The sequence below is a fragment of the Bacillus sp. AR13-1 genome, from assembly GCF_008042285.1.
In the GTDB taxonomy this organism is placed as follows: domain Bacteria; phylum Bacillota; class Bacilli; order Bacillales; family Bacillaceae_G; genus Bacillus_A; species Bacillus_A mycoides.
The window spans coordinates 1-57,671 of sequence record NZ_QNUA01000042.1 but is presented as its reverse complement, the minus strand read 5'-3'; the positions used below and the strand labels follow the sequence as shown (position 1 = coordinate 57,671).

The window sequence follows — 57,671 nt, the reverse complement described above, 5'->3', positions numbered from 1 at the left end:
CAAAATGGTTATTGATTTTTATTGTAGGAGCATAGAACTTTCCATCAATTCCATATAATAAAGTATCTTTATCGATAGGTTCTTGGATAAATTGTTCTAAACGTAATAAAAATTTTTTGATTCCTTCAATATATAATGGAGGAATTTCTTCATTCAAATCTCCATAATCTCCGTGTAGTGTAGGCTGTATACGATTATGTTTCATGTTGTTCTCGGCTGTAGGTTGTTTCTTTATTAAGTCCTCTAAACGCTGTATAACAATCCGATCTCGTCCTTGGTTAATGCTTTTAATAATTGAACTTGCGTATACATTTGCTTCTTTGAGAGTTGGAAAATAGCGCGGGATAAATAAAGTGAAATTTAAGTTAGAAGTGCCAGTTCCTTGCTCTCGAAAATTTTGACCGTCAGGCATAACTAAACCTTCTTCATACTTTCGAATAATGCGTCCTTTTGGATTCATACAGTAAGTAGTAGCCGTGAAATGTTCATGCTGATAAGAAAGTTTCGTCTCAAATGTATCTTTTAATATAGAACGTAATTGATGTTCTTTCATCTCTACCCTAATACCTAAATCTATACGGGTTTGTTCCTGTGCAATTTCAAGGGAAGAGCACATTTCTTTTAACCAATCCGTTCCAGAACGCCCAGTTGCAAATACTAATTGCTTAGAATGGACAGTTCCTTGATTTGTAGATATTTTAAAATGGTCTTGCTGCTTAACGACATGTTGTACATCTATATGAAATCGGATATCTATTTTGTTAAGTAAAAATTCATAGAGCTGCTGAAAAATGTTACTTGAAAGTGTAGTGCCAAGATGCCTTACTTCTGTTGTGAGCATTTGTAAACCACACGCTTCAGCTCTCTTAGTGAGATTTAGATTTTCTGTAGAATATTTTGAAACCGAACTTCCGCCAAACTGACATAGAATTTTATCTACTTCAGCCATGAGTTGTATAAAAGTTTTTTTACCTACTTTTTGCTCAAGTTCGCCACCAAATCCATTTGTATAATTAAATTTCCCTTCAGATTTTCCTAAACCACCAAATCCGAAATATTTATCACATGTAGTACAATTACACACTTTTCCTTGGTCTAAAGGACAATGGCGATCTTTTAGCGCTTTACCTTTATCAAGAATTAAAATCTTTTTGTTACTTTGGGCTAATGAATAAGCCATAAAGATGCTACTTACTCCAGCTCCGATAATTGTAACATCATACATATTCTTTCACCTGCTAACGAATAGTTTGTTTTTTATTTTCTTAGTGTATAACACTTTTATGAAGTTAAGAAATAGCTTTTATTAATAAAGAGGGAGTTTTTGAACTTGATGCTTTTTTAATTTCTCCGAGTGGTGGAGTAAATACAAATGTTTTTATTTGAAAGAAGAAATAGTTTTAAATGATCACTATGTCATATGATTAATAAAATCTTACATATAAAAAAACAGACCTCTTAAGTGAAGAGGTCTGCTAATCATTTGAAATAGTTGTTAAGTGCATAAATTTGAAGAGAATTATAGTTTTATTTAGCGAAGACGTGGTTACCGATTACCGCTACTGTTTGACGTGTTGTAATCCATTGGTTTGTTGAAGTTTTTGGATTATAAAAATAAAGCCAATCAGAATGTATTCCATTTGTAGAGATAGCCTCTTCTACTGCCATTTTTGCTTCTGCGCTTGCAGGCTGATTAATTCTACCATCGGTAACAGGAGTAAATGCATATCCGCGTTTAATAGGTTCATAAATAACACCTGTTATTGTATTTGGAAAACCATTTGCATTTACACGATTCAAGATAACTTTCGCCACCGCTACTTTTCCTTTATATGATTCGCCACCTGCCTCAGCAGTAACTAAGCGTGCCATTAAGTCTTTTTCTTTTTCTGAAATACTTGAATTGATTTTTAAATGTTGTCCTGTATAAAGCTTGTTTCCGACTGTATTGTTAATTTGTTTTATAGATTGAACGGTAACATTGTAACGCTTTGCTATAATTTCTAATGAATCTCCCGGCTGTACTTGATAAATAATTTGTCCAGAGATGTTCTTAGGTTTGTCGTTTTGATGAACAGTGACCTCATTTGATTTCATGGATCCTGGAATATGTAACTGTTCACCAATAAAAGTTTGATCTTTTCCTTTATTATTTGCTTGTTTAATAGATTGTATTGAAACTCCATATTGTTTACTGATACCCCAAAGTGTATCATTCTTTTTTACTGTATGAATGGTGGAAGCCTCAGCTACACCTTGATTACATACGAATGTAATTGCTGCCGCAGATAAAGGAATTATATGTTTTATTTTTAATAATTTCATTGTAAATCCTCCCAATAAAAAATTAAGTTTTAACTGTTGAGTAATGTAGTTCAGAGTATATAAGATATGTATTTATATTTTAATATAAGTATATTAGCACGTATAGAATAAATAATCATTATAAGTTTTTTATTTATATCATGTAGGACCCAAATATGAAATATTGCATATGAAAGCCCATTGAAGTTCGAGTTGTTGCTTACTATAATTTATCTAGTGAAAAGGGATATTAAATTTTTTTAATGCATTGAGATGAGAATATGTGGATGTTTTTAAATTTTACTTCTATGCAATATTCCATATTTATGAAACATTATTTATTAAGTAGCTTATACTATATTCAATAAGTTTGATATAAAACAGAAAAAGAGAGGGATAAAAATGAGCAATAAGAAGTTTATTTTGAAATTATTCATATGTAGTACTATACTTAGCACATTTGTATTTGCTTTCAATGATAAGCAAGCAGTTGCTGCTAGCGCTGGTAATGGGCTTGAAAACTGGTCAAAATGGATGCAACCTATACCCGATAACGTACCGTTAGCACGAATTTCAATTCCAGGAACACATGATAGTGGAACGTTCAAGTTGCAAAATCCGATAAAGCAAGTATGGGGAATGACGCAAGAATATAATTTTCGTTACCAAATGGATCACGGAGCTAGAATTTTTGATATTAGAGGGCGTTTAACAGATGATAATACGATAGTTCTTCATCATGGGCCATTATATCTTTATGTAACATTGCATGAATTTATAAATGAAGCGAAACAATTTTTAAAAGATAATCCAAGTGAAACGATTATTATGTCTTTAAAAAAAGAGTATGAGGATATGAAAGGGGCAGAAGATTCATTTAGTAGTACGTTTGAAAAAAATATTTTCCTGATCCTATCTTTTTAAAAACAGAAGGGAATATAAGACTTGGAGATGCTCGAGGGAAAATTGTGCTACTAAAAAGATACAGTGGTAGTAATGAATCTGGAGGATATAATAATTTTTATTGGCCAGATAATGAGACGTTTACGACAACTGTAAATCAAAATGTAAATGTAACAGTACAAGATAAATATAAAGTGAGTTATGATGAGAAAGTAAAATCTATTAAAGATACGATAAATGAAACGATTAACAACAGTGAAGATTGTAATCATCTATATATTAATTTTACAAGCTTGTCTTCTGGTGGTACAGCATGGAATAGTCCATATTATTATGCGTCCTACATAAATCCTGAAATTGCAAACTATATGAAGCAAAAGAATCCTACGAGAGTGGGCTGGGTAATTCAAGATTATATAAATGAAAAATGGTCCCCAATACTTTATGAAGAAGTTATAAGAGCGAATAAGTCACTTGTAAAAGAGTAAAGATTGTCATAGTAAGAAGCGATGAAATACATCGCTTCTTTTTTGTTTTCTAAAAATTAACATCAAATATAGCTTTACATATCGTACGTTCATGATAGAAAAAAATCGAAACTTAAGCTATAATTACTACATATAAAATTTGTACCTATAAATTTTATATGTAGTAATGAATTTGATTTATTGTAATGAAACGGAGGTATATATTATGAAGTTTCCACATGATTTTTTATTCGGGGCTGCTTCAGCTTCTTATCAAGTAGAAGGTGCATGGAATGAGGATGGAAAAGGTGTTACGAATTGGGATGAGTTTTCAAAAATTCCTGGCAAAACATACGATGGAACAAATGGTGATATAGCGGTTGATCATTATCATCGATATAAGGAAGATGTTCGTTTAATGGCTGAGATGGGATTGGAATCGTATCGTTTTTCGATTTCTTGGGCGAGAATATTGCCGACTGGAGATGGAGAGGTAAATGAAAAAGGAATTGAATTTTATAACAATTTAATTGATGAATGTTTAAAGTACGGGATTGTACCGTTTGCCACTTTATATCATTGGGATCTACCATTACCGTTAGAAAAAGATGGTGGGTGGACGAATAAACGAACAGCAGAGGCTTTTGTAAAGTATGCAGAAATTTGCTTTAAGGCATTTGGTGATAGAGTGAAACATTGGATTACTTTTAATGAAACAGTAATGTTTTGTGGATTAGGCTATTTAAAAGGTGCACATCCACCAGGAATACAAAATGATGTTCCAAAGTATTTTCAAGCGACTCATTATGTATTTTATGCGCATGCGAAAACAGTTGCGGTGTACAAGCAGCTGAAACAGTATGGGGAGATTGGGATTACACATGTTTTCTTACCTGCTTATAGTGTGGATGATCAAAAAGAAAATATACTAGCAGCAAATCATGCGAATGAATATGAAACGTACTGGTACTACGATTCAGTTTTAAAAGGTGAGTATCCGTCTTATGTTGTACAACAATTAAAGGAAAATGGGTGGACTCCTAATTGGACGGTTGAAGAATTAGAAATCATTAAACAAAATGCTGAAAAAAATGATTTTATTGGCTTGAATTATTATCAGCCAATACGAGTAGAAAGATATGATATGGATATAAAGAGCGAGGAGCATTCTCGAGAAAACTCAACACTTGCTCCAGGTAATCCTTCTTTCGATGGTTTTTATCGAACAGTAAAAATGGATGATAAAACATATACCAAATGGGGGTGGGAAATATCTCCCGAAGGTTTCTTAGATGGGTTGCATATGTTGAAAGCGCGTTACGGTGACATAAAGATGTATGTAACGGAAAATGGACTTGGTGATGAAGATCCAATCATTGACGGAGAAATTGTAGATGTTCCGCGAATTAAATTTATTGAAGAGCATTTAAAAGTAATGAAGCGTGCAATTCAAGAGGGAATTAATTTAAAAGGTTATTATGCATGGTCAGTTATTGATTTATTAAGTTGGTTAAATGGATATAAAAAGCAATATGGCTTTATTTTTGTCGATCATAATGATAACTTAAAACGTAAGAAGAAACTTTCGTTTCATTGGTATAAACATGTGATCGAAACGAGAGGAGAAGAGTTATAACAGATAAAAGAGTATTTTAGGAGAAAGTGTATGAGTGCAAAGTATAAACAAATTGCAGATGTGTTAGAGCAAAACATTCGAGATGGGCTTTTTAATGAAACGAAAAAATTACCTACAGAAGAAGCGTTGATGAATCGATTTGAAGTAAGCCGTAATACGATACGTAAAGTAATTAGTCAGCTTGTGAATAGAGGTTATATTTTTCAAGTGCAAGGTAGTGGTATGTTTTTACGTGAAACTTCTGTAACAGATTACATTAATTTAGGAAGTTTACGTGGATTAACGAAAAATCTCGTTTCACAAAATATTGAAACGAAAGTGCTAGAGATTGAAGTAATAGAGGCAAATGAAGAGATAGTAGAACGGATGCAATGCGAGATTGGAACTAGGTTATATTTCTTGAAGCGCGTAAGAATTGTAGATGGGAAACCATTCTCTATTGAAGTAAGTTATTTCAAAAAAGATATCATTCCTTATTTGAATGAAGAAATAGCATTAAGTTCTGTATACAGTTATTTCATTGAGGATTTACGATTAAATATTGGCTTTGCCGATAAAGTTATTAGTTGTGAAAAAATAAATAAAGAAAATGCAAAGCTTTTAGAACTAAATGAAGGTGATCCAGCGCTTCTTATTGAAAATACAGTTTATCTTGTAAATGGAACAATTTTTGAGCTATCTCAATCAATGTTTCATTATGAAAAGACCAAACTTTTAAATCGAATTAATTTTAATTGAAAATGAATATAAGTAGCCTTGTAAAAAAGCAACTGGTCCTAAGTGAGCAGTTGCTTTTTATTTTTAAAGTGGATGAGCAAAAAAACACAAAAGTGGTTGGTCCGTTTTTTACAAACTTCTATTATGATAAGAGAAGAAAGGTAGTATTTTATTCATGCTTTAAAATAGACTGGCCTTAGAGAGGTGGAAGACAATGAGTTTTGCGATTTCACTAGTTGTTATTATTGTAGTTGTATCACTATTTGGGACCGTACTAGTCGCACGAAATGTAGAAGAGAATTACGGTAAGTCTACAAAGAGGAATGTAAAAAACTTATCTGCTATCTATATCATTCTTCTTTTAGGGCTTCTTGTGGGAGTTACTTGGTATGCGGTCGTTATTTTATAGAGTGTGTATATGATGAAGGAGTTAATGCATTGATGAAAAATGAGCGCCATGTTTTAGTTGTTTTCCCGCATCCAGATGATGAGTCGTATTGTGTGGCTGGCACAATTTTGGCTTATACGGAGCAGAAAGTCCCTCTTACCTATGTTTGCTTAACACTTGGTGAAATGGGGAGAGCGATGGGGAATCCACCTTTTGCAACTCGTGAATCTTTATATACAATTAGAGAGAAAGAGTTAAAGCGAGCTACAAATATTTTAGGGATTGAAGATTTACGTATGATGGGATATCGTGATAAAACTCTTGAATTTGAAGAGCCTGGAAAATTAAGAAGCTTGATTCAAAACTGTATTGAAGAATTGAATCCTTCTGTAGTTATTTCTTTCTATCCTGGGTATGCAGTTCATCCGGATCACGATGCAACAGGGGAAGCAGTAGTAGAGGTCTTAGCTAATATTTCGGAAAGTAAACGACCAGCCTTTTATGCTGTAGCTTTTTCGAAAAATCATGAAGACGAAATAGGACCTCCAGATTTTAAAAATGAAGTGAAAAAATATGTTTCGAAAAAATTGGAAGCATTACGAGCACATGCATCACAATTTACAACTAAAGTGGATGAGCTGGAAAGGGAGTATGAAGACGGTATTTCAGGCACAGTTGAGTGGTTAGAAAGAGAACCGTTTTGGATATATTCATTCAAAGATAAAAATATGTGATGCTACATCTGAAGGTGATGAATATGTATTTTGAATATAAGAATCGAAAGATTTTTTACAATATAGAAGGATCGGGTCCTGTCATATTGTTTTTACACGGTCTTGGAGGAAATTCGAATAATTGGTTATATCAAAGAAAATACTTCAAGAAGACATGGACCGTAATCTCACTCGATTTACCTGGGCATGGGAAATCCGAAGGGATGGAAATTAGTTTTAAAGAATATTCAAATGTTTTATATGAGTTATATAATCATTTAAAGCTAAAATCAGTAACAATTTGTGGTCTTTCAAAAGGAGCTAGAGTGGGTATCGATTTTGCTATTCAATATCCACGTTTTATTTCTAGCTTAATTGTTGTAAATGCATTTCCCTATTTAGAACCGGCAGATCGTAAAGAACGACTTGAAGTATATGATTTACTTAGCTTGCAGGATAAAGGGAAAACTTGGGCTGATACGTTATTGAGAGCAATGGGAGTAGAAGATAATGATGCAATTGTCCGAGGATTTCATCAATCCCTACAAATGATTCATCCGACGCATATTCAAAGGCTATTCGCTGAATTAGTTGATTACGATCAAAGACCATACCTCTCTAACATTGCATGTCCTGCATTAATAATACGAGGAGAGAATGATTATTTTGTTCCGGAAAAGTATGTGAGAGAATTTGAAAAACACCTGAGAAACGTGACCTTCGTTGAGTTGAAAAATAGTGGGCACTTGCCTTATTTAGAACAGCCTACTAGCTTTAATGTGACGGTAGAGGCATTTTTAAATCATGCGCTTGATTAATACCATTTTTGCAGTGAATACTGTTATTAATGAGTTCAGGGCACCAGCTTGGAGAGGAGGGAACTAAATGAAATGGCAACCGAATCGTGAAGATAAGATACCAGTTTATAAACAAATTGCTGATTACATTGAAAGAGGCATTTCTACGGGTGAATTCCCTTCTGATAGAAAATTACCTTCCGAGCGTATGTTAGCACAGAATTTACAAGTGAACCGGAGTACGGTCGTAGCTGCTTATGAGGAATTGAAATCACTTGGGGTAGTAGAACGGAAAAAAGGAAGCGGCACTCGGGTGAATACAGATATATGGGGTGTGTCACATAAACGAATACCGAACTGGGGTAGGTACGTTGAGGATGGATCGTTCTTACCTAATGTACCACTTGTTCAACAAATTCGAACGGAAACACAAAAAGATGATTTAATCAATTTAGCGAGTGGTGAATTGTCATCAGATTTAATTCCGAGTGATAGATTTCGAACAATTTTGTCGGAGAAAACATTTATGGGAAATCTCGGTTATGACCATCCGCTTGGAAATGAAATGTTGCGAAAAACCATTGCGGCACATGTCGAGCAATATAAACAAATAGAAGCAGATTCAAGCTCTATTCTTATTACATCTGGAGCTCAGCAAGCACTTAATCTTATCGTTCAATGTTTGTTAAAGCCTGGAGATGCGATTGCAATTGAGGATCCCTCCTATTGTTATTCACTTCCGATGTTTAAATCAGCAGGTTTAAAAATATTCCGTTTACCAGTTGATCAGCATGGTATGAATCCAGATGACTTAATCGATTTGCACAAAAAGCATCGCATTCGTATGGTGTTTTTAAATCCGGATTATCAAAATCCAACTGGAACGGTACTTTCATTGGCAAGACGTAAAAAGGTTTTAGAACTATCTTCTGAATTTGGTATACCGATTGTAGAAGATGATCCGTATAGTTTGACTTCTTTTAATGGAGAAGTGAATCCAACATTGAAATCGATGGATCAAAATGGGAATGTTCTTTATGTGAGCTCATTATCAAAAATTGTTGCATCAGGATTACGTATTGGTTGGGTAATTGGCCCCACGCGCGTAATTGAGAGATTGGCAGATGCGAAGCAGCAAGTTGATTTCGGTCATAGTGTATTTACACAGTGGGTAGCGAACCAATTTTTAGAATCTGAGGATTTTCATACGCATATTACGTTGCTTCGTGGACAACTGAAACAAAGAAGAGATGAGTTAATTAGAAAGCTTGAAGAAATATTAGGGGATCAGATTGAATTTTTTGTTCCTGAGGGCGGAATACATTTATGGTGCAAAGTGCAAGGAACGTTTGATGAATATCATTTACTAGGTGAATCTATACAAAATGGTGTAGCATTTGTCCCAGGAAGCGTCCTAGGTTCGAAAAGTGAATATGTCCGATTTACTTTTGGCAGAGCGAATGTAGAACAAATTCAGCTTGGAGTTACAAGGTTTGCGGAAACATTAAATGAGATTTCATAATAGTGAAGCGTAATATGGAAATGAGGGAAAGAAATGAAGTACGTGACGCTTTTACTTCAAGTAGGCGTGCTATATGTGTTTAGCTTAGCTGGTACGTGGATTCAAGGAGTATTCCATCTGTCGATGCCAGGAAGTTTAATAGGGATGTTAATATTGTTTCTACTCCTTTCTACTCGTATTTTTCCATTAAAGTGGTTTGAGGTAGGGGCAGAAAAGTTAATAGTATTTTTACCGTTATTTCTAATTCCTTCGACAACAGGATTAATGGAATATGGATCTTTTCTTTTAAGTAAGGGGAGTGTTATATTCCTTTTAGTAGTTGCAAGTACGGTAGTAACATTGATTGTTTCAGGGTATGTAAGTCAATTATTAGTAACATCAAAAAAATAAAATCGACAAGGTGCACGATTCAAATGGTCTTAATTATTATTACTGTAGTAATTTATTTATTGGCGACAAAGTTATATAAAAAATTTACGTTTCCATTTACGTTACCGGTATTAACAGTTACAGCAATTATGATTTGCTTATTTTTGATATTTGGTATTTCTCATCATGAGTATAAGGAAAATGGGGGAGACATTCTTTCAGGTTTTTTGAGTCCTGCAATTGTAGCGTTAGCCATACCTCTATTTAAAGAGCGAGAGATACTTATGAAAAACTTTTTAGCGATACTAATCGGCGTAGTGATAGGTATAGTGGCTTTAACGAGTATGAATGTAGTGATTGGTGGAATTTTAAATCTAGATAAGGAACTTATATTAACAACTTTACCACAATTAGCGACAATGCCTATTGCCATTTCATTAGCGGATCAAATTGGTGGCATTCCATCTATGACTTCTAGTTTTGTAGTTGTTGCAGGAATAACAGGTGCTATTATCGGACCGACAGTACTTAAGTTTTTCCGAATAACAAGTACGATTGGAAAAGGAGTGGGGATGGGCTGTGCATCACATATTATTGGTGTGAGCCGTCTAGTGAAAGAAGGAGAGAAAGAGGCAACTATCGGTTCGGTAACGATGATTGTAACAGGGATACTTATTAGTATATTAGTACCTTATGGAGTGAAATTTTTATTTTGAAAATTAATGAATCGTAATAAGGAGCATAACACTACTCATTTTAGAGCGTAATGGAGATGATTAAAATGACAACATGGTTTATAGTTACATTATTTATTTTTGGTGCTCTTAAAGTACTAGTTTCTAGTATGCCAACTTCTGTTGTAGAATCAATTATTAGTAGATTTGAGTTACACCAAAAACTTGATGAGGAAAATACTACTGTAACGGTAGATGGGGAAAGTATAGAAGGAGAAATGAAACTTCAAGTTATTCATGAATTTAACGAGGCTTTATTTTTAGATAAACATTATTTTCCGCCGCAAGGGAATGGTACACCGATAGTCATGGAGACGAAGAAAGGAAAAAGAGAGATTAGATTTTCTATATATAGCTACGAGGAACACGTTGATGTAGTAAAGCAATATAAGAAGAAAGTAGTTGCATATCGTTTGCGATCAAAAAGCCTTCAAAGTCGTTCAGTAGCAGTGACTGAAGATTATGCTTAAGGAGAGACCGTTATTATAACGGTCTCTTTATTTTTGCATCCAAGTATATAATTTCCAAATAAGAGAAAAGAAAATGATATATCCAAATAAAGAATAAGCATGATGCCAATTCCCGTTATGTACAAATAAACCTAACCGCTCAGCAACTTGTTCAAAAATACTAGCACAAAGCCCTATTAAAATAATAAATATAGTTCTAGAAACTGCAGATAATGTTTTTGAAATTTGTATGAAAATGATTGTTAAAATTGGTAGCACAAACAACGTAAAGCCTATGTTAACTGAAAATATAGATGAGAAAGGTCTAACTGGAAAGGAATATATTTGTGTATGCACAAAGAAAGCATCTAAGCAAGTTCCAATAATAGAAGAAAGTAAGACTGTAACTAATAATGCTAAAAAATCATTCTTCTTCTCGAAGGAGGACATTTTTCTTTGCGAGAATTGCGAGTTCAATTTTTTCGAGTGTTTTGCAGTAGTCTTCTGTAATTTTTCCATTTATATTTTCCTCCTTATCAACTAAATAATTTACAACTTGCCAATCGTTAAACCAATCTTCATTTTCAACTTCTTCATGTTTCATATCCCGCCATGCATAGATGAGTGCAGGGCTGTATATACGATACGCGTCACTACGTAACTGGCATTTCTTTATTCGGCGTTTATAAAACTCACGTGAAAAAGATTCATTTACACTAGAAAATAAATGAGGCCAGTAATCTTTTCTTGAGCCTGTATGTGGATGGTGATGGACCCAGTTTATTATTTGAGATAAAATATGTGTATCCCGAAATAACAATGAATACAACCGTTTTCCAAGTGAAATTCGTTCATGCAAAGAAGTGAAATGTTTCATTGTATCACCAAATAGTAATACTTTTTGCTTTTTATCATTTTCGTAAAATGGGAAAAGGATATGATTAAACTGAAAAAAATCAAAGAGTTTAAATCCAATACTATTTAATACAGTCTTTTTAAAGTGTGCATTTTGAATAACTCTTTTTTCTAAGTAGTTTTGTTCATTAATAATAGTTGCGATCGCTAATGTTTTTTTGTTACCTGTTTTCCAAAAATCGTTCCACATTGTTTCCATAAATGTAGAAACATTTAAGTGAGTGAGAAGGTGAAATAGCTTTTTTGATTTTTTTACACTTTGCTCATATAGTAAAAATTGAGGATATACATCTTGGAAAATGAGCCAATTTCCTCTTTCTAAAAAAGAGAAAAATGTAATTTGATCTTTCTCGGATAAAAGCCTCGTATATAAATCTCCCTTTAAATCTGTCATATTCCAGCCACCGTTACGTGATACGATATGCCCAAGTAGTGCCCAATGTATTTCTGGATATTGAATGTAAAATTGGTAGTATGCACGTGTTCTTGTGACGTTATTTTTATTTAGTTCTTTTGTCTGAGCTTTAATTTTATCGATGATAAGTTGCTCTTCTTTCGTTAATTTATATATGGTAACAGAAGAGATGAGATCGCTTTTTTGTTGTAACTCGTTTTTCACGTCGAATAGGGAGAGAGGGAGTGCTTTTGAGAATTCTTTAGATGTATTGTTTGAATTGCTTTGGTACATTCCATTACCTCCCTTTTCTATGAGTTTAAATGTGGTATTGGTTATGAATCATTCCATTTATCTCGCTATTAACGAGCAGTAAGACTCCCATCTCAAAAGTCGGCTAAAGCAAAGAAGTTAGGTGAGGGTGGGGCTGCTCGTAAAAGCCCGACTGATTCAACTAATAATCAGTCGGGGATGGACAAAATCCCCACTAATTAAAGTTTCACTTTATTTTATTACGAGCATAAGAAATAAATGAGCGGTGTTTTTTAAACCAGTAATATAGTTATCATTCAAACAGTATAAAGAAAATCTAATTGCTAAGAAGTGAAATGAAAAACAGAAACTATTAAAAAATAGTTTCTGTTTTTTTATTTTGTCAATTAAATGTAACAAACGACGATTATGATTTGAATCAATTGAAAATAATTCAATAACCTTAATAAATACAATTTGAATTGAAATATATGGTAGGAGGAAAAGGAATGCTTAATAAAATAATTTTAATTACTGGTGGTACAGGTTCGTGGGGATATGAACTTATAAAACAACTATTAGAAAAATCACCGAAAGAAATTAGAGTTTTTTCAAGGAATGAAACGGTTCAGTTTGAAATGCAGCAACAGTTTATAAATGAAGAGAGATTGAAATTTATTATTGGAGATATTCGTGATAAAGAGCAACTAGTATATGCTTGCCAAGGTGTACATTATGTATTTCATCTTGCAGCTTTAAAGCATGTTCCAGTATGTGAATATTATCCTTATGAAGCTATAAAAACAAATATACATGGTACGCAAAATGTAATTGAAGCATCTATCCAGAATCAAGTTGAGAAAGTTATATATGTTTCAACTGATAAAGCGGCCGATCCATCAAATACGTATGGGATGACAAAAGCAATTGGTGAAAAATTAATGGTTCATGCGAATGTGCAAACGAAGAAAACAAAATTCATTTGTGTTCGTGGCGGAAATGTTTTAGGAACGAGTGGAAGTGTGGTACCGCTTTTTAAAAAGCAAATTAAGCAATCTTCAAAAGTAGGGATTACCGATGCAAATATGACTAGATTTTTCTTAACCATTGAAGATGCTGTTGGATTGTTATTTAAAGCAGCATCTGAAGGAAGAGGAGGAGAAATCTTTGTTATGAAAATGCCAGCATGTAAAATAACGGATTTAGCAAGAATATTGATTGAAGATTCAAAAAAAGAAAACGTGAAGATAAAAGAGGTAGGGATAAGACCTGGTGAAAAATTAAGTGAAATGCTTTTATCTGAGGTAGAGAGTAAAACAAGTATTAGTTTTGATCAAAATTATTTTGTGGTACTACCGACTATTCCTATAGAAGGACTTCAAGAATATTATGCTAGTTATCCGCTTGTGGATGTGAAGAGTTTTAGTTCTCAACAAGACTTACTTACAAAACATGAGGTGAAACAAATGTTAGAAAAAGGAGGGTTTTTACGATGAAAAGAAATGCGAGCCTTTTAATAACTGGTGCAAATGGCTTCACAGGACGTCATGCTTGCCAATATTTTTTAGAGCAGGGCTTTCATGTAATTCCTATGTTTCAAAATCGTTCACATAGAGAAAAAATCGAAAATGGTATTACTTGTGATTTAACAAATAAGAGTGAAGTAATGAAGGTAATTAAACAAATAAAACCAGACTATGTATTGCATTTAGCAGGAAGAAACTCAGTTAATGAGTCTTGGACAGCTTCTCTGGAATATATAGAGATTAACGTAATAGGGACTTTATATTTATTAGAAGCCATTAAGCAGGAAGCCTCGCATTGTAAAACATTAGTTATAGGATCTGCATTGCAAGCAGATAGTATGAAAAACATAAAAGTTTCAAATCCATATAGTTTAAGTAAAACTATGCAAGTCATTATTGCGGAGGCTTGGGGCGGATTAATGGATTCAAATATTATCATTGCAAAGCCCTCAAATTTAATTGGTCCAGGAGTATCGAATGGTGTTTGTTCAATTCTCGCAAAAAAAATGATAGATATAGAATCAGGTAGAAGTAAAGCGATTATTGAAGTAAACAGTTTGAAAGATAGTAGAGACTTTATAGATGTACGTGATGCAGTTAAAGCGTATCATGTGTTATTACGTGATGGTATAAATGGAAAACAATATAATATTGGATCAGGAGTAAAACGCTCTTTATTAGATGTATTGGAACAATATAAAGGATTAACACAGTTGAATTTTACTATAAAAGAAACAGAGAATAGTGAGAGCGGCTCAAATGAAAGTTTAGTATTAGAGGATATAAAAAAGTTAGGTTGGGTTCCAGAAATCCCATTTCAGCAATCATTAAAAGATGTACTTGAGTATGCGAAGTGTAGTGACATCTGCATTTAATGAAAAATATAAAAGGATGTAAGAAATATATGAATTGTTATGAGACTATAAATAATCAAAATATGCTATCGCTTTCGATTGTTGATACGCTGGATTGGAAAGATGAAGAAGAACACGTTTTGCGCATCTATGAGGCGATAAATACATGTCGAGCATATGTGGAAAAGGTTAATCGAAACCCCAAAACAATATATACAGGAACTAGGCCTGTAATCCAAGTCTTTACTCAGTATGAATGTAGTGAGTATGGAAATGATTTTTATGAACTTATCAAAGATCTTTTGCAAGACATAGGTCTGGAGTTAAAGATTTATATAAATCATAGTAAGTTAATGTACATTTGAAAGATTACTATAAAGCTAGACTTTTAATGATAAAGGTGGGATATAAGCTATGAATAAAACGATTCTCTTTACTGGGGGCGGTACAGCCGGACACGTAATGATTAATATGGTATTGATTCCTAAATTTATAGAAAAAGGATGGGGAGTTGAGTATATTGGATCTCAAAATGGAATTGAAAAATTATTAGTTCAAAATGTTAAGTACAATAGTATTTCAACGGGGAAGCTCCGGAGATATTGGGATTGGGAGAACTTTAAAGATCCTTTTAAAATTATAAAAGGCTGCTTACAAAGTTATAAATTAATTAAGAAAATAAAGCCTGACGTTATCTTTTCTGCAGGAGGATTTGTTTCAGTTCCTGTAGTTGTAGGGGCATGGTTAAATAGTGTACCTATCGTAATACGTGAACCAGATAGCACGTTAGGACTTGCAAATAAAATAGCATTACCTTTTGCTACAAAACTATGCACAACATTTCCTCATACAGGGAAGAATGTAAGTAATGAGAAAAAGGTTTATGTAGGACCAATTGTAAGGGAAGAAATTGAGAGAGGTAACGTATTACGAGGAAGAAGGTATTGTGAATTTCAGCAAGATAAGCCAGTATTGTTAATAATGGGTGGGAGTCAAGGTGCTAAGTGGATAAATGATATGGTAAGGAAAAGTTTAGATACATTATTATTAAGTTTTAATATTGTTCATATGTGTGGTAAAGGGAAGGTGGATCCTTCTATCGGAATGGAAGGTTATATGCAATTTGAATATATAGGAGAAGAGTTGCCACATATACTGAATATGGCAAGTGTTGTAGTTTCCAGAGCGGGTTCTACTGCTATTTCTGAATTGTTATTTTTGAAGAAACCGATGTTGCTTATTCCGTTAACTAATGGTTCCAGTAGAGGGGATCAAGTTTTAAATGCTGACTATTTTTCTAGGCAAGGGTATGCGGAAGTATTACTTCAAGATAGAATAAGCACCAGTACATTTACAGATGTGGTAAATAAGTTGTATGTAAATAAGGAGAGATATATTCAAAACATGAATGGATTTAAGAAAACAAATGAGGAGGGAATTCATCAATTAATAGATTTAATAAATGAAGTAGTTAAATAATAAAAAAAGGAAAGAAATTATTTTCTTTCCTTTTTACTATAGTTGTTCAAATTCATTATTACCTATAACGATTACATTCAGTATAGAGTTATATGCATTTTGATTTACTATGGACGAATACCGTTTTCTAACAGCTTAGTAAATGCATTGGCATAAATAGGTTTACTGTAATAGTAACCTTGAATAAACTGACATTTATTTTTTTGAAGGAAATTTACGTGTTCTTTCGTTTCTACGCCTTCAGCAATGACGGACATTCCTAATGTATTTGCTAATGTGATGATTGTTTTAATGATTTCCATTCCATCTTCACACGTTTCAGACATTGTAATAAATTCTCTTGGGATTTTTAACGTATCGATTGGATATAAAGGTAAGTAGGCTAGGGAAGAATAGCCTGTACCAAAGTCGTCGATTGAAATGTGAATCCCTAAACTTTTTAGTGTACGCAGTTTTATCAATGTTTCTCTCTCATCCATCATTGCAATTCGTTCTGTTAATTCTAGATCAAGGGAACTTGCTGGTAAGCCTGTAGTTGCTAAAGTAGAAGAAATAGATTTTACAAATCCTTCTTGTTCAAATTCTTTAGCAGATAAATTTACCCCTATTTTTAAATGCGAATATCCGAGTGCATGCCAACGTTTCATTTGCTCACAAGCCTGCTGTAATGTCCATTTTCCTATTGGAATAATTTGTAGTGTTTCTTCTGCAATCGGAATAAACTCGTATGGAGAAATAACACCTAATTCAGGATGATTCCACCTGATTAAAGCTTCTGCACCGATAATTTTATTAGATTCACTATCAACTTGAGGTTGATACAAAAGGAACAATTCTTCATTTTGTATTGCGTTTGGTAAATCTTTTTCTAATCGTAATCGTCTTTCGATTTTTTTAGCGATTACATCGTCATAAATAGAGACAGAGTTAAGCTCTTTTGCCTTTGCATCATACATTGCAACATTAGCGTTTTTCAGAAGTGTAGCGGTATCGATTCCGGAATGTGGATAAATGGAGATACCGATACTCAGTGATAAAGTTAATTTATGCTCATGTATGACAAACGGCTTTTCCATGCTTTCAAATAATTGGTTACATAACTCGAATAAGGAATATTCGTCAGTATAGTTTTCAATTAAGATTGTAAACTCATCACCACCGATTCTTGACAGATGAGTATGTGATGGAAGACATGATTGGAATCGCTTTGCTACTTCTTCTAATATGTAATCACCTGACGAATGTCCAAGTGTATCGTTAATTACTTTAAAGCGATCTAAATCTAAATATAATAATGCAAACTCACTTTGTGTTGTTTGAGCATTTTTTATAAATTTTCTTAGCTTCCTATGGAAAAAGGATCGATTCCCAATTTTCGTTACAGTATCGTGGAATGCTAAATATTTTATTTCTTCTTGTTGTTTTTTTAGTGCGGTAATATCCTTTACCATAATATAGCTTCCTGAAATTTGTCCATCTATCATAATAGGAACGATGGTAACGTATAAAAAATAAGTAAAGCCATCTTTATATTGAGAACTAAGTTGTAAGGATGCTGATTCTTGTTGTTTAACTTTTTCTAATGCAGATATCAGTTTATGTTTATCTGCATCTAAAATAATAGAAAAACATGTCTCACCAAGTAACTCGTTCGTTGGTGCTCCAAGTAGTATACTTCCTGCTTTATTTACATTTAAGAATATTCCATTTAAATCAATCGTAAAAATGGGATCAGGATGATATTCATATAATGATTTGAATTTTTGTTGTTTCTGAGATAGGGCCTCTGATTTATGGACTAAATCAGAAGTTCTTAAAGTAACTTTTTCTTCTAGTTGAGCATTAAATACTTGTAAACGTTTTGTTAGGGTGTCGTTTTGCATACGCACAATAGAATGGCGAATAAGTACGAAAACAAAAGCGATACAATTTCCTGTAATGAGAGTTGAAGACGATGTTTGTTCTTTTAATGTAAACCCGATTAGTATTGCAACAGCAAGATAGGGAAATACGACTAAAACTTTCTTTCCTAGTATAGGGTTTACAATGAAATAATTTTTATGGCTATTATCATCTTCTGAAATAGACCCAGCTATTGCGATAAGCAATATAGGTATTCTATATAAAAGACGTAAAAATGTTATAGTGTCAGTTGATAAATGGGTATTTAAGTAAAAATAAATATAGTTAAAAGTTGCAGAACTAATTAATACAAAAATAAAGATATAAATTTTCCGCTTGGACTTAAAAATTGTTGGGCGGAAAAAGAGACTAACACCTAGTAGAAGAAATAATAGATCTGCAATTGGATATAGAAATGAAAGGAAAATATCTGCGAGTGAAAGTGAGAATATATTTAAATTTGGCTGATTAAATAAATACCATTCTAATGTGAATATGGAAGTAAGTACTATACATATATCACAAATAAAGAAAGCTTTTTCCCATTTATTGCATTCTTTTAAGATCTTATAGCAAAAAGCGATAAGGCAGAAGAATAGAAAAAACATGTAAAATACATCAGAAATAGTAAAATGATGTATTGGAAGTTCGAAAAAGGTATCTTGATACGTATATACTACTCTTCCTAATAAAAAACTACCAATTGCAATTGTAATACATATCCAAAAAGGATTTGAACTAACTTTTTTAGAGTATATAGAGTAAATTAGCGATATAAATGTAATGACTTCAACGATGAGTGAAGCGAAGCGTACATTGAAATTTGAAAAATTAGTAGGGAACAGAAAGAAAAACATAAAATAGATTGAATAGCATATTAATGTTGTGATTAATATACATAGCTGTAAATTTTTATTTAATTTCAAAAAAATCACCTTCTTTAAGCATGTACTATATTCGTAATATCTATACGTAATAATATTACTTAAGGATTGTATCAGATTTCCTTATAAAAAGCATGCTTATAAGGAAAAAAACAAGAGTGCAATAATTCTTGAAAATGAAAAAACACTACATTTAATGATTTTTAGTGTATCAAGATTTTAGATGGGAATTGTATATTTAGTCATCCAGTATATTTTAAAGGTTTTTTAGTGCTTTGCAAGTGGAGATGCAAATTTGCATATAAAATGATGGGATTTTCTTTCTAGGTGAGTTTTTGATTGTTATAGGCTAGTAAGTAACACCTTTGTATGTATCTATTTTCATACTAATGAGGGATTTCAAAAATGTTTTAAGAATATACAATAAAATATAGTCATTCATTACGTTTTTGGTATGGGAGGAAAAGCATGAAAAATTGGGTGAAGTTTCGAATAGCACGTCCAACAGATAAGTTTGAAGAGGTTATAGCATTCTATGAAAAAGGATTAGGTTTAAAGCGTATAGGTGAATTTTACGGTCATGAAGGTTACGATGGCGTCATGTTTGGACTACCAGATGAAGAATATCATTTAGAATTTACAAGATATATAGATGGGAGCCCATGTCCAGCTCCAACAAAAGATAACTTACTTGTATTTTACATGCGAGAAGATAGTGAAATGAAAAAAGTGAGTAAAAGGCTGCATACAATGGGGTATGGTGAAGTAGAACCAGAAAATCCGTATTGGAAAGAAAAGGGGATAACGATAGAAGATCCGGATGGTTGGAGAATTGTATTGATGAAAATAGAAGAATGAGGTGTGGCGAAACTAGAGGAGAAAGGCGTTTCGAGTTTTGATAGTGTAAAAGAAAATATATATAAGCTTCCTTGAAGGGGATAAAATCAAGGGGAAGCTTTTTTGTGAATTTATCTGAAAATTAACATTTGATAATTTGTTCTGGAAAGATATGGAATAAGAACGTATATTCTTATGGGTTGATAGTCATATCTTTAAAGAGGGATATAGAAAAGGGAGGAATTATGAATACATATATCTATATGGTTAGGCATGGTGAATCGCCAAAATTAGAAGGAAATGAAAGAACACGTGGATTAACTGAGAAGGGAATTTTAGATGCTCAAAGAATAACTGAGATATTAGAAACAGAGGGAATTAATACTTTCATTTCAAGTCCGTATAAGAGGGCTATGTTAACGATAGAAGAGTCAGCGAATCTCCATGAAAAAGAAATGTTAGTATATGAAGGTCTTAAAGAGTGTAAGTTTTCAAATGAAAATAAAATTATATCGGATAAGGAAGTGTACCCACTTGTAAAGGAGATGTTTTTTAATCCAGAATATGCACTGACGGATGGAGAGTCATATGCGGATTGTCAGCGAAGAGTAGTGAGAGTGTTAAAAGAAATATTAATGAATTTTCAAGGACATAAAATTGTAATTGGTACACATGGGCTTGTAATGACACTAATGATGAACTATTTTGATAATCAATATGGACTTGAATTTTTAATGAATACATCCAAACCGGATATATATAAGCTAGAATTTAAAGAAGAGCAATTAATGAATGTAGAGAGATTATGGAGAGAAGAATGAAATGGGGTATATGGAGTGTGTTTTAAAAATTACTTTTAAAACACACTCTTTTGCATTAAGTTGAGTTTTAAATATTTTCACTAATACGTTCTTTGTTTTTGTTATTTAAAGTATGTAAGAGTTTTTGAAATACCTTAAATGAATGCTGGAATATTGGACTTTGAATAAAAGTGTATAGAAAAGTTACGATAAAAACAGGACCTCCTAGCATGTATCCAATGACTAGTACAAAGCATTCTACAATAATTCGAGCACGGCTAATAGATAACCCAGTTTTGTCAGAAATGGTAAGCATGAATCCATCGCGGGGTCCAGCACCAATGCCAGCCGCAACGTACATGCCGCCCCCAATGCCTGTAATTGCAATACCAGAAAATAAAATGAGTAAGTTTATCCATAAATAATCACTAGCGTTTGGAAGGATTTTTGATTGTAAGAAAAAGTCCATAATAGGACCGATAAGTAGTGCATTTAAAAATGTGCCCACGTTTATATATTTTCGATCTACTAGTAAAGAGATAAGAACGAGACATAATCCACATATGACACTCCAAGTGCCAATTGTCCACCCAAATCGTTGGTAGAGAGCCATATTTAAAACTTCCCAAGGGTGTAAACCGAGGAATTTAACTTTGACTGCGAGAGCATTTCCAAGTCCAAAAAAAATTAATCCTAGGAAAAAAAGAAAATAGCGAAAGAGAGTTAGCCTCATCTTTAAAACCTCCCAATATATAATGATGTATATTACATGTTTGAATTTAAATGTACAAATGTTATGTCTTTTTATGATTTATTAAAAATGTAAATGGATATATATTTTCACAGTCAAAAAAGTTAAAATATTTCGTTATAAGGATTATAATAGAGAGAGAACTATAAAAGGAGTGAACGAATTTGAAACAAGAACTTATTGAAAGATTTACGAGATATGTAAAGATTGATACACAATCAAATGAAGAAAGTCATACAGTGCCTACAACACCAGGGCAAATTGAGTTTGGTAAGTTATTAGTGGAAGAGTTGAAAGAGATTGGGTTATCAGAAGTGACGATGGATGAAAATGGTTACGTAATGGCAACACTGCCTGCTAATACAGATAAGGATGTTCCTGTAATCGGCTTTTTAGCTCATTTAGACACAGCAACAGATTTTACAGGGGAAAACGTAAAACCACAAATTCATGAAAATTTTGATGGTAATGCGATTACGTTAAATGAAGAATTAAATGTTGTGTTAACACCTGAACAGTTCCCGGAATTACCATCATATAAAGGACATACAATTATTACAACTGATGGTACAACACTTCTTGGAGCAGATGATAAAGCTGGTCTTACAGAAATCATGGTCGCAATGAATTATTTAATACATAATCCGCAAATTAAGCATGGAAAAATAAGAGTAGCATTTACACCGGATGAAGAAATTGGCCGTGGACCATCGCATTTTGATGTAGAAGCGTTTGGTGCATCGTTTGCTTATACAATGGACGGAGGTCCATTAGGTGGTTTAGAATATGAGAGTTTTAACGCTGCAAGTGCCAAATTAACTTTTAGAGGGACAAATACACATCCTGGAACAGCGAAAAACAAAATGCGTAACGCAAGTAAACTCGCTATGGAATTCGATAGACAGTTACCAGTAGAAGAGGCGCCAGAATATACAGAGGGATATGAAGGGTTTTATCATTTACTCTCTTTAAATGGTGATGTCGAGCAAAGTAAAGCTTACTATATTATTCGAGATTTTGATCGTAATCATTTTGAAGCGCGTAAAAATAATATTAAAGATATTGTGAAAAACATGCAAGAGAAGTACGGCGAAGATGCAATCGTTTTAGAGATGAATGATCAGTATTATAATATGCTTGAAAAAATTGAACCGGTGAGAGAAATTGTTGATATTGCGTATGAGGCAATGAAAAGTTTAAATATTGAACCGAATATTCATCCAATTCGCGGTGGAACAGATGGATCGCAATTATCATATATGGGATTACCAACGCCAAATATTTTCACTGGTGGTGAAAACTATCACGGTAAATTTGAGTATGTTTCGGTAGATACTATGGAAAAAGCTGTTCAAGTAATTGTAGAAATCGCAAGACGATTTGAAGAACAAGCTTAAAAAGAGAACCAAGTAGTAATGAAGTGCTACTTGGTTCTTTTCTATAGTAAAAATACAAAGTGAAACTTGTTACAAGACGTTTGTAAAAGGGGGAAATGTTATGAGTGAAAATCAGTTTCATGGTTATATAGGGACATATACCAAAGCAGAGAGTAAGGGGATTTATAAATTTATACTTGATACGAACATCGGAGAACTTAAAGGGATTGAATTAGCAGCTCATATAGGAAGTCCGACATATGTAACGATTAGTCATAACAACGAGTACCTTTATTCTGTTGCGAAAGATAATGGGTTAGGTGGAATTGCTAGTTTTTCTATTCATAATAAATTCGGTAATCTAAATTCGATTAGCATGCAAGTTTTAGAAGGGGCATCGCCGTGCTATGTAAGTGTGAATCGGGAGAATAGTATAGTAGTAGCTAATTATCATAAAGGAACAGTAGAGTCCTATTTAGTGAAAAAGGATAATGGAAGTTTAAATGCTGCTACGGTAATTGTAGAACATAAAGGGTCAGGACCAAATAAGGAAAGGCAAGAAAAGGCACATGCTCATTATATAGATTTTACTCCTGATGAAAAATATGTAGTAGCAGTTGATTTAGGAATAGACAAGGTGATTACATATAAAGAAAGTGATGGAGAACTAATAGAAGTTACACGGTTATCTGTAAAACATGGTAGTGGTCCAAGGCATCTTATATTTCATCCAAGTGCGCAGTATGCATATGTTATGACAGAATTAAGTTCAGAGATTATTGTACTTCAATATGATGCAAAGAGTGGCAGTTTTAAAGAAAAACAATACATTTCTACATTACCTGAAGATTTTAGAAAAGATAGTTACGGAAGTGCAATTCACATTTCTTCTGATGGCAAGTTTGTTTACGCAGCAAATAGGGGACATAATAGTATCGCGGTTTTCCGAGTGAATGAGCACAATGGAGAGCTCGCTTTTATTGAAACAGTATCGACAGAAGGGGATTGGCCACGTGATTTTTCTTTAGATCCGGATGGAAAATTTTTAATTGCAGCGAATGAAAGATCTAATACTTTGACTTTATTTGCTAGGGATGAAATGACAGGGGAGCTAACGCTTGTACAGACGGACGTAAATGTTCCAGAGCCAGTATGTGTGAAGTTTTTACATGTGAAAAAATAGATAGGTTTCCCTATCTATTTTTTATTAGGAAATTTTAATATAGCACCCGCCACAAATAAAAAGTCGCGTAAGACTCCCAATTTGTCCAATTTGATGCAAATTCTTTTATTTCATTTTTAGTCGGTTTCTTTTCGGAACCTGTTATAAATTTAATTGCATTATGCAAACCAACATCATCAATTGGAAAAGCTGAAGGGAATCGTAAACAACGCATCAAAACATAGTGAGCTGTCCATGGCCCTATACCGCGAATGCTAGTTAATTGTTTTTCAGCTTGCTTCACATCTTGTATTTGTAATAGAGATTCTTTTGATAATTTACCTTCTGTAATGTGCTGCGCGACGTCAATTAAGTATTCGCACTTTCTTGTAGTCATTTTTAATGTTGCGAGATCTTCTGCATCTAAATTTGCTATTACTTCAGGTGATGGGAATATCCAATGTTTTCTACCGTTCCAATCTACATAATCGCCAAAATTTTCGACTAATCTTCTTTTTAGAGTATAGGCATATGTGAGGTTGATTTGTTGACCTAGAATCCCCCAGCATAGTGCTTCAAATAAATCCGGAATTCCCAAAGTACGAAGACCGTAAAATTCTTTAATGGGTTTTTGAAGGAGTGGGTCGTGTTTAGCTAATTTATAGAAGGGAGCTAAATCAGTAGTTAAATCAAACCACTCTTTTACATAGTTAGATACGGCATCGTGTGCCCATTTTTCAGAGACATATGATGCTCCTAAAAAACGTATTTGAATATTACTATTGGCATTCAAACCAATTTCAACTAATGGATTTATGTTTTGAACAGGAATGACTTTATAGATTTTATTGTTTTCAATATGAAACATACATTCATTTTTAGAACGCGATAGATAGCGTAAGTTTTCTTGAAAACTAAATTCTTTTGGAACGACTAAAGACAATATTTCATTACAATCCTCTGTCATATTTACTCCTCCCGAAGCGCTTCTAATTTGAGCAATTCTTTTTTCATTTCTAAACCACCTCTAAAACCGGTAAGTTTACCATTTTTCCCAATAACGCGGTGACAAGGAATAGTGATAAGCAGAGGATTTGCCCCAACGGCAGTCCCAACGGCACGTACAGCTGTAGGTTTTTGAATTCTTTCTGCAATTTCTGAATAAGAATATGTTTTTCCATAAGGAATTTCACGTACCGTATTCCAAACAGATAATTGAAATTCAGTTCCGTAAGCATCAATAGGGAATGTAAAAGTTTCTCGCTTGTTTTCTAAATACTCGATAACTTCTTTCGTATATGTTAGCAGGTAATCTGGATTGTGAGTCAATATATGCTGTGGCAGTTTTTTTCTAGCCCACAAATTTAGTTCTTCAAAGTTTTCGTCTTGAGATCCAATGAAACATAGTCCATTTTCAGTTGCAGCAATATGCAAGCACCAATTTTTATGTGTAATTAGCGCCCAATATATAGATTTATTTTTATAGGAATTCATTATTGTATCCCTCTTTCATTTCGTTCTTTTTTCGATATTCAGTAGGAGTAAATCCGGTTTTCTTTTTAAATAAAGTTGCGAAATACTCCGAGTTTTCTATCCCGACAGCAGTACTAATTTCCTTAACGGATTGATTTGTATGTGAAAGATATTCTGCCGCTTTTTTAATTCTGAATTGCTGTATATATTCTATTGGACTAATCCCTACAATTTTCTTGAAAGTGCGTTGTAGATGATAAGGGCTACCATGGCATATTTCTGCGAGTAAGTCGAGGGTTAGCACGTCACAATAATGTTTTTGGATATATTCTTTAATTTGCTCTACCCATTCTTCATTAGGTAAAGTTAGCCCGTTTGGTTTACAACGTTTACACGGACGAAAATTTTCATGTAATGCTTGCTCTGCCTTAAGAAAAATACGTACATTGTTTTTATTCGGTATTCTCGATTTACATGATGGTCGGCAAAAAATACCGGTTGATTTTACAGCGTAAAAGAATTTGTCATCATATATGGAGTCATTATGAATAATTGCTTGCCAATACTCATTTGTTACTGTGAACTCTTCATTATGCACAGAACATCACCTCTGGCATTAGTATAACCTGAATAAAGTACGTATGTACGTATTTACGAATGTAAGAGCAAGATTACAAAGATGAAACTATGATAGGGTATCTATTTTGTGTTAGCATGAAAATTGAAAATGCACATCAAGAGGAGGAACATAGATGAAGTTGATTTCATGGAATGTAAATGGTTTGCGAGCAGTTATTGCAAAAGGTGGATTTCTAGAATATCTAGAAGAATCTAATGCAGATATATTTTGTTTACAGGAAATTAAATTACAAAGTGGACAAATTGATTTAAATTCCGAGGGATATTATACATATTGGAATTATGCTGTGAAAAAAGGCTACTCAGGAACGGCTATTTTCACGAAAAAAGAACCGATTTCTGTTACATATGGTTTAGGGATTGAAGAGCATGATCAAGAAGGACGAGTTATTACGTTAGAATTCGAAGATTTTTATATGATAACGTTATATACACCAAATTCAAAACGTGGATTAGAACGATTAGATTATAGAATGAAATGGGAAGATGATTTCCGGGCGTATATTAAGCGGTTAGATGAGAAGAAACCAGTTGTTTTTTGCGGTGATTTAAACGTTGCTCATAAAGAAATCGATTTAAAAAATCCGAAAAGTAATCGGAAAAATCCTGGTTTTTCGGATGAAGAAAGAGAGAAATTCACATGTGTTTTAGAGGCGGGATTCATTGATACGTATCGCTATCTTTATCCTGATCAAGAAGGAGCGTACTCATGGTGGTCATATCGTATGGGTGCAAGAGCGAAAAATATCGGTTGGCGTTTAGACTACTTTGTGATTTCTGAAAGGCTAAAACATAAAATTACCGATGCGAAAATTAATAGTGAAGTGATGGGATCGGACCATTGTCCAGTTGAATTACATATAGATTTCTAAAAAAAGAAGTATCTTCCTGAAAAAAAGGAGATACTTCTTTTTTGTTCAGTTTGTTAAAATTTTTCAAATCATTCTTGAAATAATCTGATATTAAATATATACTTAATAACGATAATCATTATCACTGTTAGTGATTATCGTGGGATGAGGGTTGTAAAGAATTTAATACTAGGGGAAGTGAACGAGAATGGCTCTCCATTTTACGTAGATTTATTAATGATGTGAAATATAGATGAGGATTATGTTTCATATAATTAAGTTTCATTGTTGAAATAATATATTTGAAGATTTCGAGAGGAGATATATAAAGATGAACAAGAAGTTATTTACATTAGGGATGGTTACAGTTTTAAGTGTTGGTTTAGCAGCATGTAATAGTGCAGACAAAACTTCTGGGGAACAAAAACAACAGACAAAGGCTACGGAAACGAAAAAAGACGAAAAGCGAAAGATTACATATTTAGGTAAAGAATATACAGTACCAGCAAAAGTAGATAAAATTGCGACAGCTAGTTTAGAGTCAATGGAAGATGCGGCAGTACTTGGAATTAAACCGGTAGGTGCAATTACGGTTGGTGGGAAATTACCAGGGAACGTTGCAAAAGATTTAGAAGGTGCGAAATCTGTCGGTGAGAAAATGGAACCCAACTTTGAAACATTACTTCAATTAAAACCTGATGTTATTACATCAAGTACGAAATTCCCAGCAGAAGCGGCTGAGAAATTTACGAAGGTAGCTCCAACAATCCCAATATCACATGTTTCTACAGATTGGGAAGAAAACTTAAAATTAATGGGAGAACTATCTGGTAAAAAAGACAAAGCAGAAAAAATTATTAAGGATTATAAAGCAGACGCTGAAAAAGCGAAAGCAAAAATTGGAGATAAGTTAAAAGATAAAAAGGTACTTGTAATAAGATTAAGAGCGAATACATTATTCGTTTATCCAGAAGGAGTATACTTCAACCCTGTAATTTATAAAGACCTTGGATTAACTGCTCCAGAACAACTTAAAAATGTAAAAACGCAAGAGAAACTCTCTTTAGAACAACTGGCTCAAATAAATCCAGATTACGTATTTTTACAATATGAAGCAAGTGAAAATAATAAACCAAAAGTACTAGAAGAAATAGAAAGTAATCCAATTTGGCAAAGTGTAAATGCTGTAAAAGAGAAGAAAGTATTTGTAAATACTGTAGATCCTATTGCACAAGGTGGTACTGCTTGGAGTAAAACAGTATTTTTAAAAGAAGCAGTGAAAAATTTGACTAAATAATAAAATTAGTAAGGTGCGTTGAATGATATGCGGAAAATAAATTCACTTCCAATGATAATTTTATGCTTAGCACCCATATGTATTTTACTTACTGTTATTTTATCTATCTTATATGGGACAAAAAATATCGATTTTGAAACGACGTGGAATGCATTGTTTCATTTTGATTCGAGTAATGTAAATCATAATATTATTGTTACATCTCGTTTACCAAGGGTAATTGGAGCTCTTTTAGTTGGAGCTTTTCTAGCCATATCAGGAGCACTTATGCAGGGGATGACAAGGAATTATCTTGCATCCCCTTCTATTATGGGTGTGACGGATGGTTCTGCTTTTGTTATTACAATGTGTATGGTATTCCTTCCGGGAATGTCTTCAGTCAACATGATTTTATGTTCTATGCTGGGTTCAGCATTAGGCGCGGGGATTGTTTTTGGATTTGGTTCACTGCTTAGAAACGGATTGTCACCTGTAAGATTAGCAATTATAGGAACCGTGATAGGGACATTTTTAAGTAGTCTTTCTGCCGCAATTGCTTCTTATTTTCAAGTCTCTCAAAATATTAGTTTTTGGTACAATGCGAAATTAGATCAAGTAGATCCCAATATACTTAAATTAGCAATTCCTTTTGGTATAGTTGGTATTATTTTAGCACTTCTTATTTCAAAATCTATTACAATCCTTTCATTGGGAGAAGAAGTGTCTATTAATTTAGGACAGCGTACGAAAATTATAAAAATGACTGCAATTTTATCTGTTGTATTTCTGACTGGCACAGCAGTTGCTTTAGTAGGGAAAATAGGTTTTGTAGGACTAATTATTCCTCATATTACCCGCTTTTTAATCGGTGTAGATTATAAATGGATTGTGCCTTGTGCTGGAGTAATTGGTGGTGTGTTTCTTGCTTTATGTGATGTGTTAAGCAGATTTGTAAACTATCCATTTGAAACACCAATAGGCGTTGTTACGTCTCTAATTGGAATTCCTTTCTTCCTTTATTTAATTCGTACAAGAGGGGGAGAGAGACATGCTTAAAGGCTCAAGTCAGCGTTTTGTAATGACTATGGGTACTATTATACTTTTAATTTTATGTACCATTTATATTAGCTTAACGAATGGTACATTTGATATTACAATTATGGACGTCTTTCGAACAATTTTTCGGATTGATCCAGTCCCAGAACATGATTTAGTTATATTTGATTTTAGACTGCCGCGAATCATAATTGCTGGCCTAGTAGGATTAGGTCTAGGGATAGCTGGCGCTGTTATTCAAGGGATTACGAGAAATGGTTTAGCAGATCCGGGTATTTTAGGAGTAAATGCTGGTGCAGGAACTGCAATCGTAATTTTTATGTTCTTTTTCCAAGGACAAATAAAGAGTACGGATTGGATTTCTATAATGATGATGCCGATGTTTGGCTTAGTTGGAGGGTTAGGCGCGGCTATATTAATTTATATATTTTCTTGGCGAAATGGAAAGTTAGATTCACAGCGTCTGTTACTAACAGGGATCGCAATAGGGTCAGGTTTCGGAGCGTTTTCTATGTATTTATCATTGAAAATGAAAGCAACTGACTTTGAAATGGCAGCTGTCTGGGTTTCAGGTAGCATATATAATGCAAACTGGAAATACATTATTGCAATGTTGCCGTGGCTTATTATATTAATTCCAATTATAAAAAAGAAAGCTTATTTGCTAGATTTATTTCAATTGGAAGAAACGAGTATTACAAGTCTAGGTGTTTCAGTAGAAAGAGAGAAGTCTATTCTATTATTAAGCAGTATTGGACTTGTAAGTGCATGTGTTGCTGTTTCAGGAAGTATTGGATTTATTGGTCTAATGGCGCCACATATAGCCAAAAGACTTGTTGGCATTCAACATAAATATGTAATTCCTACATGCGGAGTAATTGGGATGCTACTTGTAATTGCTTCAGATTTTATCGCAAAAACAATTTTTATGCCTGCAGAATTGCCTGTAGGGATTGTTATTGCTATTGTCGGTGTACCGTATTTCTTATATTTACTTTATAAGGCGAAAGCGTAAGAGGAGGAAATACAAGTGAATATTTTAAGTGCAAAAAACTTGGAAGCAAATTATGAAAAACTTACAGTGTTTCGCGATTTAAATGTGGAAATACAAAAGGGAAAAGTAACGACAATTATAGGTCCAAATGGATGCGGAAAATCGACATTATTAAAAACGATGGGAAGAATTTTAAAACAAAAAAGCGGTAAAGTATATTTACAAGGACAAGATTTAAATACGATTTCAACGAAAGAAATCGCGAAACAGTTAGCTTTGCTTCCGCAAAATCCGATTGCCCCGGGAGAGATTAAGGTAGAAGAGTTGGTTTCTTATGGGCGTTATCCACATCGTAATAACGTGAATAAGTTAACTTCAAAAGATAAAGAAATGATTGATTGGGCATTAGATATTACCAAAACATCAGCGTTTCGAACGAGACAAATTGCGAATTTATCAGGTGGACAAAGACAAAAAGTATGGCTAGCGATGGCATTAGCACAAGAGACAGAAGTGTTACTACTAGATGAACCAACGACATATCTTGATATGTCTCATCAATTAGATGTATTACAAATTGTGGAGAAGTTAAATAAAGAACATAATTGTACGGTCGTTATGGTATTACATGATATTAACCATGCAGCGAGGTTTTCAGATGAAATTATTGCAATGAAGGAAGGGGAAATCGTTACAACTGGAAGCCCAGAAGAGATTATTACAAATGAAGTATTAAAAGAAGTATTTCATATTGATGCGCGTGTCATGATTGATCCGTATAATGGGTCTCCTGTTTGTTTTGGATACGATAGCGTTATATCTCAAGAAGAGAAAGTAGAAATATATGTAACGAGTTAAGAAGGGGGGATGTAAGATGAATACTACTATTGAAAAACAGCAGATTATTACATCTAATACAGAACAGTGGAAAATGTATTCAAAATTAGAAGGTAAGGAATATCAAATTCATATTTCAAAGCCGAGGCAGCCGGCACCAGAGTCAGGATATCCTGTTATATACGTATTAGATGGCAATGCCTTTTTTCAAACATTCCATGAAGCGGTTAAAATACAATCAGTTAGAGCAGAAAAAACAGGTGTTTCACCAGCCATTATAGTAGGTATTGGTTATCGTATTGAAGGGGCATTTTCAGGTGAAGAAAGATGCTATGATTTTACGCCTAGCGTAATTTCAAAAGATGCTCCTTTAAAACCGGATGGTAAACCGTGGCCTAAAACAGGAGGGGCACATAACTTCTTTACGTTTATTGAAGAAGAATTGAAACCACAAATTGAAAATAATTTTGAAATTGATAAAGAGAAACAAACGTTATTTGGACATTCTCTAGGTGGATTATTTGCATTACATATACTATTTACAAATGTAAATGCTTTTCAAAATTATTTTATTAGTAGTCCGTCTATTTGGTGGAATAATCAATCCGTACTTGAAAAAGAAGAGAACCTTATAAATGAATTAAACAATGCTAAGTTTGAAACAGGGGTATTCCTTACAGTTGGGTCACTAGAACGAGAGCATATGGTTGTAGGTGCAAATGAATTATCAGAGCGCCTTCTCCAAGTAACACATGATAAACTTAAATTTAAGTTTTATGAAGCGGAAGGGGAGAATCACGCATCTGTTGTCCCAACGTCTTTAAGTAAAGGATTGCGATTTATTAGTCAAGTGTAGAAGACGTATATGAAAAAAGGTAAGCAATTGCTTACCTTTTTTCATTATTGTTTTATTGCCACGTACCCATCAATTAAAAAGCTAGTGAAAAAACGAGTGATTTGAGTAAAGCCACATTCCTCCATGATAGTTAGTAAATCTGTTTCAGAAATAGGAAACATTTCTTTTTCAAAAGAATTTTCAAATCGTTCCCAATCTTTTAATGGAATTTGATTTTGCATCATATGGTTGCGCCAAGCATTTAATTGTGCAGAAAACATACTTGTATGGGGTATACCATTTATTGAAGAGAGAAAGAATGGAGCACCGGGCTTTAAGCGACTACTAATTTCATTAAGTAACTCTTTTTTCCCCTTCATAGTTGGGATGAAGTGCAGAACAAGCATACAGGTGGCAGCGTCAAATAATGGATTGGTTAATAATGAATGAACAGTTCCATGTACAAAGTGAATTTGATTTTGTATGCCTGCGTTTTCAATTCTTTTTTTAGCTAACTGTAGCATGCTTTCAGATGGATCAACACCTGTAAAATAAAAATTGCTATTTTGTTTGCCTATTGAGAGGATTTCTTGTCCACCACCAGCACCTATAATTAGTAACTTTGGATTCATATTTTCTTTAGGGAGTGTAGTAAATAAGAAATGATTCATCATTTCATATAGGGTAAAATATCCAGGGATTTTCAACGGAATTGTTCGTTCATACGTATGTACAGTACAATCATTCCAGCTCATTTTTTAACCTCCTCTTTTACAATAAAGTTTCACTTTATTATGAAATGAAATGGTTAGAGGAAACAATCCCATAAATCTGGGGGGAATAAAGATGATTTATGAACAGGCAACGAAAGAAATAACAGTGTTAATGAAAAGCGAGAGCTCAACTAGACAATTCCAAAAAGGATTTTTAAATATATTAAAAAAGTTAATTCCATTTGATGCTTCCTGCTTCACCGCTATAGACCCACGCACATTTTTATCAACCGGGGCATATACAGATCGAATAATTGAACAGCTGCATTCGCTGTTATTTATGAATGAATTTTTAGAGGATGATTACAACAAATTTAAAGATTTAGCACGAAAGGCCCCCCATGTTGGCGCGATACGTATTGTCACAAATGATAATCCGATAAAAAGCGCTAGGTATCGAAATATTTTAAAACCAGCCGGTTTTATAGATGAAGTAAGAGTGGTTTGTATGAGTAAAGGAAAATGTTTTGGACACTTAAGTTTGTTTCGAGATAATACAAGAGTATCTTTTCAACAAAATGAATGTGAGTATTTATCAAAAATAAGCTCTATTGTGGGAGATACATTAAGAAAATCATTTATAACATGTTCAGAGGAACAAGTGGAAGTAGTAGGAACGGGTACGATTATATTAAATGAAAAATTTGACCTACTATATTGGGATCAAAATGGAAAGGCGTGGCTATCCACTCTTAGAACATATGAACAATTGAATGAAGATGACGTTCCAAGGCCAATACGTGCGGTTTGTTCAAGAGTGAAAGCCAACGAATCTAATAGGGAAGCAGCAGATGAAGGGGAAATGGTAGGTATTGGTTTATCTTGTGGACAATTTTTAGTTATTCGCGCGAGTAGGTTAGAAGGTTACGGTAGTTGTAATGATGGCTATATAGTTTTGTTTGAAAGAGCGAGGCCGGAAGAAGTTTTTCCCCTTATTGCAGATTCTTATAGTCTTTCTCAAAGAGAGAAGCAAGTGATAGTAGGGATTGTTAGAGGAATGTCAACAAAAGACGTGGCGGAAGAATTGCATATTTCTACGTATACAGTTCAAGATCATTTTAAATCCATTTTTGAAAAGGTAGGGGTATGTAGTAGAAATGAACTTATATGGGAGGTTTTTTCGAAGTTTTGTTTTTCTAAAGAGAAGTAATAATAGAAAAGAATCCAAAGTCATTTAGGATTCTTTTTTTATAATTTTTTTTCGGTTAATAAGGTATACTGTATACATAATCAAATATATACTTGAATAAGAGGTGTTACTTATGAAAGAAGAACATTGTGAACTTTGTTATCACGATGAGCAAAAAGTAAAGCATGCAAGTGACATGTTGGAGAAAGAAAATATAAGTAGTGTAGCGAAAATGTTTAAGGCACTTGCAGATGAAACACGTTTGAAAATTGCTTATGCGCTGTATACGGAAAATGAGCTTTGCGTACGAGATGTCGCAAGTATTATTCATAGCAGTATTGCAACGGCATCGCATCATTTAAGACTATTACAAACAATAGGATTAGCGAAAAAGCGTAAAGAAGGGAAACTTGTTTTTTATTCATTAGATGACTCTCACGTAAATGGATTAATTGAATTAGCGTTTAGTCATAGTAGTGAAATGAACAAGAAAGAACTTGATATGTAATCATGCATTTTCATAAAGATACTTCTTTATGAAAATGCAACTTTAAAAGGAGAGGAGATAATAAGTATGGTAAAGCTAGTTTTAATACGGCACGGACAAAGTGAATGGAATGTTGAAAATCGGTTTACAGGTTGGACGGATGTAGACTTATCAAATGCTGGTCTTCGAGAAGCAAGAGAAGCTGGGGAGATTTTGAAAGCCGATGGATTCTCATTCGATATAGCATATACATCTGTTTTAAAAAGAGCGATGCGTACTTTGTGGATTACTCTTGAGGAAATGGATTTGATGTGGATACCTATTCATAAAACCTGGAAATTAAATGAGAGACATTACGGTGCACTTCAAGGATTAAATAAAGAAGAAACAGCGAGAAAATATGGTGATGAGAGAGTAACTTTATGGAGACGTTCAACAAATGTACGCCCACCAGCTCTTACAAAAGATGATGAGAGATATGAAGCGGCACATCCGAAGTATAGAGATTTAAAAGAAAATAAGTTTCCCCTTACAGAAAATCTAGAAGATACAGAAAAACGAGTTGTTTCATATTGGGATGAAGAAATAGCCCCTAATTTAAAAGGTGGAAAAAAAGTGATTATTGCAGCGCATGGAAATACAATACGAGCTTTAGTAAAACATTTAGATCAAATTTCAGATGAAGATATAGAATATGTAAACATTCCAACAGGAACACCATTAGTTTATGAATTAGATAACGATTTAAAACCGATATGTCATTATTATTTAAGGGGAAAAGGAGAAGTGATAGAAAGAAAAATAGTGTAAAATAATCATTTCTATATACCCTACCTTAGTATTGTATGAGATTAATGGAGGTAACAAATATTGTTACATTATACTGTTGTAAATAAAGAAACTTGTGAATCATGTGGATTATGCTGCTCTATAGCACCAGATATATATCAATTGGATTGTAAAAGTAAAGCATTTGGTGCATTAGATCACAATGAAGGAATAATTGGAATTCCAACTACATTTTTGAATGCAATGGTGGCAGCATATGAAAGTTGTCCGACAAATTCGATTCGAGTAGGAAAAGAGTCGTTTGAAAATCAAAAATTAGAAAATGGTATGAGAATGGATTAAAGCCGCGTTTCTATATTAATAAAAGCAATAGACAGATAGAAGTGGTGAATTTCAGAACAAATGTTAATAGATTAATAAAAGGAGGAATTTATATGGGACATCATCACGGTCACCAACATCATGGGCATTCCCACGGACATCACCATTTTGAAGAGAGTAGAGAAGGGAATAAGAAAGGTTTAATTACGGCATTAGTAATTACGGCAATTATTATGTTTCTTGAATTTTTTGGAGGACTAGTTACAAATAGTTTAGCCTTATTATCTGATTCAGGACATATGTTAAGTGATACAAGTTCGTTATTATTAAGTTTAATTGCCATTGGATTAGCAGCTAGAACAGTTACTTCTACAAAAACGTATGGATATTATCGTTTTGAAATTTTAGCTGCATTAATTAATGGAATTACATTATTTGTTGTGGCGGGACTTATCGTGTGGGAAGCAATCGGAAGGTTTTTTGAACCACCAACTGTAGCGAGTGGTCCAATGATGTTAATCGCATCAATTGGTTTACTAGCGAATTTAATTAGTGCAGGGGCTCTTATGAGACAAGGTGATGTGAAAAATAACGTCAATTTACGTAGCGCATATTTACATGTTCTTGGAGATGCTTTAGGTTCAGTTGGTGCGTTAGTAGCTGGTGCACTTATGTCTTTATTTTCATGGTATATTGCAGATCCAATTATCTCAGTAATTGTAGCGCTATTAATTTTAAAGAGTGCATGGGGAGTAACAAAACATTCCATTCATATACTTATGGAGGGTACACCTGTTTCAATTGAGATAGAACAAGTTAAGCAAGCTATTAAAGAAGTAGAGGGTGTACGTGATATACACGATCTCCACATTTGGACAATTACATCAGGATTAGATGCATTAAGTGTCCATGTAATGATCGATAAAAAACAGGACGATCAAGAAGTGCTTCAAAATATTATTACTATGTTAAAACAGGAGTTCCATATTGAACACGCTACAATTCAAATTGAAACGCTTAAGATTAAGCATAGTGAAATGGTCATTTAATAAAATTGAACAAAAAGGCTATGGAGGAAATTCTCCATAGCCTTTTTGTTCACGTAAGTAGAATTGTCCTTTTTGAACGTTTTGTTTCAACTTTTCGTCTAAAGAGACAAAAAGTTGTCACAATTCCGTCACAATTAGCATAAACATAAAATAGACGAAATGAACTTACTTCCAAAAGGGCTTGGTTAATTCAATTTATGATTAGTAAAGCTGAAAAAGCGCGGATTTAAAGTTCACTATATTCTCAAGGAGGTAGATCGTATGAAAACTATTCTTGCTATCGCTGGGCTTATTTGGGTTTTATCACATGGCATTCCAATTTATGAAGGAGAACAAATTCGCAGTGCTCTGAATAAAAATTTTAATGAATATCATATCATTGATCGGCAAGATAATGTTGTGACAGTTCGTGTAAATGACTGTTTTCATACGGTAACCGTTGAAGGAACTTCAGTAGTGAATGATACAAAAGTATGTGATCAGCAATAATTATATATAGGAAGAAAAAAGTCTCAATTTACACGTGTGAAAATTGAGACTTTTATATTTGTGGATGAATAATAAGCGGGGATGGACAATCCCTGCTTATTATTGTTTTTTTGAAAAAAAGAAAGGGTATCATATTAATTGAGACTGAGAAGCTAATGATGTGTTAAGAATAATCATAAAGCGAAAATATACTCATATGGGGTATCCTACATAGATATTTGATGATATAATTGGTATACTCATAAAAGCAATTGTTTTATTGGATGAAGAGAAACTTTAAGAAGGTGATAATATGGATCATAAGGACCATGAATCAGTAACACATAGATCAGAAAAAGAAAAAGAACAAATTATAAATAGATTAAAGAGAATTGAAGGCCAAGTCCGTGGTATTCAAAATATGATTGAAAATGATCGTTATTGCGTGGATATTTTAGTTCAAATTTCTGCGATTAATGCAGCGATGAAAAAAGTAGGAATGGGTGTCTTAAAAAATCATACGAGTCATTGTGTTTCAGGAGCTATTAAAAATGGTAATGGTGACGAAGCAATTGAAGAATTAATGACAGTATTTGAACGTTTTTCAAAAGCATAAAAGCCAAGCTAGTATTTGACTAGCTTGGCTTTTGCTTATATAGGAGAAGATATATAAATTCATAATTGGAGCAAAAAAATAAAGATTTTAGAAAAAAATAAAAATCATGATACAAAACCATTGATTACCTTAGGGGGGTATGGTAAGATGTAGTTGTGATTAATAAACAATGAATAAACAAGAGGAGGATTTTAAATGGAACAGTTAACATTAAAAGTTGAGGGTATGTCTTGTGGGCATTGTGTAAATTCTATTGAAAGTAATGTGAAAGAACTAAACGGTGTTGAACAAGTAAAAGTTCAATTAGCAGAAGGAACTGTTGAAGTTACTATCGACTCATCAGTTGTAACGTTAAAAGATATCGTTGCTGTAATTGAAGATCAAGGCTATGAAATTCAATAATAATTTTTAATATAGAAATAAATCGTACTTTATATGGAGTACGATTTATTTTGCTAAAAATTATACCTTATAAGGGTATATAGAGGTGAGAGACATGAATGAACAAAAAGAGGCCAATCTCCAAATATCAGGCATGACATGTGCAGCCTGTGCAAATAGAATTGAAAAAGGCCTGAAAAAAGTAGAAGGTGTTCATGATGCAAATGTAAATTTTGCACTTGAAAAAACAAAAATAATGTATGATCCCCATAAAACAAATCCACAACAATTTAAGGAAAAAGTTGAGTCGCTAGGATATGGAATTGTAAGTGATAAAGCTGAGTTTACTGTTTCAGGGATGACATGCGCAGCATGTGCGAATAGAGTAGAAAAGCGTTTAAATAAGTTAGAAGGTGTGAACGGAGCGACAGTAAATTTCGCTTTGGAATCAGCTACAGTAGATTTTAATCCTGATGAAATTAATGTAAATGAAATGAAGAGTGCAATCACGAAATTAGGATATAAATTGGAAGTGAAATCAGATGAGCAAGATGGATCAACTGATCATCGCTTACAAGAAATTGAACGACAAAAGAAGAAATTTATCATTTCGTTTATTTTATCATTCCCGTTATTGTGGGCAATGGTGAGCCACTTCTCATTTACATCGTTTATTTATTTACCTGATGTGCTTATGAACCCTTGGGTGCAGCTAGCTCTTGCAACTCCGGTTCAGTTTATCATTGGAGGCCAGTTTTATATTGGTGCTTATAAAGCGCTACGCAATAAAAGTGCAAACATGGATGTTCTTGTGGCACTTGGAACGTCCGCAGCTTATTTCTATAGTGTGTATTTAAGTATTAGGTCGATTGGTTCTTCAGAACATATGACAGATTTATATTTTGAAACGAGTGCGGTACTTATTACTTTAATTATTTTAGGTAAATTATTTGAGGCGAGAGCAAAAGGGCGTTCATCAGAAGCTATTAAAAAGTTGATGGGACTACAAGCGAAAACTGCCACAGTTGTGCGAGATGGAACAGAGATGAAAATTTTAATCGAAGAAGTGGTAGCTGGTGATGTTGTCTATGTTAAACCTGGTAAAAAAATCCCAGTAGATGGAGAAATTGTAGAAGGAAAATCAGCGATAGATGAATCGATGTTAACAGGCGAGAGTATTCCAGTTGATAAAACAATTGGGGATGTAGTAATTGGCTCTACAATGAATAAAAATGGATTTTTAAAAGTTAAAGCAACTAAGGTAGGAAGAGATACTGCATTAGCTCAAATTATTAAAGTAGTAGAAGAGGCTCAAGGTTCAAAAGCTCCTATTCAAAGGGTAGCTGATCAAATTTCTGGTATTTTCGTACCAGTTGTAGTTGTAATTGCTATTATCACATTTGCAGTGTGGATGCTATTTGTTACACCTGGTGATTTTGGCGGAGCACTTGAGAAAATGATAGCAGTACTTGTTATCGCTTGTCCGTGTGCATTAGGTCTTGCGACACCTACATCTATTATGGCTGGATCAGGAAGATCGGCTGAGTATGGCATTTTATTTAAAGGCGGGGAGCATTTAGAAGCAACCCACCGATTAGATACAGTTATTCTAGATAAAACAGGTACTGTGACAAATGGGAAGCCGGTGTTAACAGATGTAATTGTAGCAGATGGATTCCATGAAGAAGAAATACTACGTTTAGTAGGTGCGGCAGAAAAAAATTCTGAACACCCACTTGCAGAAGCGATTGTAGAAGGAATTAAAGAAAAGAAAATTGTTATCCCAAGTTCAGAAACATTTGAAGCGATTCCTGGATTCGGCATCGAATCAGTTGTAGAAGGGAAACAATTATTAATTGGTACACGTCGATTAATGAAGAAATTCGATATTGATATTGAAGAAGTTTCTAAATCGATGGAAGCGCTAGAACGAGAAGGAAAAACAGCAATGCTTATTGCGATTAATAAAGAATATGCTGGTATAGTGGCTGTTGCGGATACTGTAAAAGATACTTCAAAAGCAGCTATCGCAAGACTTAAGAAAATGGGTCTAGACGTTGTTATGATTACAGGAGATAATACACAAACTGCTCAGGCAATCGCTAAGCAAGTTGGTATTGATCACGTAATTGCAGAAGTATTACCAGAAGGAAAAGCAGAAGAAGTGAAAAAACTGCAAGCGCAAGGTAAGAAAGTAGCAATGGTTGGAGATGGAATAAATGATGCTCCTGCACTGGCTACGGCGGATATCGGTATGGCAATTGGAACCGGAACGGATGTAGCGATGGAAGCGGCAGATATTACGTTAATCCGTGGTGATTTAAATAGTATTGCTGATGCAATTTTTATGAGTAAAATGACGATTAGAAATATTAAGCAAAATCTATTCTGGGCGTTAGCTTATAACGGCCTAGGAATTCCAATTGCGGCGCTCGGTTTCTTAGCACCTTGGGTTGCAGGTGCAGCAATGGCATTTAGCTCTGTATCAGTCGTATTAAATGCATTAAGATTACAAAGAGTTAAATTGAAATCTTAAACACTTTCAGCTATAAAGCGAATTTAATATGCTTTTTTACAATAAACAATACTTTGTATAAGTATTGTTTATTGTTCGTTTAGAAGGAAAAGTCGATATAATATAGAAAGAGCAGAAGTAGAATCATATATAGTGGAAGAAACTGCTTCGAAAATAAACACGAAATAATTATCCGGATAACCGAAATAAAAGAGTTAGTTTGATAAGGAGTTTTACATATGTTTAAAGATATTAAAATTAGAACATTCCAGAAAGAGGATTTAGAGCAAGTATTACAATTGTTCTATGAAACGGTTCATACGGTGAATGCAAAAGATTATAACGAGTTACAGCTACAGGCGTGGGCCCCAGAGCAACTAGATAGAGAGAGATGGCTACAGTCTTTAGAAAAGAATATTTGTTACGTTGCTGATTATAAAGGTGTGATAGTGGGATTTGGGGATTATAATGATGATCATTATGTAGATCGCTTATTTACGCATAAAGATTATCAAGGACAAAGGATAGCATCATACATACTACAGAAGTTAGAAAAAGAAGCAGTGAACTTGCAGCATATGGATATATATACAGAGGCGAGTATTACAGCAAAACCTTTCTTTGAAAGCAAAGGTTTTATTTGCATAAAGGAACAAAATAAGCAGCATAATGGTCAGATTTTTATTAATTATGTCATGAAAAAAATAGCCTTCTCATAAATGAGAAGGCTATTTTTCATTATTTTACAGCTTCTTTTAGTTCTTTACCAGCTTTAAAAGCAGGTACTTTAGAAGCTGCGATTTGCATTTCTTCACCCGTTTGTGGGTTACGGCCTGTACGAGCAGCTCTTTCACGAACTTCGAATGTACCGAATCCGATAAGTTGTACTTTTTCGCCAGCAGCTAAAGAGTTAGTGATTGATTCTACTACAGTTTGTAAAACTACAGTAGCTTCTTTTTGAGAAATCTCAGCGTTTTGTGCTACGTTTTTAATTAATTCTGTCTTATTCATGTTTTTCACCTCATATGTAAATAATGCTATTTAAGTTGTTATTATAACGTATAAAACATTCGAGAACAAGTGTACGTACATATATTCGCAAAAAAAATGAAATTTGTAATATTTTTTAGGACCAATTTATAGACATTCAATTTAAGCGGATACAGATTTTTTCTTTAATGCAGTTTGCTCTTTATTGGAAGGTAGTTTCTTATTATAAGATATGAAATAAGGTAATGCTACAAATAACATACCCCCTACTAAGTTTCCGAAGAAAACAAAAATGAAGTTTGGAAAATATTCAACCCAAGTTAAATGACCAGAAAAAATTGCAGCTGGGATGACAAACATATTGGCTACAACGTGTTGAAATCCAATCGCAACAAAAGTCATAACAGGGAACCAAATACCGACAATCTTTCCGATAAATTCTTTACTTCCCATACTGAGCCAAACAGCTAAACAAACGAGCCAATTACACCCGATTGCAGAAATGAAGGCTTGCAGTGGTGTATCTTGTAGTTTAGCTTGTGCAATAGAAACTGTTTTTGCTAAAAAAGCTCCCTCCGTTAAGCCGACGATATGACCAAAAAAATAAGCGACGAATATAGCACCTATGAAGTTGCTAAACGTAACAATAACTAAATTTCGTATGAAGTGAAATAAGTCGATTCTTTTGTGAAGCCATGCCATTGAAACGGTCATCATGTTGCCAGTTACTAATTCACCGCCTGCAAGGATAACGAGTATAAGACCGATAGGGAATACGGCAGCACCTAAAAAGCTAGTAAATGATCCCCAAGATTTTGGCATTGTTCCGATAACATGGATATCAAGTAAATATCCTAATGCTATGAAAGCACCACCAAAAAAACCGAGAATTAGCATAGGGAGCAATGATAAATGAGCTTTTTTTCTTCCAGAATTAGCAGCAAGTTCCGTAATTTCTTCTGGTGTAAATACAGACATGAATAATCTCTCCTCAATAAAATGATAGAATGAATAGAAGGAACATTTTAAAGAATCTATGTATGATAAAAATATGATATGACTTCTGTATAAATTTGTCAAAGTGAATGGGGATGAAATTGGATATAACGAACATTGTTCATGTTGTCACATTAATGTAACAATAAGGATTTAAAGTGATTTTAGAGGTGAAAACATGAATACGCATCATGTAAAAAAAGAACGAAAAAAATCAATCGTAAAGATATTTATTATTAGTTTCATAAGTATATTAATGATACCAGTAAGTTTGTATTTCTATGCGACTGAAATAGAAAGAAGACTAGTAACAGTTACGTGGAATGAAATAGAAGCTCCTACAATTCCTAAAGAGTTTAATAATAAAAAAATATTGCAGTTCTCAGATGTACATTTAGGACCAGATTTTACATTGAAACAACTAGAAAATTTGGTGGAGAAGATGAATGAATTACATCCAGATATAGTAGTTTTTACAGGAGATTTAATAGATAAGTTTGGATCCTATAGTGCGGAAAGAGAAGAAGCAAAGGTTATTTTGCAGAAAATTACAGCTCCCCTAGGAAAATATGCTGTGTTTGGGAATCATGATAGAGGTGGGGGCGGTAGTTTATTTTACAAAAAGTATATGGAGGAAGCTGGTTTTTCTGTGTTAGTAAATGAAGTGCAGAAAATTAAAGCGGAAAACGGCAAGTATATTACAATATCAGGTTTGGATGATTTTTTATTAGGGAAGCCACAAATAGACTCGACTTTAAAAAACTTAAGACAACAAGATTTCAATATGCTATTAATACATGAGCCGGATGTTGTAGATAAAGTATCTCGTTATCCAGTCGATTTTCAAATGTCAGGACATAGTCACGGAGGACAAGTTCAAATTCCTTTTGTAGGTCCTTTAATTACTACAAAACTAGCTGAGAGTCATGTTGAAGGTATGTATGAATTAGAAGGGAAGAGTAAGCTGTTACATTTATACGTAAATCGTGGTATTGGGACAACCCGAATGCCTGTTAGATTTTTGAGTGTACCGGAACTCTCACTATTTGTATTGAAGCAAAGTAGTGACTGAAGTAGAACGTTTAATATTTTGAAGAATTAAGAGTACTTTTAAAGAAAGTTCTCTTTTTTTATTGATTAAATACAGAATATTATGTATTTTTTATTTAAACTGTTAAAAAGAAAGGGGAATTTCTATGATAGAAACATGGCATAAAGAATTGGAAAGTTTATACAATCAAATGGTTTCGTGGCGAAGAGATTTTCATCAATACCCAGAGCTATCGTTTCAAGAAATAGAAACACCGAAAAAAATAGCTGAAATTTTAAAAAGTTTTCATATTGATGTGAAAACAGATGTCGGGGGAAGAGGGGTAATCGGCGTAATTGAAGGTGGAATACCTGGGAAGACGATGGCGCTACGTGCTGATTTTGATGCACTACCTATTCAAGATGAAAAGAAAGTTTCATATAAATCAAAGGTTCCTGGTGTAATGCACGCTTGTGGCCATGATGGACATACAGCAACACTTTTAGGAGTTGCAAAAATATTAAGTGATAACAGAGACCAACTTTCAGGAAAAATAGTCCTTATTCATCAACATGCAGAAGAGAAAGAGCCTGGCGGAGCAATTGCCATGATTGAGGATGGTTGTTTAGAAAGAGTAGATGTTGTTTTTGGTACACATTTATCTTCTCAGATGCCTTTAGGAATTGTTGGAACGAAAGCTGGAGCAATGATGGCGGCAGCTGATACTTTTGAAGTGAAGATTCAAGGGCGAGGCGGTCACGGCGGTATGCCACATCATACTGTAGATGCTATTATCGTTGCAACACAAGTTATTAATCAGTTGCAACTTTTAGTGAGTAGAAAAGTCGATCCATTTCAATCAGCAGTTTTAACAGTTGGTACATTCCATGCCGGGCAAGCCGATAATATTATTGCGGATACTGCTACGTTTACAGGAACCATTCGAACGTTAGATCCTGAAGTGAGAGAATATATGGAGAAGGAATTTAGACGAGTTGTTGAGGGGATTTGTCAGTCCCTTCATGCTGAAGTTAATATTCAATATAAACGAGGCTATCCAATATTAATAAATCATGTAGCTGAAACACGTCATTTTATGACGGTTGCGGAACACGATCTTGGCAAAGAAAGGGTCATGGAAGTACCACCTATTATGGGCGGAGAAGATTTTGCATACTACTTAGAACATGTTCCAGGAGCATTTTTCTTCACAGGTGCCGGTAATGAAGAAATAGGGGCAACATATCCACACCATCATCCTCAATTCGATTTTGATGAACGTGCGATGTTGGTTGGTGGGAAGTTGCTTTTAAGTCTTGTGAATAGTTATTCAAGAGATGGAAAAGGATTTCTTCATCATGTAGAAGTGAAAAAGTAATTTACATAAATAAAAAACAACAATAGGTCATATAAAACCTATTGTTGTTTTTTATTATTTTTGCAAGGAAAGACTATCAAAATATGTTCTATAGTTATTAGAGAATTCAAAGTTGTTTTTTGCATCCCAATTAATAGACCAAGACATTAGGCCACGGAATGCAGGATAGCCACTCTGATTTGAAAGTTTATACTTTCCTCCGAAAGGAATTCCTTTAATGATATAATCTAAAGCTTTTTTCATTTCAGTTGGAGAAATATATCCGCCACTTGGAGCGGCCGCTGGTGCTGCAGGAAGTCCAATCATGACTTGATCCGAACGAAGAGGCGGGAAAATGTTATTTGCATTACCACCTACAGGAAAACCATGTAAGAGCATATCTGCCATAGCGACTTCGTAGTCTGCAGTACCTTGATTGTAGTTATTACCGTCCATTCCAATCCCGCTACCAGCGTTGTAGTGTTGAACGTGAATGTATGTTAGTTTGTCTTTCACTCCGTAAATAATCGGTAAATATGCACCCCAGATGCTTCCATATGCGCTATAGCCGCCTTGAACATAAGCTGTTTCAGGAGCCATGCTTAATAGAAAATTTGGACCATAATGATCTGAGATTGTCCGAATAGCCGAAATAAGATTTACGATTTGAGGAGTCGTTGGGTTTTTGAAATTAGTGTCATTACCGTTTAAGTAAATTCCTGATTCAAGGTCAATATCTATTCCATCAAAACCGTATTTATCAATTAGAGATTGTATGGAATTAATAAAACGTTGTTTAGCAGCATTGTCAGGAAGTAAAACGACCCCATTTTGTCCACCTATTGAAAGAACTACTTTTTTTCCTTTACTTTTTAAATAGGAAATATCAGATTTGAATTCTGCATCTGTACCATACACAGGGGAAAATTCAACAGTGGAACGATCACCACCAGTTTCACCGAAAGATACATTGAGTACATCCCATTTTGGTGAAACGTCTCTTAATTTAATAATGCCAGTACCGTTATCAAAGTTATGCCAGTATCCAACGAGTAATTTTGATCCTAAATTGTTTGCTGCTTGTGCTTGAAAGGGAGCTAGCGGTAGCAGTAAGAAAATTACTAAAGTACAACAAATGAATTTGAACTTGTTTAACATATCAACACTCCTATACAAAAAGTTGTCTAGATGTATAATCTTGTTTATTTAATAATATCTGAAAATTCATTCTCTTGTAAGGTGACTATAATTTTCTCAACAATTGTGTATGGGAAATTATTAAACCTAATGAAATAATTTTTGAAGGAGGTCGAATTACGATTGTTAAATTCAGAATATTTTGATATATTTTAAAGTATAGGATAAGATTTTTCACATAATACTCTTACGTAAATTTCAAAATTAAGTTTGGAAGGGGATGTACAAGAGTTGGATAAAAATCTTAAGAAAGACCTCAAAATACGCCACATTACAATGATTTCCATTGGTGGCGTAATAGGAGCTGGTTTGTTTGTTGGAAGTGGTGCGGTTGTGCATTCAGCAGGTCCAGGTTCTATCGTTTCATATGCATTAGCAGGACTTCTAGTTATTTTCGTTATGAGAATGCTAGGAGAAATGGCAGCTATTAATCCGACAAGTGGTTCATTTGCAACATATGCAAGAGAGGCAATTGGTCCATGGGCAGGTTATACAATTGGGTGGCTATATTGGTTTTTCTGGGTAATTGTTATTGCAATAGAAGCTACAGCAGGTGCTGGTATTATTCAATACTGGATTCCAGAAATCCCACTCTGGTTATTAAGCTTAATATTAACGATTTTATTAACGTTGACGAATGTTTTCTCGGTGAAATCATTTGGAGAATTTGAATATTGGTTTTCATTTATTAAAGTAATAAGTATTGTTTTGTTCCTTTGTCTTGGACTAGCTGTTATTTTAGGATTTGTACCAGGAACGGAAGCACCTGGCACTTCGAATTTGGTAGGTCAAGGAGGATTTATGCCAAATGGTATAAGTTCGGTGTTACTTGGAATCACCGTCGTTATATTTTCATTTATGGGATCTGAGATTGTTGCAGTGGCCGCTGGAGAGTCTGCCGAACCTGTAAAGGCAGTCAAAACAGCAACAAATAGTGTAATTTGGCGTATTCTCGTATTTTTCATTGGATCGATCGCTGTAGTTGTTACACTCCTTCCGTGGAATTCGGCGAACATACTAAAAAGCCCATTTGTGGCGGTACTGGAACATATAGGGATACCAGCGGCAGCGCAAATTATGAATTTTATCGTTTTAACAGCTGTACTTTCTTGTTTAAATTCGGGTTTATATACGAACTCAAGAATGCTTTTTTCAATGGCAGAAAGAGGAGATGCGCCAAAGGCATTTTTGAAATTGAATAGTAGTGGTGTTCCAGTTCGGGCGGTTTTATTTGGAACTTTCTTTGCTTACATTGGAGTTGTTTTTAGTTACATATCTCCAGATAAAGTATTTTTATTTTTAGTGAATGCATCTGGCGGGATTGCGTTACTCGTTTATCTCGTTATAGCAGTTTCACATTTCAAGATACGTAAAAAAATGGGGAAAGCGGAACAACAAAATTTGAAAGTGAAAATGTGGCTTTTTCCATATGTAACATATGTTACAATTGCTGCGATTATAGCAGTTTTAGTTGCCATGCTCGCAATTGAATCTTTACGTTCACAAGCGCTTTTAACAATGCTTGTTACTGTTCTTATAATAATTTCTTATTTTATTTTTAATAGAAATAAAAATAGTACATTGTTGAATCCTAAAAGTAAGAATGAGGAATCTGTTCGATTCTAATTTCTTGTTTTAGAAGAGAGTTACACCCAATCATTGCTATAAAAGAATCATATATAATCATAGAAACAAGTAATTACTATTGTCATAGTGAATATAAACTTTTTTCTTGACTTTTTATATGAAGGCGAGCAAAATGGTAAAAAAGGAAGGGGGGATGACGATGGAAGAGTACGTATTAGAGCTGTATAACTTTTTATATACGACAGAATGGCAAGATATTGTTTCATTTCTAGGAATAATGTTTTGTATGAAAATTGTAATTGTATATATGGAAGAGCAAGGTATGTTCTATTCCTTCTCATCTCCGTTCGATGTGCAGCGCGAGCCGTTGCCAAACTATGCCAAGGTAAATTACGAACAATTTCCTTTTGTGATTTTCTTTATGATTCGATTTATAACAGCAATTGTAAAGAAAAAGGAAAGTGACGATGAAGAGTGCCACTCAACTTGTAATATAGCGACTGCTTTTTAAGCTAAATACAAGGAGGAGATTTATATGTGGTTTCGATTTCTTATGATTGGTTTCTTTTCATTAACAGCAATTTCATTAATGGGATATCAAGTGTCTGAAATATATCAAGCGTATAGCAGTACGTTTTTTAACAAAAACTAATCGCATTGCTATTTGAATAATAAAGCGATAAAATCCTTCTTAAGAAGTATTGTTAAGAAGGGTTTTTTCTTTGCCCTGTCTTACTGTGTCAAACTATTGTCACATTTACACTGTGAATAATATGTTAAAATAGTGAGGTTACGTATACATATTTGAAGGAAGAGGAGTGACCATTTTGGTAGATCAATCAACGAATCAGAAAAGCTATGCTCCTATTGTGATAACGCTTTCTGTAATTGTAAATGCGATTATTTTATTTTTGTTCTTTGGACCTGTTGGCTATGAAGGAGAAGTACATTTTGATGTAACAATTTTACCAATGTTAAATGCAATTTTTAATAGCTTTACGTTCGTATTCTTATTAGCAGCTTTATACTCTATTATTAAGAAGAATGTGAAAATGCACCGTGGTTTCATCCTAGCAGCATTTACAACGACGTTGCTATTTTGTGTTTCTTATTTATCGTATCATTACTTGGCGCCAGCAACACATTTTGGCGGAGAAGGATTCATTAAATATGTGTATTTCATCATTTTAATTACACATATTATCCTTGCAGCAATTATTGTACCGCTTGCATTGTTTGCACTTGTGTTTGGTTTTACGAATCAATTAACACGTCACCGTAAAATTGTACGTTGGACGATGCCGATTTGGTTATATGTAAGTTTATCTGGTGTTATTGTTTACCTAATGATCTCACCTTATTATCAATAAAAAAAATCTCAGCCTGTAGGCTGGGATTTTTTTTATTAGGCAAATATTTTTGTGAAATGAAAAAATTGTGGTATACAAAAGTATAGTTGCTTTTTATATAGAAGGGATGGTAAAGATATATGCAAAATTTTGTATTTCGTAATCCGACAAAACTTATTTTTGGTAAAGGACAGTTAGAGCAGTTAAAAACGGAAATTCCACAGTTCGGTAAAAAAGTTCTTCTCGTGTATGGAGGAGGCAGCATTAAAAGAAATGGTATTTATGATAATGTGATTTCTATTTTAAAGGATATAAATGCGGAAGTATTTGAGTTGACAGGAGTTGAACCGAATCCTCGTTTATCAACAGTAAAGAAAGGGATTCAAATTTGTAAAGACAATGGAGTCGAATTTATTTTAGCGGTTGGCGGAGGAAGTGTAATCGACTGTACGAAGGCGATTGCTGCTGGTAGTAAATATGATGGAGATGTATGGGATATTGTAACGAAAAAATCATTTGCTAGCGAGGCGTTACCGTTCGGTACTGTACTCACTCTTGCGGCAACAGGTTCTGAAATGAATGCAGGATCTGTAATTACAAACTGGGAAACGAATGAAAAGTACGGCTGGGGCAGTCCAGTTACATTCCCTCAGTTTTCAATTTTAGATCCACTACATACTTCGTCTGTGCCGAGAGATCAAACGATTTATGGTATGGTCGATATTATGTCGCACGTATTAGAGCAATATTTCCATCACGGCATGAATACAGAATTACAAGATCGTTATTGTGAATCTGTTTTAAGAACAGTAATTGAAACAGCTCCTAAGCTTTTAAGTGATCTAGAAAATTATGAGCATAGGGAAACAATTTTATATTGCGGTACTATGGCGTTAAACGGCATTTTAGCGATGGGAGTAAAAGGAGATTGGGCAACTCATAATATTGAGCATGCAGTTTCTGCTGTTCATGACATACCGCATGGGGGCGGACTCGCGATTCTATTCCCAAATTGGATGAAGCATGTTATAGATGAAAATGTGAGTCGCTTTAAACAGTTCGCTATTCGTGTATTCGATGTAGAAACAGATGGGAAGACAGATAAAGAGGTTGCATTAGAGGGAATTGAGGCGTTACGTCAATTTTGGACTTCAATTGAAGCTCCAGTAACATTAGCTGATTACGCTATTAGAGAAAGTGAAATTGACTTAATGGCGGATAAAGCGATGGCTTATGGTGAATTCGGTAACTTTAAAAAATTAAATAAAGATGATGTTCTTGCAATTTATAAAGCTTCTTTATAAGTGAAGCGAGAGAAGAAACCTATTTGATTGTTGTATCAAATAGGTTTCTTTTTTTTGTTTATAACCGATTTTGATTGATAGTGATTATTTTTGACTGTTTATGGTTGATTTTTGTGATCGTTTTCATTATACTGTAATCAAAGAAGAGGTGAATAAAATGTTAACTCCTGAACGTCATCAAATGATATTGCAACTTGTAAAAGAGCAGAAGGTTGTTAAATTACAACAATTAGTTGAAAGAACAGAAAGCTCTGAATCGACAATTCGTCGTGATTTAGCACAATTAGAAAAACAAAGGTTATTAAAAAGAGTTCATGGTGGTGCCTCTGTTTTAACAGGAAAAGGACAGGAGCCAACGATGATTGAAAAATCATCCAAAAACATTCAAATAAAACAACAAATTGCCAAGTATGCAGCTAGTATTGTTGAACAAGGGGATTGCGTTTATTTAGATGCAGGAAGTACAACATTTGAAATGATCCCATTTTTAATAAACAAAGATGTTACTGTCGTAACGAATGGACTTATGCATATTGAAGCTTTAGTTGAAAATAATATTCGTGCGTATTTACTAGGCGGGATGATGAAGAGTAGGACGAAAGCTTTAATTGGTGCTATGGCACAGGAAAGTATGCAAAAGTACCGTTTTGATAAATGTTTCTTAGGAGCAAATGGTGTACATGAACAGCTTGGTTTTACAACTCCAGATCCAGAAGAGGCACTTTTAAAACAAATGGCATTAACATTTGCGAACGAAGGATATTTCTTAATTGATGAAAGTAAGTTCTCAGAAGTTGCATTTGCGAAAATTGCTAATGTTGAAGAAGCGAATATTATTACAAACCATTTAGAAATTGATTTAGAAAAATATAAAAGACAAACCAATGTAATTGAGGCTGATAAACAATGATCTATACAGTTACTTTAAACCCATCTATTGATTATGTAGTACAAGTTAATTCCTTCGATTTAGGCGCAGTAAATCGAGCAGAGAAAGATATGAAATTTCCTGGAGGGAAAGGCATTAACGTTTCTCGTGTTCTTCATCGTTTAGGTGTTGAAAATGTAGCGCTTGGATTTACTGGTGGATTTACCGGTCGATTTATTAAAGATGTATTACAGGCGGAAGGTGTAACAACAAACTTCGTCCAAGTAGACGGTGATTCCCGAATTAATGTGAAAATAAAAGGGCAAGAAGAGACAGAATTAAATGGGCAAGGTCCTAATGTGACAAATGAACAATTTGAACAATTAATGAAACAAATCGAAAGTATGAGGCAGGGAGATTGTGTTGTACTAGCTGGAAGTGTACCGGCGTCTATCTCAACTACTTTTTATGAATCAATCGCAGCGCTCGGAGCTGAGAAAGGTATTCGCGTAGTAGTCGATGCAAGTGGAAGTGCGCTGCAGCATGTAATTAAAAATAAACCATTTTTAATAAAGCCTAATCATCATGAACTTGGTGAGTTATTCGGAGTAGAGATTTTAACAGTAGAAGATGTTTTACCGTTTGGAAGAAAATTAGTTGAACAAGGTGTAGAGCATGTTATCGTATCAATGGCTGGAGATGGGGCTTTATTATTTACGGCACAAGGTATATATGAAGCAACTGTTCCAAAAGGTGTTGTAATTAATTCGGTTGGGGCCGGAGATTCTCTCGTTGCAGGATTTGTAGGTAAATATGAACAGACAAAAGATATTGAAAAGGCATTTCAATATGGCGTTGCAACAGGGAGTGCAACAGCATTTTCAGCTGATTTATGTGAAAAAGAAAAAGTAGAAGAATTATTGTCGCAAGTAATTGTAACTAAGCGATAGGGGGAAGTAACATATGAAAATTACAGAACTATTAAAAAGGGATACAGTTATTATGAACTTGACAGCTTCAAATAAAGAAGCTGTCATAGATGAATTAGTTGAGAAATTAGACGGAGCAAATCGTTTAAATAGTAAAGCTGAATTTAAAGAATCTATTTTAAAGCGGGAGTCACAAAGTACAACTGGCATAGGGGAAGGGATTGCTATACCTCATGCGAAGACGAATGCCGTTAAACAACCATCGATTTGTTTTGGTAGAAGTGTAAGCGGTATCAACTATGAGTCGCTTGATGGACAGCCTGCACATCTGTTTTTTATGATTGCTGCGAGTGAAGGGGCGAATAATACTCATTTAGAAACGTTATCTCGTCTCTCTACGTTATTGATGGATGAAGGGTTCCGCAAGCAATTATTAGAAGCAAAGGATGAGGATGAGCTTCTCCGTTTATTTGATGAAAAAGAGAATGAAAAAGAAGACGAAGAAGAAGTTGAAGTAGCAAAGCCAGAAGGGAATGAGCCATACGTATTAGCTGTTACAGCTTGTCCGACGGGTATCGCTCACACATATATGGCTGCGGATAGTTTGAAAGCAAAAGCAGCAGAGTTAGGAATAGCGATTAAAGTTGAAACGAATGGATCAACAGGTGTTAAAAACGATTTAACGAAAGAGGACATTGAACGCGCAACGGCTATTATTGTAGCTGCAGATAAACAAGTAGAAATGAATCGTTTTGCTGGGAAGCATGTCATTCAAGTACCAGTCGCCGATGGGATTAGAAAAACTGAAATCCTTCTTAATCGAGCTATAAAACAAGAGGCACCAATCTTTAAAGGGGTAAAAGAGGATGGGAAGGCAGAAAATGTAGAGAAAGAAAAAGGGCTAGGAATTTATAAGCATTTAATGAGCGGTGTAAGTAATATGCTTCCGTTCGTTGTTGGTGGTGGAATTTTAATTGCACTAGCGTTTTCGTTTGGTGGTATAAAAGCGGAAGGTCCTTTAGCTGAATTGTTCATGTCTATTGGGGGAGGAAAAACAGGTGCGTTTTTATTCCTTGTACCAATCTTAGCTGGATTTATTGCGAGTTCTATTGCTGATCGTCCTGGTTTTATGCCTGGTGTTGTAGGTGGGTTTTTAGCAGCACAAGCGAATGCGGGATTTTTAGGTGGATTAATTGCTGGTTTCTTAGCTGGATATGTTGTTTTAGGATTGAAAAGATTATTTTCAGGATTACCAGTACAGTTAGAAGGAATTAAACCTGTTTTGTTATATCCAGTCTTTGGATTGTTGATTACAGGAGTTGTTATGCAAAAAGTAGTAAATCCGCCTGTAGTAGCATTAAATGAAATGTTAACAGGATGGTTAAATGGTTTGAACGGTACGAATGCTATATTATTAGGTCTTATTTTAGGTGGTATGATGGCAATTGATATGGGTGGTCCAATTAATAAAGCGGCATTTACATTTGGTATTGCTGCAATAGAAGCGCAGAATTTTGGAGTGCACTCAGCAGTTATGGCTGGTGGTATGGTACCGCCACTTGCGATTGCATTCGCAACCACATTCTTTAAAACAAAATTTACAGAAGCAGAACGTAAATCTGGTTTAACAAATTATATTATGGGAGCATCGTTTATTACAGAAGGTGCGATTCCATTTGCAGCTGCCGATCCGGTTCGAGTAATAGTAAGTTGTGTTGTTGGTTCAAGTATCGCGGGTGCCTTATCTATGTTATTCCAAATTACATTGCCGGCACCGCATGGTGGATTGTTTGTTATCGCATTAGTGAATAAACCGTTGCTATATATTGTTTCTATATTAATTGGAACGATTGTTTCAGCTATTATGATAGGTGTTTGGAAGAAGAAAGTTAAATAAAAGATAAAAAGGGACAGCTAATAGGAGTTGTTCCTTTTTCGTTACAAAAAGTAATTTAATAATTGGATTGTGATGGATTTTGGTAAAAGATGTAATGAAAAGTGATTTTTTTGTAACAAAAAAGTAATACTGTAATTTTTTCTGGAAAAAAATTCTTATACTAATTTGTGAGAAATATATGAAAACTATTGCTGATTTTGGTAGAAATACAATTTTTTAATATGGAAATTTATGTTACAAATCATTAATCGTTTATTACGAATGCTTTGTAATTGTGTGATTTTCGAAATTCTACAAAAAACTGTTGCTATAATGAGAACACGAAAACAAAGCAAATGGAGGCTATTCATGAAAAAATTATTAGGTATAGCAACAGCAGCAGTTTTTGGTCTTGGGATTTTTGCAGGTTCTGCTAAAGCGGAAACGATTGTAACAACAGATGTATTAAACGTTAGAGAAAACCCAACTGTAGAATCAAAACTTGTAGGTAAAATGTTAAGTGGAAATAAATTAGATGTTATAAATACAGAAAACGGATGGTCCAAAATTAAATTAGATGGTAAAGAAGCTTTTGTAAGTGCTGAGTTTACGAAAAGTTCTTATTATGTAACAGCAAACGTATTAAACATTCGTGCTGGAGCGAATACTGATTCAGAAATTCTTGGCACGCTTAAAAAAGATGACTTGATTGAAACGACAAATCAAGTACAAAACGAATGGTTACAATTCGAATATGGCGGGAAAGCGGCGTATGTTCACATACCATTTTTAACAGGTACAGCACCTGTTATTGAAAGAAAAGAAGTTCCAGCTCAAGATGAAGCGCCAACTAAGGTGAAAACGGCGGTTAAAAATGATACATCAGTTAAGGAGAAAGCGCCGGCTAAAAATGATACGGCAGTTAATGGAAAAGAATCAGTTAAAAGTGGAGCATCAAGTAAACCAGTAGCGCAAGCGAAGCCGGCAACTAAGCCAGTGGCAAAATCTACTGAAACAAGTGAACCTGCTGGTCGTGAAATAACAGTAGAAGCGACAGCTTACACAGCTCACCCGAGTGAAAATGGCACATATGGTGGTCGTGTGTTAACTGCGATGGGGCATGATTTAACAGCGAATCCAAATATGAAAGTTATTGCTGTTGATCCGAAAGTAATTCCTCTCGGATCAACAGTGTGGGTGGAAGGATATGGAGAAGCAATTGCTGGAGATACTGGTGGCGCGATTAAAGGAAACCGTATTGATGTTTTAGTTGGTTCAGATAGCACTGCTGATAGTTGGGGTCGTAAATCCGTTAAAGTGAAAGTTATAAAATAATTTATTAAAATAAAAAACGGCTGCTTAAAAATGTCTAAGCGGCCGCTTTTTTTATATAAGAATTATTGAAAAGGGTAAATTGTTTTACCTGTAATAATTTTATACGCGGTGCAAAATTGAGTTTGCATATACTCTGTATTTTTATTTTCTGGATGTAACGTTGTTTCTTGAAGAGTAGAATGAAAGGAACGTAGTAAACAATTTAGTGCGAAGTATAATTCTTCTTGTGAACAATTTTGTTCTTTTGTAGCAGTAGCTAAAATAAGGTCTTTTATTAATAATGGAAAATCGATAGTCGCTTGTTTCATAGTCATTGCACCCTCTCCGAGCTATTTTTAATCATGTATATGCAGAATTGGACAAGCTATGCTCTTTTTTTTGTGTAATTTCATGTACTGGATTCAAAGAACTTGCAATCATGCCGTTAAAATTGGTAAGATTGGTTATAATCAATAGATGGAGTATATTACATAAAGAGAGTTGAATGATATGGGAGAAGTGCAACGTGAAAAAGTTGCTGTCATCATTGGGCCAACTGCTGTCGGAAAGACGAAATTAAGTATCGATCTTGCAAAAGCGTTGAATGGTGAGATTATTAGTGGTGATTCCATGCAAATTTATCGTACGATGGATATCGGGACTGCAAAGGTGACGATAGATGAGATGGACGGAATTCCGCATTATATGATTGATATAAAAGATCCGGAAGATTCATTTTCTGTGGCGGAATTTCAAGAACGTGTCCGTAAGTGCATTCGAGAAATTACAGAGCGCGGGAAATTACCAATTATTGTTGGTGGAACCGGTCTTTATATACAATCTGTTCTATTCGATTACCAGTTTACAGATGAGGCTGGGGACGCTACATACCGAGAACAGATGGAAAAGTTAGCATTAGAACACGGTGTGGAATATGTACATAAAAAGTTACAAGAAGTAGATCCAGAAAGTGCGGAGCGTATTCATGCCAATAATGTAAGGCGTGTTATTCGGGCGTTAGAAATTTTTCACACGACGGGTGGAAAAATGAGTAACCAGCTCGAAAAACAAGAAAATGAGTTACTGTACGATGTTTCATTAATTGGCTTGACAATGGATCGAGAAATGCTATACGATCGCATTAACTTACGTGTTAACCTAATGATTGAACAAGGTTTATTAGAAGAAGTAAAAGGTTTACATGAAAGAGGAGTGCGAGATTGTCAATCTATTCAAGCGATTGGTTATAAAGAGATATATGATTATTTTGAGAATCGTGTATCTTTAGAAGAAGCGGTATCACAATTAAAGACGAATTCACGCCGTTATGCAAAACGTCAATTAACGTGGTTCCGTAATAAGATGGATGTCACGTGGTTCGATGTTACTGATGGTGAAAAAACGTCAGAAATTTTACGATACATAGAAGGAAAGCTACAACTAAAGTCGAATAATAGGTAAGTAGAGAAAAAGAGGAGGATTCGACATGAAGCAATCAATCAATATTCAAGATCAGTTTTTAAATCAACTCCGTAAAGAGAATACGTTCGTTACGCTGTACTTATTAAATGGTTTCCAGCTTCGTGGATTAATTAAAGGATTTGATAATTTTACAGTCCTGCTGGAAACAGAAGGTAAGCAACAGCTTATTTATAAACATGCAATTTCTACATTTGTGCCACAAAAAAATGTTTCAATTGAATTAGAGTAGTAATGAATTATTGTACATAACAAAAAAAGAGCGAGTTTCTCGCTCTTTTTTTTATTTGTCATAAACAATAAATAGTGAAATTTAAGCAATTCTAAATACAGTAAGACGAATGTTAGTGTTTCCTGTTGCAGGGATCGTAATCTCGTTAAGAGTAGATTGGACAGAAATGTTTGCTCCAGCAGCTAATGTTTCGATTGTAGTAAATGAAAGTGAGTCGCCTATTAGATTTGAAGAGAAGTTGTCAGTAGCAACAGCTCCATTAATTGAAATTCCTACTCCAAGTGGAGCGCATCCTGGCGCAGTTGTAGAAATAGATACGCTAATTACATAAATACCAGCGTTAATAACAGTAACTGTATTTGTGCCGTTAAAGATAATATTGTTTACGTTAATTGCAGTACTAAAAATAAAGTTATTAAATTGGAGTACTGTTTGTTGGATGTTGTTTGTTACAACGATTGTTGCTACTGGGAAGCTAGGTCCAGTAGGTCCGGTAACTCCTATACCAGTAGCACCCGTTGGTCCTTGAACACCTTGAGGTCC

General features: G+C 34.2%; 60 protein-coding genes and 1 pseudogene (1 of these 61 running past the window's edge). 46 read left to right on the top strand and 15 right to left on the bottom strand.

What is annotated here, in order from left to right:
• Together DN408_RS26300 and DN408_RS26295 are read right to left on the bottom strand one after the other, a co-directional pair.
• Positions 1-1,225: the 5' portion of an NAD(P)/FAD-dependent oxidoreductase gene (locus DN408_RS26300; RefSeq protein WP_078178537.1), read on the bottom strand. Its footprint begins 113 nt before the window's first position; only the first 1,225 of its 1,338 coding nucleotides appear in the window; the start codon lies at positions 1,223-1,225; its stop codon lies beyond the left edge, outside the window.
• 302 nt (positions 1,226-1,527) lie between these two features.
• Positions 1,528-2,325 carry a cell wall hydrolase gene (locus tag DN408_RS26295; protein ID WP_078178538.1) on the bottom strand — a complete coding sequence of 266 codons (798 nt, stop codon included), beginning with the start codon at positions 2,323-2,325 and terminating at the stop codon, positions 1,528-1,530.
• A 381-nt stretch (positions 2,326-2,706) separates the two neighbouring features.
• Here DN408_RS26295 and DN408_RS26290 point away from each other — a divergent pair.
• The 10 genes and pseudogenes from DN408_RS26290 to DN408_RS26240 all read left to right on the top strand — a co-directional run bounded on the left by DN408_RS26290 (position 2,707) and on the right by DN408_RS26240 (position 11,020).
• A pseudogene (locus DN408_RS26290) lies at positions 2,707-3,695 on the top strand (phosphatidylinositol-specific phospholipase C).
• A 205-nt stretch (positions 3,696-3,900) separates the two neighbouring features.
• A complete protein-coding gene (locus DN408_RS26285; protein WP_002167763.1) occupies positions 3,901-5,310 on the top strand; it encodes a glycoside hydrolase family 1 protein in 1,410 nt (469 codons plus the stop codon).
• 30 nt (positions 5,311-5,340) lie between these two features.
• The gene (locus DN408_RS26280; protein WP_002088023.1) at positions 5,341-6,048 is read left to right on the top strand and encodes a GntR family transcriptional regulator; all 708 of its coding nucleotides are present in this window, start codon (positions 5,341-5,343) and stop codon (positions 6,046-6,048) included.
• A gap of 193 nt (positions 6,049-6,241) precedes the next feature.
• On the top strand, positions 6,242-6,436 hold the full coding sequence (locus DN408_RS26270; protein ID WP_002014626.1) for a hypothetical protein: 195 nt from the start codon (positions 6,242-6,244) through the stop codon (positions 6,434-6,436).
• A gap of 32 nt (positions 6,437-6,468) precedes the next feature.
• A complete protein-coding gene (gene bshB2 / locus DN408_RS26265) occupies positions 6,469-7,149 on the top strand; it encodes a bacillithiol biosynthesis deacetylase BshB2 (RefSeq protein WP_002167764.1) in 681 nt (226 codons plus the stop codon).
• The gene (locus DN408_RS26260) at positions 7,149-7,946 is read left to right on the top strand and encodes an alpha/beta fold hydrolase (RefSeq protein WP_016120673.1); all 798 of its coding nucleotides are present in this window, start codon (positions 7,149-7,151) and stop codon (positions 7,944-7,946) included. Before bshB2 ends, DN408_RS26260 begins: the two co-directional genes overlap by 1 nt.
• A 67-nt stretch (positions 7,947-8,013) precedes the next feature.
• On the top strand, positions 8,014-9,447 hold the full coding sequence (gene pdxR, locus DN408_RS26255) for a MocR-like pyridoxine biosynthesis transcription factor PdxR (protein WP_002128684.1): 1,434 nt from the start codon (positions 8,014-8,016) through the stop codon (positions 9,445-9,447).
• Positions 9,448-9,480: 33 nt separating this feature from the next.
• Positions 9,481-9,837, top strand: coding sequence for a CidA/LrgA family holin-like protein (locus tag DN408_RS26250; RefSeq protein WP_002014630.1), 357 nt, complete (start codon positions 9,481-9,483; stop codon positions 9,835-9,837).
• 23 nt (positions 9,838-9,860) lie between these two features.
• Positions 9,861-10,532, top strand: a complete 672-nt coding sequence (locus DN408_RS26245; protein WP_002128681.1) for an LrgB family protein — start codon at positions 9,861-9,863, stop codon at positions 10,530-10,532.
• A gap of 65 nt (positions 10,533-10,597) precedes the next feature.
• Positions 10,598-11,020 (top strand): YfmQ family protein, encoded by a 423-nt coding sequence (locus DN408_RS26240; protein WP_002088014.1) that lies wholly within the window; start codon positions 10,598-10,600, stop codon positions 11,018-11,020.
• A 27-nt stretch (positions 11,021-11,047) separates the two neighbouring features.
• On the opposite strand, the gene DN408_RS26235 is transcribed toward DN408_RS26240, so the two are convergent.
• Both DN408_RS26235 and DN408_RS26230 read right to left on the bottom strand, forming a co-directional pair.
• Positions 11,048-11,449, bottom strand: coding sequence for a CBO0543 family protein (locus DN408_RS26235; protein WP_002128679.1), 402 nt, complete (start codon positions 11,447-11,449; stop codon positions 11,048-11,050).
• Complete coding sequence (locus tag DN408_RS26230; protein ID WP_002128677.1) at positions 11,424-12,602, bottom strand: DUF2515 domain-containing protein; 1,179 nt, start codon at positions 12,600-12,602, stop codon at positions 11,424-11,426. The genes DN408_RS26235 and DN408_RS26230 overlap by 26 nt, the downstream gene beginning before the upstream one ends.
• Before the next feature lie 467 nt (positions 12,603-13,069).
• On the opposite strand from DN408_RS26230, the gene DN408_RS26225 reads away from it, so the two are divergent.
• From DN408_RS26225 to DN408_RS26210, 4 genes are read left to right on the top strand one after another with little or no spacing between them, the layout of a single operon-like run.
• Entirely contained in the window at positions 13,070-14,056 is a 987-nt protein-coding gene (locus DN408_RS26225) for a UDP-N-acetylglucosamine 4,6-dehydratase family protein (RefSeq protein ID WP_078178915.1), read from the top strand.
• Entirely contained in the window at positions 14,053-14,961 is a 909-nt protein-coding gene (locus tag DN408_RS26220) for an SDR family oxidoreductase (protein WP_147740443.1), read from the top strand. Before DN408_RS26225 ends, DN408_RS26220 begins: the two co-directional genes overlap by 4 nt.
• Positions 14,961-15,305 carry a DUF6572 domain-containing protein gene (locus DN408_RS26215; protein WP_170935245.1) on the top strand — a complete coding sequence of 115 codons (345 nt, stop codon included), beginning with the start codon at positions 14,961-14,963 and terminating at the stop codon, positions 15,303-15,305. Before DN408_RS26220 ends, DN408_RS26215 begins: the two co-directional genes overlap by 1 nt.
• Positions 15,306-15,354: 49 nt before the next feature.
• The gene (locus DN408_RS26210; protein ID WP_002128671.1) at positions 15,355-16,419 is read left to right on the top strand and encodes an undecaprenyldiphospho-muramoylpentapeptide beta-N-acetylglucosaminyltransferase; all 1,065 of its coding nucleotides are present in this window, start codon (positions 15,355-15,357) and stop codon (positions 16,417-16,419) included.
• Positions 16,420-16,526: 107 nt separating this feature from the next.
• Here DN408_RS26210 and DN408_RS26205 read toward each other — a convergent pair whose 3' ends face one another.
• Positions 16,527-19,247: a putative bifunctional diguanylate cyclase/phosphodiesterase gene (locus DN408_RS26205; protein ID WP_078179193.1), complete on the bottom strand. Its 2,721-nt coding sequence runs from the start codon at positions 19,245-19,247 to the stop codon at positions 16,527-16,529.
• 426 nt (positions 19,248-19,673) lie between these two features.
• Here DN408_RS26205 and DN408_RS26200 point away from each other — a divergent pair, with 426 nt between their 5' ends.
• Both DN408_RS26200 and DN408_RS26195 read left to right on the top strand, forming a co-directional pair.
• A complete protein-coding gene (locus tag DN408_RS26200) occupies positions 19,674-20,063 on the top strand; it encodes a VOC family protein (protein ID WP_002014647.1) in 390 nt (129 codons plus the stop codon).
• A gap of 224 nt (positions 20,064-20,287) precedes the next feature.
• Positions 20,288-20,863 (top strand): histidine phosphatase family protein, encoded by a 576-nt coding sequence (locus DN408_RS26195; RefSeq protein ID WP_002128669.1) that lies wholly within the window; start codon positions 20,288-20,290, stop codon positions 20,861-20,863.
• Between the two features lie 67 nt (positions 20,864-20,930).
• On the opposite strand, the gene DN408_RS26190 is transcribed toward DN408_RS26195, so the two are convergent.
• Positions 20,931-21,575 (bottom strand): YczE/YyaS/YitT family protein, encoded by a 645-nt coding sequence (locus DN408_RS26190; RefSeq protein ID WP_002128666.1) that lies wholly within the window; start codon positions 21,573-21,575, stop codon positions 20,931-20,933.
• A gap of 182 nt (positions 21,576-21,757) precedes the next feature.
• On the opposite strand from DN408_RS26190, the gene pepT reads away from it, so the two are divergent.
• Both pepT and DN408_RS26180 read left to right on the top strand, forming a co-directional pair.
• Positions 21,758-22,990, top strand: coding sequence for a peptidase T (gene pepT / locus DN408_RS26185; protein WP_002128664.1), 1,233 nt, complete (start codon positions 21,758-21,760; stop codon positions 22,988-22,990).
• A gap of 100 nt (positions 22,991-23,090) precedes the next feature.
• Positions 23,091-24,152 carry a lactonase family protein gene (locus DN408_RS26180; protein WP_147740442.1) on the top strand — a complete coding sequence of 354 codons (1,062 nt, stop codon included), beginning with the start codon at positions 23,091-23,093 and terminating at the stop codon, positions 24,150-24,152.
• A gap of 34 nt (positions 24,153-24,186) precedes the next feature.
• Here DN408_RS26180 and DN408_RS26175 read toward each other — a convergent pair whose 3' ends face one another.
• Genes DN408_RS26175 through DN408_RS26165 form a run of 3 tightly spaced genes read right to left on the bottom strand, consistent with a single transcriptional unit; the run spans position 24,187 to position 26,202 of the window.
• Positions 24,187-25,098 (bottom strand): DNA-3-methyladenine glycosylase 2, encoded by a 912-nt coding sequence (locus tag DN408_RS26175; protein ID WP_016120667.1) that lies wholly within the window; start codon positions 25,096-25,098, stop codon positions 24,187-24,189.
• Between the two features lie 2 nt (positions 25,099-25,100).
• On the bottom strand, positions 25,101-25,625 hold the full coding sequence (locus DN408_RS26170; RefSeq protein WP_016120666.1) for a methylated-DNA--[protein]-cysteine S-methyltransferase: 525 nt from the start codon (positions 25,623-25,625) through the stop codon (positions 25,101-25,103).
• Positions 25,612-26,202, bottom strand: a complete 591-nt coding sequence (locus DN408_RS26165) for a bifunctional transcriptional activator/DNA repair enzyme AdaA (protein WP_033731160.1) — start codon at positions 26,200-26,202, stop codon at positions 25,612-25,614. The genes DN408_RS26170 and DN408_RS26165 overlap by 14 nt, the downstream gene beginning before the upstream one ends.
• Positions 26,203-26,356: 154 nt before the next feature.
• On the opposite strand from DN408_RS26165, the gene DN408_RS26160 reads away from it, so the two are divergent.
• The 6 genes from DN408_RS26160 to DN408_RS26135 all read left to right on the top strand — a co-directional run bounded on the left by DN408_RS26160 (position 26,357) and on the right by DN408_RS26135 (position 32,113).
• Positions 26,357-27,115, top strand: a complete 759-nt coding sequence (locus DN408_RS26160; RefSeq protein WP_078178288.1) for an exodeoxyribonuclease III — start codon at positions 26,357-26,359, stop codon at positions 27,113-27,115.
• Positions 27,116-27,425: 310 nt separating this feature from the next.
• A complete protein-coding gene (locus DN408_RS26155) occupies positions 27,426-28,391 on the top strand; it encodes an iron-hydroxamate ABC transporter substrate-binding protein (RefSeq protein WP_078178287.1) in 966 nt (321 codons plus the stop codon).
• Positions 28,392-28,418: 27 nt separating this feature from the next.
• Positions 28,419-29,426 carry a FecCD family ABC transporter permease gene (locus DN408_RS26150; protein ID WP_002066739.1) on the top strand — a complete coding sequence of 336 codons (1,008 nt, stop codon included), beginning with the start codon at positions 28,419-28,421 and terminating at the stop codon, positions 29,424-29,426.
• On the top strand, positions 29,419-30,441 hold the full coding sequence (locus DN408_RS26145; protein WP_002087982.1) for a FecCD family ABC transporter permease: 1,023 nt from the start codon (positions 29,419-29,421) through the stop codon (positions 30,439-30,441). Before DN408_RS26150 ends, DN408_RS26145 begins: the two co-directional genes overlap by 8 nt.
• Positions 30,442-30,456: 15 nt before the next feature.
• Positions 30,457-31,278: an ABC transporter ATP-binding protein gene (locus DN408_RS26140; RefSeq protein WP_033731158.1), complete on the top strand. Its 822-nt coding sequence runs from the start codon at positions 30,457-30,459 to the stop codon at positions 31,276-31,278.
• A 16-nt stretch (positions 31,279-31,294) separates the two neighbouring features.
• Entirely contained in the window at positions 31,295-32,113 is an 819-nt protein-coding gene (locus DN408_RS26135) for an alpha/beta hydrolase (RefSeq protein WP_033731157.1), read from the top strand.
• A 44-nt stretch (positions 32,114-32,157) separates the two neighbouring features.
• Here the strand turns inward: DN408_RS26135 and DN408_RS26130 are convergent, their stop codons facing one another.
• Positions 32,158-32,847: a class I SAM-dependent methyltransferase gene (locus tag DN408_RS26130; RefSeq protein ID WP_002185110.1), complete on the bottom strand. Its 690-nt coding sequence runs from the start codon at positions 32,845-32,847 to the stop codon at positions 32,158-32,160.
• A 91-nt stretch (positions 32,848-32,938) separates the two neighbouring features.
• Here DN408_RS26130 and DN408_RS26125 point away from each other — a divergent pair, with 91 nt between their 5' ends.
• The 10 genes from DN408_RS26125 (at position 32,939) to DN408_RS26080 (ending at position 41,339) form a co-directional block, all read left to right on the top strand.
• A complete protein-coding gene (locus DN408_RS26125) occupies positions 32,939-34,015 on the top strand; it encodes a helix-turn-helix transcriptional regulator (protein WP_002128649.1) in 1,077 nt (358 codons plus the stop codon).
• A 112-nt stretch (positions 34,016-34,127) separates the two neighbouring features.
• Complete coding sequence (locus tag DN408_RS26120) at positions 34,128-34,502, top strand: ArsR/SmtB family transcription factor (RefSeq protein ID WP_002066747.1); 375 nt, start codon at positions 34,128-34,130, stop codon at positions 34,500-34,502.
• Positions 34,503-34,568: 66 nt separating this feature from the next.
• Positions 34,569-35,291, top strand: coding sequence for a 2,3-diphosphoglycerate-dependent phosphoglycerate mutase (gene gpmA, locus DN408_RS26115; RefSeq protein WP_033731155.1), 723 nt, complete (start codon positions 34,569-34,571; stop codon positions 35,289-35,291).
• 60 nt (positions 35,292-35,351) lie between these two features.
• Complete coding sequence (locus DN408_RS26110; protein WP_078178286.1) at positions 35,352-35,612, top strand: ferredoxin; 261 nt, start codon at positions 35,352-35,354, stop codon at positions 35,610-35,612.
• 92 nt (positions 35,613-35,704) lie between these two features.
• Positions 35,705-36,640, top strand: coding sequence for a cation diffusion facilitator family transporter (locus DN408_RS26105; protein WP_002167777.1), 936 nt, complete (start codon positions 35,705-35,707; stop codon positions 36,638-36,640).
• A 261-nt stretch (positions 36,641-36,901) separates the two neighbouring features.
• Positions 36,902-37,129 (top strand): hypothetical protein, encoded by a 228-nt coding sequence (locus tag DN408_RS26100; RefSeq protein ID WP_000849103.1) that lies wholly within the window; start codon positions 36,902-36,904, stop codon positions 37,127-37,129.
• A gap of 292 nt (positions 37,130-37,421) precedes the next feature.
• The gene (locus DN408_RS26095; RefSeq protein ID WP_002014668.1) at positions 37,422-37,724 is read left to right on the top strand and encodes a metal-sensing transcriptional repressor; all 303 of its coding nucleotides are present in this window, start codon (positions 37,422-37,424) and stop codon (positions 37,722-37,724) included.
• 195 nt (positions 37,725-37,919) lie between these two features.
• On the top strand, positions 37,920-38,126 hold the full coding sequence (gene copZ, locus DN408_RS26090; protein WP_002033654.1) for a copper chaperone CopZ: 207 nt from the start codon (positions 37,920-37,922) through the stop codon (positions 38,124-38,126).
• Between the two features lie 94 nt (positions 38,127-38,220).
• Entirely contained in the window at positions 38,221-40,641 is a 2,421-nt protein-coding gene (locus tag DN408_RS26085; protein ID WP_078178284.1) for a heavy metal translocating P-type ATPase, read from the top strand.
• A gap of 218 nt (positions 40,642-40,859) precedes the next feature.
• A complete protein-coding gene (locus tag DN408_RS26080; RefSeq protein ID WP_078178283.1) occupies positions 40,860-41,339 on the top strand; it encodes a GNAT family N-acetyltransferase in 480 nt (159 codons plus the stop codon).
• A gap of 19 nt (positions 41,340-41,358) precedes the next feature.
• On the opposite strand, the gene DN408_RS26075 is transcribed toward DN408_RS26080, so the two are convergent.
• Positions 41,359-41,631: an HU family DNA-binding protein gene (locus DN408_RS26075; protein WP_002033657.1), complete on the bottom strand. Its 273-nt coding sequence runs from the start codon at positions 41,629-41,631 to the stop codon at positions 41,359-41,361.
• A gap of 141 nt (positions 41,632-41,772) precedes the next feature.
• The gene (locus DN408_RS26070) at positions 41,773-42,588 is read right to left on the bottom strand and encodes a formate/nitrite transporter family protein (protein WP_078178282.1); all 816 of its coding nucleotides are present in this window, start codon (positions 42,586-42,588) and stop codon (positions 41,773-41,775) included.
• A 196-nt stretch (positions 42,589-42,784) separates the two neighbouring features.
• On the opposite strand from DN408_RS26070, the gene DN408_RS26065 reads away from it, so the two are divergent.
• Together DN408_RS26065 and DN408_RS26060 are read left to right on the top strand one after the other, a co-directional pair.
• A complete protein-coding gene (locus DN408_RS26065; RefSeq protein WP_002167779.1) occupies positions 42,785-43,678 on the top strand; it encodes a metallophosphoesterase in 894 nt (297 codons plus the stop codon).
• A 124-nt stretch (positions 43,679-43,802) separates the two neighbouring features.
• On the top strand, positions 43,803-45,014 hold the full coding sequence (locus DN408_RS26060; RefSeq protein WP_147740441.1) for a M20 metallopeptidase family protein: 1,212 nt from the start codon (positions 43,803-43,805) through the stop codon (positions 45,012-45,014).
• A gap of 54 nt (positions 45,015-45,068) precedes the next feature.
• Here DN408_RS26060 and DN408_RS26055 read toward each other — a convergent pair whose 3' ends face one another.
• The gene (locus DN408_RS26055; RefSeq protein ID WP_147740440.1) at positions 45,069-46,151 is read right to left on the bottom strand and encodes a chitinase; all 1,083 of its coding nucleotides are present in this window, start codon (positions 46,149-46,151) and stop codon (positions 45,069-45,071) included.
• Between the two features lie 270 nt (positions 46,152-46,421).
• On the opposite strand from DN408_RS26055, the gene gabP reads away from it, so the two are divergent.
• The 8 genes from gabP to DN408_RS26010 all read left to right on the top strand — a co-directional run bounded on the left by gabP (position 46,422) and on the right by DN408_RS26010 (position 55,438).
• The gene (gene gabP, locus DN408_RS26045) at positions 46,422-47,816 is read left to right on the top strand and encodes a GABA permease (RefSeq protein ID WP_000360102.1); all 1,395 of its coding nucleotides are present in this window, start codon (positions 46,422-46,424) and stop codon (positions 47,814-47,816) included.
• A 133-nt stretch (positions 47,817-47,949) separates the two neighbouring features.
• A complete protein-coding gene (locus DN408_RS26040; protein ID WP_078175321.1) occupies positions 47,950-48,288 on the top strand; it encodes a hypothetical protein in 339 nt (112 codons plus the stop codon).
• 316 nt (positions 48,289-48,604) lie between these two features.
• Positions 48,605-49,147, top strand: coding sequence for a DUF420 domain-containing protein (locus DN408_RS26035; protein ID WP_000228316.1), 543 nt, complete (start codon positions 48,605-48,607; stop codon positions 49,145-49,147).
• 119 nt (positions 49,148-49,266) lie between these two features.
• Complete coding sequence (locus DN408_RS26030) at positions 49,267-50,430, top strand: iron-containing alcohol dehydrogenase (protein ID WP_002128630.1); 1,164 nt, start codon at positions 49,267-49,269, stop codon at positions 50,428-50,430.
• Between the two features lie 157 nt (positions 50,431-50,587).
• Positions 50,588-51,340, top strand: coding sequence for a DeoR/GlpR family DNA-binding transcription regulator (locus DN408_RS26025; protein WP_002128628.1), 753 nt, complete (start codon positions 50,588-50,590; stop codon positions 51,338-51,340).
• On the top strand, positions 51,337-52,248 hold the full coding sequence (gene pfkB / locus DN408_RS26020) for a 1-phosphofructokinase (protein WP_078178281.1): 912 nt from the start codon (positions 51,337-51,339) through the stop codon (positions 52,246-52,248). Before DN408_RS26025 ends, pfkB begins: the two co-directional genes overlap by 4 nt.
• Positions 52,249-52,261: 13 nt before the next feature.
• Positions 52,262-54,124 carry a PTS fructose transporter subunit IIABC gene (locus DN408_RS26015; protein WP_078178280.1) on the top strand — a complete coding sequence of 621 codons (1,863 nt, stop codon included), beginning with the start codon at positions 52,262-52,264 and terminating at the stop codon, positions 54,122-54,124.
• Positions 54,125-54,472: 348 nt separating this feature from the next.
• A complete protein-coding gene (locus tag DN408_RS26010; protein WP_078178279.1) occupies positions 54,473-55,438 on the top strand; it encodes a 3D domain-containing protein in 966 nt (321 codons plus the stop codon).
• 62 nt (positions 55,439-55,500) lie between these two features.
• Here the strand turns inward: DN408_RS26010 and DN408_RS26005 are convergent, their stop codons facing one another.
• A complete protein-coding gene (locus tag DN408_RS26005) occupies positions 55,501-55,746 on the bottom strand; it encodes a hypothetical protein (protein ID WP_002014695.1) in 246 nt (81 codons plus the stop codon).
• A gap of 181 nt (positions 55,747-55,927) precedes the next feature.
• On the opposite strand from DN408_RS26005, the gene miaA reads away from it, so the two are divergent.
• Positions 55,928-56,878 (top strand): tRNA (adenosine(37)-N6)-dimethylallyltransferase MiaA, encoded by a 951-nt coding sequence (gene miaA / locus DN408_RS26000; protein ID WP_078178278.1) that lies wholly within the window; start codon positions 55,928-55,930, stop codon positions 56,876-56,878.
• 25 nt (positions 56,879-56,903) lie between these two features.
• Complete coding sequence (gene hfq, locus DN408_RS25995) at positions 56,904-57,128, top strand: RNA chaperone Hfq (protein WP_000813896.1); 225 nt, start codon at positions 56,904-56,906, stop codon at positions 57,126-57,128.
• Positions 57,129-57,209: 81 nt separating this feature from the next.
• Here the strand turns inward: hfq and DN408_RS25990 are convergent.
• Positions 57,210-57,671: Gly-Xaa-Xaa repeat protein (locus tag DN408_RS25990; RefSeq protein WP_088265585.1), on the bottom strand; the 462-nt coding region annotated here is incomplete at its 5' end.

Coding starts and splice junctions, on each gene's coding strand:
- DN408_RS26230 (WP_002128677.1), bottom strand. CDS start 12,602: ATGTACCAAAGCAATTCAAACAATACATCTAAAGAATTCTCAAAAGCA.
- DN408_RS26175 (WP_016120667.1), bottom strand. CDS start 25,098: ATGACAGAGGATTGTAATGAAATATTGTCTTTAGTCGTTCCAAAAGAA.
- DN408_RS26280 (WP_002088023.1), top strand. CDS start 5,341: ATGAGTGCAAAGTATAAACAAATTGCAGATGTGTTAGAGCAAAACATT.
- DN408_RS26245 (WP_002128681.1), top strand. CDS start 9,861: ATGGTCTTAATTATTATTACTGTAGTAATTTATTTATTGGCGACAAAG.
- DN408_RS26120 (WP_002066747.1), top strand. CDS start 34,128: ATGAAAGAAGAACATTGTGAACTTTGTTATCACGATGAGCAAAAAGTA.
- DN408_RS26145 (WP_002087982.1), top strand. CDS start 29,419: ATGCTTAAAGGCTCAAGTCAGCGTTTTGTAATGACTATGGGTACTATT.
- hfq (WP_000813896.1), top strand. CDS start 56,904: ATGAAGCAATCAATCAATATTCAAGATCAGTTTTTAAATCAACTCCGT.
- DN408_RS26240 (WP_002088014.1), top strand. CDS start 10,598: ATGACAACATGGTTTATAGTTACATTATTTATTTTTGGTGCTCTTAAA.
- DN408_RS26080 (WP_078178283.1), top strand. CDS start 40,860: ATGTTTAAAGATATTAAAATTAGAACATTCCAGAAAGAGGATTTAGAG.
- DN408_RS26085 (WP_078178284.1), top strand. CDS start 38,221: ATGAATGAACAAAAAGAGGCCAATCTCCAAATATCAGGCATGACATGT.
- DN408_RS26060 (WP_147740441.1), top strand. CDS start 43,803: ATGATAGAAACATGGCATAAAGAATTGGAAAGTTTATACAATCAAATG.
- DN408_RS26155 (WP_078178287.1), top strand. CDS start 27,426: ATGAACAAGAAGTTATTTACATTAGGGATGGTTACAGTTTTAAGTGTT.
- DN408_RS26070 (WP_078178282.1), bottom strand. CDS start 42,588: ATGTCTGTATTTACACCAGAAGAAATTACGGAACTTGCTGCTAATTCT.
- DN408_RS26270 (WP_002014626.1), top strand. CDS start 6,242: ATGAGTTTTGCGATTTCACTAGTTGTTATTATTGTAGTTGTATCACTA.
- pfkB (WP_078178281.1), top strand. CDS start 51,337: ATGATCTATACAGTTACTTTAAACCCATCTATTGATTATGTAGTACAA.
- DN408_RS26170 (WP_016120666.1), bottom strand. CDS start 25,625: ATGAATTCCTATAAAAATAAATCTATATATTGGGCGCTAATTACACAT.
- DN408_RS26180 (WP_147740442.1), top strand. CDS start 23,091: ATGAGTGAAAATCAGTTTCATGGTTATATAGGGACATATACCAAAGCA.
- DN408_RS26220 (WP_147740443.1), top strand. CDS start 14,053: ATGAAAAGAAATGCGAGCCTTTTAATAACTGGTGCAAATGGCTTCACA.
- DN408_RS26010 (WP_078178279.1), top strand. CDS start 54,473: ATGAAAAAATTATTAGGTATAGCAACAGCAGCAGTTTTTGGTCTTGGG.
- DN408_RS26295 (WP_078178538.1), bottom strand. CDS start 2,325: ATGAAATTATTAAAAATAAAACATATAATTCCTTTATCTGCGGCAGCA.
- miaA (WP_078178278.1), top strand. CDS start 55,928: ATGGGAGAAGTGCAACGTGAAAAAGTTGCTGTCATCATTGGGCCAACT.
- DN408_RS26260 (WP_016120673.1), top strand. CDS start 7,149: ATGCTACATCTGAAGGTGATGAATATGTATTTTGAATATAAGAATCGA.
- DN408_RS26200 (WP_002014647.1), top strand. CDS start 19,674: ATGAAAAATTGGGTGAAGTTTCGAATAGCACGTCCAACAGATAAGTTT.
- DN408_RS26005 (WP_002014695.1), bottom strand. CDS start 55,746: ATGAAACAAGCGACTATCGATTTTCCATTATTAATAAAAGACCTTATT.
- DN408_RS26135 (WP_033731157.1), top strand. CDS start 31,295: ATGAATACTACTATTGAAAAACAGCAGATTATTACATCTAATACAGAA.
- DN408_RS26100 (WP_000849103.1), top strand. CDS start 36,902: ATGAAAACTATTCTTGCTATCGCTGGGCTTATTTGGGTTTTATCACAT.
- DN408_RS26040 (WP_078175321.1), top strand. CDS start 47,950: ATGGTAAAAAAGGAAGGGGGGATGACGATGGAAGAGTACGTATTAGAG.
- DN408_RS26125 (WP_002128649.1), top strand. CDS start 32,939: ATGATTTATGAACAGGCAACGAAAGAAATAACAGTGTTAATGAAAAGC.
- DN408_RS26025 (WP_002128628.1), top strand. CDS start 50,588: ATGTTAACTCCTGAACGTCATCAAATGATATTGCAACTTGTAAAAGAG.
- bshB2 (WP_002167764.1), top strand. CDS start 6,469: ATGAAAAATGAGCGCCATGTTTTAGTTGTTTTCCCGCATCCAGATGAT.
- copZ (WP_002033654.1), top strand. CDS start 37,920: ATGGAACAGTTAACATTAAAAGTTGAGGGTATGTCTTGTGGGCATTGT.
- DN408_RS26215 (WP_170935245.1), top strand. CDS start 14,961: ATGAAAAATATAAAAGGATGTAAGAAATATATGAATTGTTATGAGACT.
- DN408_RS26160 (WP_078178288.1), top strand. CDS start 26,357: ATGAAGTTGATTTCATGGAATGTAAATGGTTTGCGAGCAGTTATTGCA.
- DN408_RS26235 (WP_002128679.1), bottom strand. CDS start 11,449: ATGTCCTCCTTCGAGAAGAAGAATGATTTTTTAGCATTATTAGTTACA.
- DN408_RS26065 (WP_002167779.1), top strand. CDS start 42,785: ATGAATACGCATCATGTAAAAAAAGAACGAAAAAAATCAATCGTAAAG.
- DN408_RS26150 (WP_002066739.1), top strand. CDS start 28,419: ATGCGGAAAATAAATTCACTTCCAATGATAATTTTATGCTTAGCACCC.
- DN408_RS26030 (WP_002128630.1), top strand. CDS start 49,267: ATGCAAAATTTTGTATTTCGTAATCCGACAAAACTTATTTTTGGTAAA.
- DN408_RS26195 (WP_002128669.1), top strand. CDS start 20,288: ATGAATACATATATCTATATGGTTAGGCATGGTGAATCGCCAAAATTA.
- DN408_RS26250 (WP_002014630.1), top strand. CDS start 9,481: ATGAAGTACGTGACGCTTTTACTTCAAGTAGGCGTGCTATATGTGTTT.
- DN408_RS26055 (WP_147740440.1), bottom strand. CDS start 46,151: ATGTTAAACAAGTTCAAATTCATTTGTTGTACTTTAGTAATTTTCTTA.
- DN408_RS26130 (WP_002185110.1), bottom strand. CDS start 32,847: ATGAGCTGGAATGATTGTACTGTACATACGTATGAACGAACAATTCCG.
- gpmA (WP_033731155.1), top strand. CDS start 34,569: ATGGTAAAGCTAGTTTTAATACGGCACGGACAAAGTGAATGGAATGTT.
- DN408_RS26225 (WP_078178915.1), top strand. CDS start 13,070: ATGCTTAATAAAATAATTTTAATTACTGGTGGTACAGGTTCGTGGGGA.
- DN408_RS26075 (WP_002033657.1), bottom strand. CDS start 41,631: ATGAATAAGACAGAATTAATTAAAAACGTAGCACAAAACGCTGAGATT.
- DN408_RS26190 (WP_002128666.1), bottom strand. CDS start 21,575: ATGAGGCTAACTCTCTTTCGCTATTTTCTTTTTTTCCTAGGATTAATT.
- DN408_RS26285 (WP_002167763.1), top strand. CDS start 3,901: ATGAAGTTTCCACATGATTTTTTATTCGGGGCTGCTTCAGCTTCTTAT.
- pdxR (WP_002128684.1), top strand. CDS start 8,014: ATGAAATGGCAACCGAATCGTGAAGATAAGATACCAGTTTATAAACAA.
- DN408_RS26015 (WP_078178280.1), top strand. CDS start 52,262: ATGAAAATTACAGAACTATTAAAAAGGGATACAGTTATTATGAACTTG.
- DN408_RS26095 (WP_002014668.1), top strand. CDS start 37,422: ATGGATCATAAGGACCATGAATCAGTAACACATAGATCAGAAAAAGAA.
- DN408_RS26210 (WP_002128671.1), top strand. CDS start 15,355: ATGAATAAAACGATTCTCTTTACTGGGGGCGGTACAGCCGGACACGTA.
- DN408_RS26105 (WP_002167777.1), top strand. CDS start 35,705: ATGGGACATCATCACGGTCACCAACATCATGGGCATTCCCACGGACAT.